This is a genomic window from Leptospira ognonensis (genome assembly GCF_004770745.1).
GTDB classification, from domain to species: Bacteria; Spirochaetota; Leptospiria; order Leptospirales; family Leptospiraceae; genus Leptospira_A; species Leptospira_A ognonensis.
Window position 1 is genome coordinate 346,028 of record NZ_RQGD01000022.1, and the last position, 46,942, is coordinate 392,969.

The following is a 46,942-nucleotide window of genomic DNA, read 5'->3' on the forward strand; positions in this document are numbered from 1 at the left end:
CTGGTATCGAGTCAGTAAAAGCTACCATTAACAATAATAAAATACAGGCAATTCTCAACATCTGTGTCCCTATCTTCGGTCAGGTTTTGAATTCATTAACAAGATAAAAAAGAAAAGACAATGTAGTATCCTTTCCGAAGATTATGTCTAAAAGTCCATGTCCACCGCACTCAAATCCCTACCTTCATCACCTCTCGAATCCATAGAAATTCTAAAATCGGAAATGGATTTACCAATTTGGGAGACGCGACTTGTAGAAATGATGAAACTTGCATCCAAGGGAGACAAAAATACTTGGACCTTAGTCTACCAACTTGTAAGAGAAGCAGACTCAGGCAGGTTGAGCTGGGGCTATCATAAGGCCATCCTAAGTGGTCTTATCTATCTGCTTTCTTACGTCGGTGATAGCAAAAGTTATCGAATCCTAGTCAACTATGTAAAAAACCTCGATCGACCAATCCCAATTGGAGCCCTTGAATTAATCTCAGATATGTTGCCGACTTTTCCAGAACTTGACATCAAGGAAATTTTCGAAATTGCGGCGCATAACGACGAATTAAAATCAGCTTTCGGCGTTATGGCATTAACGAAATTAACACTTGAGAATCGCCTAACTGATAATGAGAAAATTAAAACAAAAGAATTTTTAGCAACATATAAGAATCAAAAATATTTTTTATCAGATATCATTGAAACAACTTTAGAATTTCTTTCTGAAGAAGATCACTCCCCATCAGATTTCCTAAATGAATTAGAAGGATTATAAAGAATGAAAGCAGCAGTTCTTCACTCCGGAGATCGTTCGTTAAAAATTGAAAATATTTCCTTGCCAAGTGTTTTACCAAAACAAGTTAAAATAAAAGTTAAAGCTTGTGGCATCTGTGGATCTGATATCCATCTAATTCTACATGGGAAAATGAAAGCTAGTTATAGTCCTTGCGTTCCTGGACATGAGACTTCGGGTGTCGTCGAAGAATTAGGCGAAGGAGTCACAAAGTTCAAGGTGGGAGATCGGGTTGTCGTTAGTGCCGGTACATCCTGTGGTCATTGTGCCTTCTGCCAATCTGGTAGGGAAAATTTATGCGAAGAAATTGGAGTCTTAGGTTTCAACCAACGAGGTGGATTTGCAGAATATTTGATCATAGAAGACAGGTACTTACATCTGTTACCTGAATCCATTCCCTTTGCCCAAGGCGCAATTCTCGCTGACGCCGTTTCCACTCCCTATCACGCGATTAAATACCAAGGAAACTTAAAAGCAGGTGAAACCGTCGTTATTATTGGGTGCGGAGGGCTTGGCATACATGGTGTCGCGATTGCCAAAGCCTTGGGTGCAGGGCATATCATCGCTGTGGACATTGATCGAGGCTCTCTTGAAAACGCGCTCTCGTATGGAGCTAGTGAAGTCATTCTTCTGGAAAAGAACACGCAACTCGGCAAGGTTTTAAAAGAAAAAACGAAAGGTGTCGATTTGCTTGCTGACTTTTCTGGATTCATGACAAACATTGAAAGTAGCATTCGCGCCATGAATCGAGGCGGTAGGATCGTACTCGTGGGAATAGGTCGAAGCAAACTCGAAATACCTATGCCATTTTTTCTCATTGAAAGGCAAATCCGCATCACAGGTTCTTACGGATCTGATAGTCGTGCCATCCCCGAGTTAATCGAACTGTATCTCGCTCACAAAATTGATCTCACAAAATCAATTTCGGGAATACACAAATTAGAAGAAGCGAACGAATACCTTCATGCCCTAGAAGAAAAAAACGGGAATCCTATACGGTTTATATTAAATCCAGAACTCTAAGATTTATTTAATTTCGATCATAATGTAAGAAACGTCATCGTCTTGGTACTTCCAACCTTTCGAATAACTATATAATTCTTTTTGTATAATTTTATGAAAGTTCATAAACGGCTCCGTTCTATTCTCCCATAAAATTTGTTTCAGCCGTTCTTCACCAAATGCACCCAATGTGGGGTTGTTTAAATCTGGAATCCCATCTGTGAATAGAAAAAGTCGATCACCCTCTTCTAAACTCAGTTTACCAACGCTATATTCTGAATCCGCAAATATTCCCAGAGGCCTTCCTTTCGTAATGAAATCAAGCAGTATCGGTGAACTTTTACGAAGAACATAAAAATGAGGATGACCCGCGTTTACATAAGACAGAATCTTTGTATCTGTATCAATATATAGATAGGATGCGGTGATGAACATTCCTCGGTTTTTGCCAAAAAGATTTCTATTCATAGAGTTGAAAACTTTCGCTGGATATTGGATATAGGGAGAGGTTGCCGTAAAAGCCATTTTCGACATGGCCGCAACAACGGCCGAAGAAATTCCGTGGCCAGCCACATCACAAATTAATACACCCCAATTGCCCATACTATCATTAACATAATCAAAATAATCCCCACCTATCGAATGGAGACTATTATTAAAGCTAACAATGTTTAAATTGGTATCTCCTTTTTCAAGCTCAGATAGTAGTGATTTTTGCAATTCCTTAGCGAGCATTAAATCCTTATCAATGGCAACCAATCTTTCCAACTCCTTATTTTTCGTAATCAATTGCTCATTATACAAATCAATGGATCTAACCATCTCAAGGTAGTATTTGAAAACAAAAAGAGAGAAGGAAATGACCCCAATCCATAGTCCAAAGTGAATGATTTGATAGCTATAGGGAAGAAGTTCCATATCTACAAGAATATCATGTGCGCCGGCAACTACTAACGAAAGCAATCCTAATGTTATCAAACTATACTTAAACTGATCTCGGATGAATACATAAATGGATGAAAGCAAAATGAAAAATGCTTGGAGAATCATCCAAATCGAAAAATCGAGTTCAGTATTTAAATAAGATAACTCTGGAGAAGAATTTTTTATCAAATAAAATCCATAAATAATAATATTTAGAACAAATAAGACCTTAAAACAATTTCTAAAAAATCTTGGAAACACCTCACCGAGAAAAAGTAAAAGTAATAACGGACAGACAAGATAATTCAAGTATTGAATGGAGGATATGTAATCTGAATATGATCGCAATGCATATCCAATAAAACCATTTATACCCTCAATGATGGCGCAACTAAAAAGTAACAAAGAGAAATATATGTTAATGGTAATTTCTTTTCTTAATAAATATATACCAAAAAAAAGAAATGAGAGAAAAAACATAACCGGCGTTAGAAATGATCGCCAAATATTTTCACTGAACAAACCCACGAGTGCATCTGAATGTTCTAAAAATTTTACTTCTTTATCTAATCCGATGAATGCTTTATAATTTGATCTGCACCTAATATAGACATACCCCTTTGTTTCTTTTTGGAGCGGGACTATATGCGGAAAAACATAGTCAGACAGATTGAATGTATAAACTAAATTATGCCCTTGATAGATTAATAATTTTTCAACAGCAATTTCAATGTATAAGGCCGGATTTTCATATTTTGTTAATTTCGCATCTGGAAATCGAATCCAAAGATCATGATCGGCGATCGGAACCAACCCTAGAGCATTTCCCGAAAAGGAATTCCATGCTTCTGGCGCGAGATTTTTCGGATGTGCAATATTCTGATTTTTATGCACCCAAAGAAATTCTCTTTTTTCTAAATAGATCGAATCGCCGTTACTAACCCGTTCCTTACAGTTTATGAAAAAAATTAGGATGGCTAGAATACAAATTCCGCACAGCTTCTTTCTTATTTTTTCCATTGTAATAAGTTTGACTTCTAACAAATTTTTAAACCATGATAGAGAAGCAGGATCAATGTACATGAAATCGTTTCGATTCCTAATCTTTTTTTCTTTCCTACTTAATTCCGTTTTCCTCTTTGCCCAAGCGCCAGAAAACCCTTCAGCGAAGGACATTATCAGCCAAGACAAAATGCAATGTTATTCGATACCGACGGAGATTGACTCCTTAGAATATCAAAAATCGGTAAAATGCGTTACAAAAGATGCCATATGTTTCATCATACAGGGGTTTGCGATGAGTTGTATCCCTCGCTCAGGAAAATACCCTCTGGAAATTCCCGACATGACACCAAAACCCTCCTATCCTTAGGCGACATATTATGAAAATTAAAACAAAAATTACGGAAATGCTGAACATTGATCTTCCAATCATTGCGGCACCGATGTTTCTCGTTTCCTATCCAGAACTCGTCGTCGCCGTCTCCGAAGCAGGTGGCATCGGTTGTTTTCCTTCGTTAAATTACAGGACACCGGAACAGCTTCGAGAAGGACTCAAAGAAATTCGATCGAAAACAAAAAAACCCATCGGAGTCAATATCATTCTTCATAAAGAACATAACCCGAATTGGGCGAAACAATTTGAGATCGTAATGGAGATGAAAGTGGAGCTCGTAATCACCAGTTTAGGTACTCCTCGAACCATTGCGAAAGAAATCAAAGCAAACGGATCTACCCTGTTTTGCGACGTAACCACGTTAAAACATGCAAACATCGTCGCAAAGTCTGGTGCCGATGCTCTCATCGCAGTAGCTCAAGGTGCGGGTGGGCACGCTGGAAATACCAATCCATTCGCACTGATCCCTTACCTGAAGAAAGAAACAGGTCTTCCCATTATTGCTGCTGGTGCCATATCTGGTGGTCAGCAAATGGCGGCCGCTCTCGCGCTGGGTGCGGATGCCGTTTATATCGGAACAAAGTTGATCGCCACTCATGAGTCAAGAGCACAAAATGAATACAAACAAATGCTAATTGACTCGTCGCCCGAAGAGATCATTTATACCGAAAAAATTTCGGGAATACCTGCAAACTGGCTGGCGAAATCGGTAGAAAAATCACCTGAACTCATGTCACATAGCACGCGTAAGATCGCCGAAGGTTATGCCGGCGGGGAGCAAGCCATGGAACAAGAGTATAAACGTTGGCGAGATATCTGGTCTGCTGGTCAAGGCGTCGCGCAAATTGAAAACATTCGCCCCGCAGGTGATGTGATTTTGGAAATGGCAAAAGAATATTTAGAAGTTGTTTCGAGATTACCGAGATAAATGTCTTATTTTGCGGATTGGATTGCTCGGGTCATTTCCTGAATGGCTAAATAGTCATTTGTCTTAAAAATAAGTTCTCCATTTTTGTCTAAAACAAGAAAGAACGGAAGACCTATCTTTAATTCTGGATATCTACTATCAGCTGCGAAAGTATCAAAAATCGCATCTGTATCTTCTACCTTCCATAAGATCGCTTCCTCTTTGAGAGTTTGGTTTAATTTTGAATCACTGAGTGTTAATTTTTGAAATTCTTTACAATTGGTGCACCAATCTGCATAAAAATCTATAAAAATCGGCTTACCGTCTAACTTAGCTTTTTTTAATACGAATTCCTGGTTTCTATACCATTTTAAATTTCCAATTTGTTCGCTTTCATCAGAGAGTTTAGCCTGTTCCAGTGTTAAATCATTTCCAGTCTTAAGAACTGAAGTCATTATAACTGCGATTAAAACGATCGTTGCAAGGCTAAGAGCCTTTTTCATTTGAATGGAAATAAAACTGGAATGTTCTTGATAGAAAAAACAAACTGCAACGAGCGCTAGCCATAAGATAAATAGTTTTAGGCTCGTAAACTCGCTCCATTCAAACGATTCTCCTGCCTTTGCCAAATAACTGTAGGAAAAATATAAGATCAACAATGAGAGTACAATTTGCACGTATCTCATCCATTTTCCTGATTTCGGTAGCGAAAGCCCAAAGACTCCAATTCCCAAAAAAGGCAATCCCACACCCAGACCAAAGGCAAACATCTTCAGCGCCGTAGAAAGAATCGGGAAAAAACCTATGACTCCATCACTAGTCGCAATGACCTGTAGCAGAATCGATACGACAACTGGCCCTACACAAGGGGAAGACAATAAACCTGCCCCCATACCTAGAAAAAAACTTCCAGATAGACTCGAAGATTGCTCATTTGCTGATTTTTGTCCAAAAATCGGTAAATGCAAAAGCTCTGCCGTTGAAAGTGCTAAAACGAAAAGTATATATGCTAAGACGATGTTTGTTTCTGGATATCTAAGAACCGTATTGAATACTCCGCCCGTAAAACCAGCGATGACACCAAACAATAAATACATGAATGCCAGTCCGAAGTAATACACCACTGGGTGTAGCCATTTTACGGAATTTGTTCTGGCCTTTAGAATACCAGCCGTTATGGGATACAAAGGATAAACGCAAGGAAGGAGGGAAGCTAAAAGACCACCTAGTACAAGTAAAAGAAAGATAAAAGGATGAAAGGCTGATCCACCAACCTGCATTTCAATATAGGATTGTAATTGCGTAAACATGTTAAAAAATTACATTCGCTTTTAGGAAAATGTTACGCTCCAATCTGCCATATTCAGAAATCAATGGAGCCGTGGGCGTCGAAAACTGAGATTGATATTCTGTTGCAGTTCTTTCCGTCGATAGATTGTCGATGTAGGTTTTATTTGGAGCGCCTTTTGAATCATAAGAACGCGTCTCCATATAGCCTAGGCCAAATCGAGTCGAATCGGAGAGGAAGTATTCCCAGTAAATTTGTCTGGAAACATAATACGATTTATCAGAGTATACTGGTATTTTCAAAGTATTGATATCGGCAAGCCTTGCCCAAGGTTCTTGCACATTAGACTCAGTCGTTTGGACGCCTGGCGACGGCCCACCATTGCCGATTTCACCTCGGATTACCCATCGGATCAACTTCGTTCCTAGACCGAGCCATGCATAAGCTCCGCGTCCTGTGGTTTCGCTGATCTGTTTTGGAAACTGAGTGGGATTCATTACATCTGAGTAACTTCCACCATATTTTTTCTTAAAAATACCACCCAATCCTAAATTCACATACTCGCGCCAAAGCAGATTGCTCTCAATCGCATACGTTTGGCTTTGTGATAAGCGGATATCCCCTCTTAATTGCGTATTCACATTATTATCAGAAGGAAGGCATTTTGATTTTCCTTCAAAACAATCATTACCTGCATAACCGAAGGCATTGCCAGACCGTGCTAGAAAATGAATCCCGGTTTTAAGAGTGTCAGTCCAAGGCTGCTCCCAACTTACTCTCGCTATCATATCGTAGCCAGACCCATTGGCATTCTGAAGACTTTTATAACCTTCTCCGTTTACAACTGCTAGGTGTGCCGATAAAGATTTCCATTTTAAAAGGTAAGAAAAACCTAAATCAACAGGATCCGCCGAAAACCCCATAGATTCAAGTGGCGATTTTTCCATATAACGCCAGTCATAGTAGCCACCCCATACCGAATGCATATGAGGCAATTCCTGCATGCCGAAAGTGAATCGGTGGCTGACAGTTCCGAATTCCAAAACTTTTTGTATGTTTGCGCGCCGTATGGCAAAGGTATAAGGATTTGATTTGGTGCCGCCATCTGCCGTCGTATCTGCGGAGATAGCATTACTCTTTAAAGCCTCTCCCCAAAATTCGACTTTAATGCCGGTGTTCTCCCATTCTTTTGTAATATGAAACATGGTCCAAGGTAGGGAAAATCCGGTCTTATCTGACTGCGTGGTATCTGAAAGACCAGAAGCTTTGTCCCTCACCCTATATCCAAAAGTAGGAGTGACGATGGCACCAATCTTTAATCCATAATGGGCATCGGGCTCGTCTTTCTTTGTTGTGACTACTTCTTCTGCGACTAACAGAGAAGTAGTGAAAAACAGTAAGAGAAGAAGATTTTTTTTATACACTATTTTCCATACTTTTCATCTGGTATGCGATTTGCATCTTCCCAACCTATTGGTTTGTGGCAGGAAAGGCAATTGCTAAGCATTGGAACATCTTTCATTTTTTTCTGCAAAGCAACGGTCGCACCATCTTTAGTAATCAGATCTTTATATTCATTTTTCTCGAGATCGGAAATGCCTTCTGTTACGCCAGCACCAGATCCCTTGCTGAAAATGGTTCCATTGACATCCACTTTTCCTTCACAGACACATGTATAAGATTTTTTCTCTTTTGCCACATAATAAACACCAAATGCAGTTCCCCTAACACCAGCTGTAGATGTAGGTGAGGAAATTTCAAAATTTCCTTTTTTGAAATCCTTTACTTTGAACCAAGCAGATCCATTTTCAACGAATCCTTTTGAAATTTGTTTTTTTGTATCCCATTCTTTAAGTGCAAACGTTGTATTTGGTTGGATTCTAAATTCTGTTTCCTTAAAGATCAAATCCACCTTTGATCCGTTACCTGTCTTTAAAGTATCTCCAGGTTTAAGAATATCATTAACTTTAAATGCTTTCCAAAGCTTCAAAGCATCGTCAGCGCTCATAATGCTTACTTTTCCTTTAACATAGCCTGCAACTGCGAAATCATTGGCGGAAATGCTTGTCGAGATTATCGCTACGATGAATAGAAAGATGGTTAATTGTTTGTTCTTCATAAAGTGTTATCCTATCTTAGTACTAACATTCTTATCAAGATATTTTTTCATCGAAAAAAGCTGTAATTATGTCCAAGGAATCGCAAATCCAAGATTTGTTAGTTTGCCTTCGAGTTCGTCTCTTTCCCTACTCTTCTTGTTTGTTGATCCAGTTTCGTCAAGAAGGCCGAATTCCTTTGCTAATTCGATGGCAGCTTGTTTGCCCCCTTGATTAAGCGCTGAAATTATCTTTTTATCGTACTGTGTGAGAAAAACGGATTGCACTCTATAATCCAGAAAGGCTTCCCATGTGTAAGGAACCCATTTACTAACAATTTCATCGCCGATGATGGTCGCGAAATTTCTGATCTCTAATTGTGCATGGTCATCCATACGTAATGCAAGGAAGTGAAGTAGATTGTGCAAATCTACTTTCCAATATGCCTCAGTATAAGTAGCAAGTGGGAGATCTTTACGTGCCTGCTCTCTAGCAACACCCAGATCCAATCGTTCCTGGTAAATATTATTTGCTAATGCTTGTAAGTCGGATTCCTTTTGGGTCAAAAGATTTCCCTTTTCAATTTCTAAAAATCCATTACTACCTTGCATATTTGCCTTAGATTGCAATCTCCATTCTGATGGCTTCGTTGTTTGTGCCGAATCGATGGCAACGGAGTAACGCGTAGAGTATTCATTGACATTTGCTGTCCTATGTCGAATCCATTGACGCCAAGTATCCATGGGAACTCGAACGTGTAATTTAATCTCGCACATCTCAAAAGGCGTACTATGCCTATGACGCATCAGATAGCGAACAAGTCCTCTGTCTTCGTTGACTTTTTTTGTTCCTTTTCCGTACGAAACGCGAGCTGCTTGAACAATTGACTCATCCGAACCCATGTAATCAACAAGTCGCACAAAGCCATCATCAAGAACGGGGAATGGTTTGCCCAAAATAGAATCTAGGGAAGGTACGGAAACACGGGAAATGGGCTCAAAGTCAGTTTGTTGCATATAAGCTTTATTTTTTAGTTCCAAGCCTCCTGAAAAGTCGAAAATAGGGCTATAAGATATAGTTGTTAAAAGGACATTGAATGGCTAGTGAAGAAATTCCCTACTGGGAAGACCGGCAGATCAAAAACTCATCAAGGCAATCGAGCAAAGCGCTCATGGTGAGCCCAGATAAGATATATATATTCCCGGTCACCAAACCAGTATTTCAGTTCATCGAAAACTTATGGCAGTCCTTCACAAATAAAATGGTCTCCCTCGTCCATTTCGATGACGAGCCCGTGTTTAGTTTTTCTATTTTTGAAGTCATTGATCAAGATGAGATGCGAATTGTGGCCACAGCCACTCACTTCAAGCTCCGAGAGATCGCTGAGCGCCGAAAAATCCCTGGCATTGATGAATATATGGTAAAAGCGCGGCCGATTCCTTTTAGCGATCCAAGAAACGATTCCGCTCGTTACATCCAACAAGCAATCATTGATTTCAATAAGGGCCTTCGCCCTGAAATCCAAATGATCAATCTGAAGGAAGCCGAGATTCATCCCGAGAGAAAGGTTTTATTATCCGAAACCATGAACCATGCTGTTGGACTACCCTTATTTGTGAACGATGTTCCGATCGGTATCTTATGGGGCATCACGAAGGATCCGATTCCTGAAGATAAAATTCGACCGTTGATGTTGCAGTTATACTCTCTCTTTGATGTCATTGATTTTGTTGTTGGAAAGGAATCCGAAAAAGGTAGAGACCCTTATATCGCTCAAAAGAATATCGAGAAAGCAGATACCGTTTCTAATTCAAGAAACCTATTTTATACTACTACGAAAGACCAAAAAGAACCTGTAACTTCGATCATTTTTAAATCCCATCAGTACAATATTGAATATCGAATGGATGCATCATTTATCATTCCGACTACGGAAGGTTATGCTGTATCTTTAAAAAGTTTTACTCCAGAAAAATTAAACAACTCAGGTAAGAATTTATTGTTGATACCAGGCTTTTTCTGTCGACGATCCGTGATGGATAAGTTAGGTAAAGAACTCGCTCTCAAGTATGGTTATCGAGTATTCCTAATGGATATGCGAGGAAGGTCCTTGCAAACCATGCCACGGAACGGTAAGAAAGAAGGCTGGACTGTAGACAATTATATCCAAGACGACTTTCCAGAAGTTCTAAGATGGATTAGGTGGCACTATCGTAGTGAAAAAACTGTTGTCATAGGGCACAGTATGGGAGGGATGATCCCTCGCTTCTATGCATCCTCTTATGATATCATAAAAGAAATTAAAGAAGAGTTCAATCTTCCAAATCCTGATGACCACTTGGCAGGCATTGTTTCCATTACATCACCAAACTATATTAGTTTAAAATCGAACTTTATTGGATTAGACACTCTAAAAAAAGGCTTCGGCCTCATGCCGCATAAGATGATTTCGGATATGATTTTTAGCATGGCTTCCTTCTCCATGCAGGCAACGATTCAAACTATTGACCTAAAGAAATTTTTTAAATTTCTTTTAAACTTTCATTCCAGCTTGCGCTCGTTTAGTTATAGTATCGGTACGAGAGTTTTGACAATCAAAGACTTTGTTGGATACAAAGAAATCACTCCACCTGAATGGTATTTTCTGATGGAAGACGTCTTCTGCGAAGAATCGGTTTCGGTAATTATGCAGTTTTTCCAGAGTCAAATTTCAAATGATCGCAGTTTCTTATCTAACGATGGAAAGATTAATTATACTAAGAACTTCATCGAAAACTTTAAACTACCTATCTATAGCGTAGTAGGTACTGTCGATCAAATTGTTCCGGAAGAATCTCTAGAAGATCTATCTCTGCTTAAATCTGAAAACAAAGTCATCACGAAATACGAGCAAGGGCATTTAGGTATCATTTTTCATAGTGAGACCGTCAGAAAGATTTGTGAAGGTATCGATGATTGGATTTTAAAACTAAACTAGAGAATTAATTTCGATCTTTAAAATGGTTTCTTAACATGCTCATTTCTTGCAGTAAAGTGCTATCACGACCTGCAAGAAAGTAAGCACCTCGAATCAAAGGGCTAAATATTTCTGATTCTTCCGTGATCGTAACAGTAGTTAATCCATTTTTCTCAGCCATCTCATACGTCCAAGTTCCGCGCATCTTAAAAGAGGATTCATATAGAATCACCTCAAGCTTTTGGTCAGGAATGGTCGCTCCCCTTTTAAAAAGCATATAGCCGCCCATATCTGTGATTTCCTTCCAGGCAAGCGGGATATGATTCAGATCCTTTTCGATGATTTCAACTCTAACGACATCCTTCCTTCGGCTCGGCATTTCTTCAATGCTAAGCAAATAATTCCAGATTTTGGAAGCAGGGACCTCCATAGTCTCCGAAATGCTGTTAGTGTACCTTGCCTCCTGAAACAAACCTATGCCCAAAAAAAGTCCAACAAGAAAGATTAGAAGGAAAGAGAGACCAAGGGAAAATTTTAATGATTTGTTCATATTTTTTATTCTTGCAGATTCCAAAGTTTGGCAACAAAGTATTATCCCACTATGCACCCGAATGAAGAATTAATCACAAAATTTTACACCGCGTTTCAATCCAAAGACGGAAACACAATGGCAAGTTCCTACCACCCTGAAGCGGAATTTTCTGATCCCGTGTTTCAAAATCTGAAGGGAAAGGAGGTTGGCGCTATGTGGCTGATGTTAGTCGAACGCGGTCAAAATCTATCCATTCGTTTTTCCAATGTAAAAGCAGATGAGACGAACGGTTCTGCCGATTGGGAAGCTGATTACAGTTTCAGTAAAACGGGAAGGATGGTTTACAATAAAATTCATGCAGAATTTACATTCCAAGACGGTAAGATCAAAACACATAAAGACCGATTCAGCTTATGGAAATGGGCAGGGATGGCTATGGGACCAGTTGGAAGTTTACTAGGATGGTTACCTACCATCCAAAATAAAATCAGAAAAGAAGCGATGACAGGTCTTGCTATGTATATGAAACGTAAAAAAATAAGCTAATGAGCTAATTCTGGTGGCTTACTTCGGCATATTTGAAAGGCCACCAGCGTTGATGACATCGGAAAAACCGATGGATTCTAGATAAGATTTCGCACTACCACTTCTTCCACCTGACGCACAGTAAACGATTATCGATTTATCCTTACCACCAAATTCTCCCAACCGTTTTTCCACCTGATCAACAGGAATATTAACGGCTCCAGGGAAATGACCAGCTTGGTACTCGGCTGGAGTTCGAACGTCCACGACAAGTGCTCCTTGTTGGATCTTGTCCTTTATTTTATTTGCGTCTACTGACATAGCTGACCTAAACCGATTAAAAATAATGGCAATAAAAACGACCCCTATCGCAATCAAAATGTATTTATTCACTTAATTTCCTCAATTTTGTTTTTATATAGAAAAATAGGATCCTTATCCTCAGAAATTTGACGAAAAAAACAGGAATAATACCCAGTGTGACAAGCAGCTCCCATCTGATATGTCTCATAAACGATGTAGAATGGGCTTAGCGAAAGCCAAATCCTTTCTAAAATCTGAAGGTGTCCTGAATCTTCGCCCTTCACCCATTTTTTATTTCGGGATCGGCTGAAATAAGTTCCTTTACCCGATGCAATTGCTTGGGTGATGGACTCGGGTCTACCCCATGCAAGCATGAGAGCTGTACCAGAACGATCCATGGCAAACATCGGGAATAGATCTGGTGCCTTTTCCAATACTTTGGATTTTAAATCGGAGCTAACATTATCTTTTCCGTTTTCCCAAAGCAGTGTTAGGTCATTGAATGATGTTTGAGTTCTGTTTTCTAAGAGGAAGGCGTCCTCATCGCAATCAACAAAAACCTTCTCTCCCTCCGTTTGCCATGCCTGCTTTAAACGATTCTTGGCCTCTTCGTGAGTGAGCTGAAGAAGATTGATTTTCATTTTATGATCCGGATTTCTTTCAATGAGGACAATCGAATCCGTATTTGCGATCGTGATCATAAGACTATACTGCCTCTACTGCTACAATCTCTGTCATTTTGGTTTTTCCTCTAAGCGCAAAATTACCTAAAGAAACAAATTTCACAAGTAAGGTGTCTGGATTTGCAACCCGTGATAATAATTCGCGAGAAATCAGAAAAGATCTGTTCACCTCTTTGCCAAGAGACTCAATTCGACTCGCCGCATTGACAGTATCACCTATCACCGTATATTCGAGCCTTGTCGCGATACCCACATTGCCGACGTAAGCTGGTCCATAATGGATACCAATACGAACTTTGATCGGTTTCAATTTAGCCTCTTTGCGCACCAAATTCCATTCATTTAAACTTTTGCGCATCGCAATGCCGGCACGAATGGCATTTTCCGCATCCAAAGGAGATTCTACAGGAGTACCAAACGTAACTAACATTCCATCTCCTATAAATTTATCTAAAGACCCGCCGTTACCAAAGACAACATCTAACATTCGTGAATGGTAATCCGATAATGTGGCCATCGTTTTTTCAGGACCTAACTCTTCTGAAAGCTGGGTAAATCCTTCGATATCACAAAATAGTACAGCAACATTCTGCTCTTTACCGCCGGAAGTAAAAAAACTATCGTCTGCTTTCTCAATCTCGGTGACTACATTAGGCGAAAAATAACGTGATAACTGATTTGACTTAACCTCATTAGATACTGCATTAAAAACAGTTTTTCTAACTAAAAATGTAAGATAAGCTAAGAAAAAACCTAGAATTCCCACTATGGCCATACCCAATATATAACTATTTACATGGGCAGCATTTCCTAGGAGTGCTTCCTTAAAACTTTCTGTACTTTGAAATCGCGGGTCTGCCATCGCATAAAGTAAAATGGAGCATTGACTAATAACCACACCCAAGGCATAGAGCAGAGGATATAACGGCTGTATCGTAAACGCATTTAAGAGAAGTATTCCATAAATGGTAGTATGGGTATAGGTTTTTACGAGATACGTTCTAGGAACCATATCACCACCCACAGAATTATAATAGATAAACGGAAGGATCGTTATGAGTGCCACATCGATAAGAACACAAAGTATACCAATGGGCATAACAAATTTATTCTTCCTTAATATCCGTAGTAGCAGATACAAACTGATTGTTAATATAATATTTACAATCACTGTAGATAGTATCTCAAACAGAGAATTCGCGATAAAAAAGGATATGATTGTGGAAATAACAGCTATAAAGATTTTTCCATAGAGGCTATAAGTTATCCCTTGAATTTCCTTCTCTCTCAGGAGAATTTCTGTTTTAGTTTGCATAAATTTTTATTTTAAAAGATCTCCTGGATTTGCCTCTCGATCTGGAACAAACAAGGATAAACTAGCGTCCTTACCCGATGCAAGTAGCATTGCTTCAGAAAGACCAAATTTCATCTGCCTTGGCTTCAAATTAGACACGACCACTACTTTTTTTCCGAGCAATTTTTCAGGAGAGTATGCGGATTTGATTCCGGCAAAGACATTCTTAATTCCTTTTTCACCAAGATCAACTTTGACGTTTAAAAGTTTATCAGCCCCTTCTACGAGATTCGCCTCGACGATGAGTCCGACTCTTAACTCAACCTTCGTTAATTCATCAATCGTAATGGTTCCTGATTCCGATATTTCTTTCACTTCCACCTTTGGTACTCCTGCATTCGCTTTTTCAAATGCTTCTTTTGTCTCTTGAATCATCGCTTGGATATTTTTCTCCTCAACCCTTTTCGAGAGCATCACATAATTGGAAAGCGTGACATCTTCAAGAAATTCACCTATATTTCCAAAATCCAGTTTGTCCAATTGATAAAGTTTTTTGATCTCATCACTCAAACTCGGCATAACGGGCGCTAAATATGTGAATAGTATTTTGGCACAATTGCTAGAAGTCGTGACGACATCCCTGGCTTTTTCTGGATCCGTTTTGATCAGCACCCAAGGTGCATAATCATTAACGTATTTATTTACTTTATCACCTAGGGAAGTTATCTCTCGCATAACCTTTGAATAGTTTCGTGATTGATACGAATCTAAGATCTCATCTTTCCTAGACAAAAGTTCGCTTACGAGTTCCTTTCCTTCTGGGGATAGTTTTCCTAGTCGCCGTTCTAATTTGTCTAGTATGCCAGTTGAGACTCTCGAGACTAAATTGACCAAGTTCCCGATCAGATCGGAATTTACTCTTGAAACAAAGTCATCAAAGGAAATATCCACATCCTCCATTCCATTTCCCAATCTGCATGCTAGATAAAAACGAAAATGTTCTGGATCCAAATACTTAATAAAAGTAGAAGCATTGATGAAAGTGCCTCTGGATTTTGACATCTTTTCTCCATTGACGGTCAAAAATCCATGAACATTTAACTGCTCCGGTGTCTTATATCCCGCACCCATGAGCATTGCAGGCCAAAAAAGTCCATGAAAGTACAAGATATCCTTTCCAACAAAATGTACGATTTCGCCTTTGCCATCCCGCCAGTACTCATTGAATTTTTTTTCATCTTTAAAATAATTCATTGATGAGGCCATATAACCGATTGGTGCATCTAACCAAACGTAAAAGTATTTATTTTCCTCTCCAGGGATCGCAAAACCAAAGTAAGGTCCATCACGACTAATATCCCATTCTTGTAATCCGGAATGAAACCACTCTTGTAATTTTTTCTGAGCGCCTTCATTTAAGCGATTTCCCTCTTCCATCCAAGTTTTCAATTGAGTCTGGAAATCTTGTAACTTAAAAAAAAGATGTTTTGATTCCTTTAAGACAGGCTTGGTGGAACATATTGCACAATAAGAATCTTTTAGATCTTTTGGGGAGTAGCTGCTTCCACAAACTTCACAAGAATCACCATATTGGTCTTTGGCACCACATTTTGGGCAAGTCCCCTTGATAAATCGATCCGGTAAAAACATCGCATCATGTTCACAATACGATTGTTCAATATTTCGCGAAGCAATATGTCCCTTGCTTTTTAACTCGAGATAGATCTCTTCCGAATATTTTCTGTTTTCTTCTGAATTTGTCGTATAATAATTGTCATATGCAACATGAAAGGCAGTTAAATCTCGATAGTGCTCTTTTTGAACTTCTTGGATGAGGTCTTCTGGAGATTTACCTAGCTTCTTTGCCGCGATCATAATGGGAGTGCCATGCGTATCATCTGCACAGAAAAAATGGCATTCATTACCGATCAATTTTTGAAATCGCACCCATATATCTGTTTGGACTGCTTCTAATATATGTCCTAAATGGATAGAGCCATTCGCATAAGGCAGCGCACTTGTAACTAGAATTTTTTTAGTCATAAAGATTAATTCCAATATCCTTGGCCTAAGTTCGAATTCAGCCTCTTTTTCGTAATTTTTAAGAAAAGTTTTCAAAAATGAAGTTGCCCATTCTATTTTAGTCTTTAGTATCGGGGTTTGCCATGGCTAAGAAAATTGTTCATAATTTAAAACAGGGAAAAGCCCACAAAAATGCTCACCCAGATTCATTGCAGAGCGATCTTGGGCTGGATCATGACCTTCATGTTGAATATGCAAAGATTTTGGTGAGCCTTTGGTCCTATGCATGTAACGTTGACGGGCAATTGAAAAAAGGAGAGGGTGAGCTAGTCGCTGATCTCGTAAATGTGCTGTTTGAGCCAGACTGCCTTCTGAGTGAGTATCGTGATCGCAAAAAAGAAGTTTTAGCCATTCTATCGGAAACCTTTGAAAGCCCTCTTCCCATGAAAACGGTTGCAAAATCTGTGATTGGAAATGACCAATATTGCTTAAATTTCTACGAAGACGCTGTTTGCATCGTGGCAAGTGACGGAAACTTAAATCCTTCGGAAGTTGAATTCTTGAATGAATTGGCCAACGAATTACAAATCTCACCAATGGACAAACATCAGGTTGAAAAAAAATATTTGGGCAGTTTATAGTTTCCTTTTTCTCTTTTTAGTCCTAACCTCTGTTAGCGATCTATCGGCTAGGCCAGGTATGGGCGGGTCGTATAGATCTTCTTCAAGTTCCTCTAGCTCGAGTTCTGGATCCTATAGAAGCTCGTATTCCTCAAGCTCTACTTCTCGGTCGAGTCATAGTTCAAGCTCTAGTTCTAGTTCTGGTTATACATCCTCTTCACCGGAGCCAACTTCTTACTTTAAAACTAAAAATTATGAAATAAATATCCATTTCAATGAAAATGGTTCTGCACATATCAAAGAAAAATTTATCGTCATCGCAAAATCCGCAAAGGTAGGTATTGTTAGAGCAAAATTTTCGCCCTTGTTTGAATGGAAAATTGAAAACCTAACCGTTTCTCCGGATGGATACGTTCGGGGGGATCTTCCCCATCAAATTTACCTGATCTGGAGTGAGGGAACGAATGAAAAAGACTTACCCTTAGAAATTGAATATGATATTAAAAATGGCATCGATTTTCTAGGAAATTTTCCTCTAGTCTATTGGTCTATCACGAGAACAGCATTAGAAGCTAACGATGTAAAAATGGAGATTTCCTGGGACCCAAATATTCAATGGAAAAATTTGGAGATCAAACAAAAACGATACGAAACTACCATTTCTGATTACGTTTATGAAGAGATTAAAAGTGAAAAAATAAATAATTCTATTAGAATAGATGCGAACTCTATAAATAAAGATTTTCGTGACTTCATCATCACAGGTTTTTTGGAAGAGGGAAACAATTTTGAAATGAGAGCAGAAACTCCTTCGGAGAATCTCAAATACTACGATATCAAACAAACTTCAAGAATAAATACCAATACTTCGAATGAACATTCTGGCACCATCCTCATTCCTGATGAAGGTAAGGAGATAGAAAGAAATCCCTCTTTGTCATTTGAGTCTAATTATTTCTTATCTTATTCATATCAGTCCAATTTCTCTTTTTTAACGCCAACCTATCAATTTATTTATGGGCTCAGCGATAGCTTATCCTCATCATTTTGGACTTTGCATTATGCGAACATCATACAAATACCAAAAAGGCAGATACTCGAGGGGAAAAATTATCATACTTTCGATATAGCGTATTCAAAATTAGGTGAACATAAAACATCCTTTGACGGCAAAAAAGAGATCATTCAAATCCTTCCCTTTCAAATTCGTTATGAAAACCACACATTGGGTTCATTTTCTATGGAATTAGAATTTCCCGAAGAATTGGATTTAAAATCGACATCTGTTCAGATGTTTATCTCCAATTGCCATTATTGTTCTACATTTGATCCAATTTTAAGCCTGCCGATAGAAATCGGAAAAGATAAAAATAAAATATTTTTGAATTGGGAAAATCCGTTGCCTACAGGATATTTCCCGATGATCCAGATTGAAACTGACAGCCGCTATTTTTCACCTAACTATTTTTATACTTATATTGCTGCACTACGTGCTTTTTTTATTGCACCTGGTGCCGGTTCCAATACTGGCTATCTGCTGATAAACAGTTTTCTATTTTTGACTCCATTTTTGTTTTCTCTCATCTTATATAAAAATAAAATGCGAAAGAAATCTGAAAAAGAAAAGCAAGTGAAGTTTCTTCTCTCGATTCAAAAAGACGATCCAACTTTTACACTGGAAGATTTTAATAATAAATCAAAATACATTGCAGAAAGAATCGTAACGGCCTGGTCAGATGGAGACATGAACCCTGCTAGGCATTTTATTTCTGCAGGCGTTTTCCAAAGATTTCAAATCCAGCTTAAATTGCTTAAAGAGGTAGATGGAATTCAAAATCTTATGCGTGAATTTGAGGTGCAGAGCCAGGAGATTCTAGCGATTTCCAATTTTAATGAATACGCAACGGTGCATGTAAAATTCAAATGTGTAGCAAAAGATTTTTCCGTTCCCATCAGCTCTACCCCACAACAAATCGAAAGTATCTACAAACAAACATCTCTTGGTTGCTATGAAGAAGTATATTCTTTTACACGCAAGATCACGGCGAAAACGGAACCAGGAAAAGACCTGATTCACAATCGATGTCCATCCTGCGGGGCTGAATCACCTTATCAACATAATACGAATCGATGCCAATATTGTGGATCCATTTTCAATTCGGGAGAATCGGATTGGGTTTTATCTGAAATTACGCAAATTGTTGAATGGAATCCGGATCGATTCATCTCTGAAGAAAATTTTGCCAAAGAACATCAGAGTTTACCTACTTCAATTCAAATTGTTGAGGATAGAGCTTCCGCTTTATTATGGAAATGGATTTATGCAAAGACTAATGGCAATTCTGATTTTATCAGGAGAGAAACACTAAACAAAACCATTATTGAGCAAAGTAAAACAAAAGAGTTATTTTATATACCTGTTGTTGGTGCCGCTGAAATCCAGAAGCTAGAGAAACAAGAAAATGAACTTCTCGCCGAAGTTACAATTCACTGGAGTGCGGCAAGATCAGTCCAGGCACTAGCCGAAAACCGAGTTACCAATATTAAATTGAGGTTAAAACAAGCCCGAGCATCCAATCTTGGCTTTAGTGAAGTCTCTTGCAAAAATTGTGGGGCACCGTATCCAGAAATGGATTCAAATCAGTGTTCCTATTGCAATGAGCCCATTCCAGAATTAGTATCTGACTGGCTATTGGAAAGCATCCGCTAATTCAATTGACGGCTATAACAAATCCAATGTCTATCTGTGATCTGGTCTAATTTTAATTTATGATCAAGACGGAGTGTACGTAACATAGCTTCTACCTCGTCTAACGTATAGCTAGCGAGTAAGCTATTATAGAAATCGTTTCGAAGAATTTCGTTTTCTCCCATTGCATATACATCAACTAAATTTTTTGCCAATTGAAAGCTCGTAGGACGCAATAGATCACAGATGAATAGAAAAGAATTTTCATCAGAGGATCTCTGGATGGCAGACCAAAAATCGAAAGGATCCGAGAGATGATGAAGTAACGAATTGGAGAATATAAGCTCGTAAGACGATACAGGAATAAATTCTTGAAGTTTGGTTGAAAGCCATTCCACCGACGCATTCGGTAGAAGTTTAGAAACATAGGATTTGTTATGGGCGATCATGGAGAGGGACCCGTCAAGCGCCGTCAAATGGGAGTTTGGAAATTGATTTAATAGCCTTCCTGTCATATCACCTGGTCCCGCTCCTAAATCAAGAACCGATGCAGGTATAAATCTTGGAGGTAAGTGATTCAAAAGGCTCCTGACAATAGAATCGTGAGTTTCCTCGAAGTTTGCTTTTGCGTATGCCTCCACTTGTTCTTTCTCTTCCATCAGTTCCGGTTCAGGAACTCTGGAAAATCTTAAGAAAGGGTTTTCCTGTGTCATATTTTAAAAACTTGCGAGTGATTATTTATCAGTCGCAGAGTTTGATCGATAATCTTTTACGGCCCAAGCCCAATAGATAAACACAAATTGAATCGGGAGGCGTGCCCATAATGCAATGATCGGATAACGAGTATCAGTTCCCTCTATGGCTTCTTGCAACATATGAATATTCGCAGGAAATACAGCGATAAGCAAAAGTATGATACCGTAGCAGGCAGTCTTACGTAAATGATTATCCAGAAGGAGCAAACCCAACAGTACTTCCGTAAAACCACTTGTTATATTTAGAAATTGATGGAAGGGAAGGTAGTCCGGCATCATTTCTAAATAAAACTCGGGAGAAATGAAATGATTGATCCCAGCCAAAGTATAGAAGGCACTCATACCATATACGAAATACTTTTTCATACTTTTTTATACCTCCTTACGATGCGTTGTCATCCAAAAAGTTATAATTTCTTCATTTCGATGAAAAAAACCATTAGCCTTTTGCGATATACTAACAAGCACTTAAAGGTCAAATCCGAAATTAATAATTTTTAAGGAAGATTGATTGATTTTCTCAAGTAAAACAAGAACATTCGTCCTATCCCCATCCTCATTATGATCCGGCTCTTCTTTGTATTTATCACAAAGAATTAGAATTTTATTCCCTGCAGAGAAGATATGCTGATAAAAACAAGATTTTTCTCCTTCACCAGTTCCCCATAAGACTTTCTCCGTGGAATCTTTGGAAAAACTAAGTACGCCTTGCGTATCGATCTCACCATCTGGACTCATCTTTCCAATTTGGTAGGTCCCGGAGCCGATTTCCCAATACGATTCTCTAACGGCAATTTCTGAAATGGATTCATGATTTTTCATTAAGAAGCAGTCCAAAACAAAACCAGTTTTATCCTCTGACTGTACTTTGATCCATCTACCTTTCCATTTTTTGATAGTTACAATTTTTGGATTTATCTCCAATATTTTCACTTTTGCAAACTGATTGAGAGTGGTGACTTTGTTAGAATTTACATCTGGTTTTTCTCGAAGATTGATATGATCCTCACCAATAAAAGAGAGCTGATTTTTTTTTAAATCCGCTGCCGTTAAGGCAAAACTGAGAGTGAGAAGAAGATACAAAGTAAGGCGCATGGCGGACTCCGAAAGTGATGGATAGTTCAATGCTTCTCTAGGCAGATTGTTCCGAGTATTTTGCCTTCACTCTTGTCGAGCCAAGAGAGAGCCGTTCGAGTCATGGCGGAAGTGATGAAGATGAAAAAACCAATCCTCCAAACTTTGATCGAAGCTTAAATCAAAAAGCCCGATCAAAATGGACCGGGCTTTTCCTGAAACGAAATCTTTAGAGGATACTAGGCAGACAGTGCCTGGTCTAATAAATCTTTCGCGACCACTCTTAGAGCCATTACTTCCTCTGCACCTTCAAAAATAGAGAATACACGAGCATCCACAAAGTATCTTGAGACTGGATACTCTTCTGCGTAGCCCATACCACCATGGATTTGCATGGCTTCACGAGTGACCCATTCTGCAATTTTTGAAGCGTATAGCTTAACAAGGGTAGCTTCCATTTGGCCTTTGTGGTCATCGAGAAGTGTCGCCACATAATTTGTGTACTGGCGAGTCGCTTGTGTGATCATGGCCATCTTCGCAATTTTGAATTTCGTAAGTGTATAGTCATAGATTGGTTTTGAGAAAACCTTTCTCTCTTGTGCATAGCGAAGAGCCGCTTCCAGCGCTGCTTGCATGACACCATTGGCACGGGCTGCTGTTTGAATCCTTCCACCAGCAAAACCTTCCATTTGGTAATAGAAACCTTTTCCACGACCCGCGTCACCGCCGAGTAAGTTTTCTTTTGGAACAAAATAGTCCTCAAAAGACACTTCATACGAATGCATACCGCGATATCCGATAGTAGCAATCGCTTTCCCTTGGATCACACCGCCACCTTCTTGTTTGAAATTGAATTCGTGACCCGTGAAAGAAGGCTTTTCGGCAAGCAGAATCGAAAGACCTCTATGTTTTAAACTTGGATCAGATTCGGTTCGGCAAAGTATGAGAAGTAAGTTAGCATACCCTGCAAATGTACACCAAGTTTTTACTCCATTGATTACAAATCCACCTTCCACTTCTTTGGCGGTCACAGAAATTCCAGCAACATCCGAACCATAGTTAGGTTCTGTTACCATAATCCCTGCCATTTTCTCACCTGCAGCGAGTTGTGGTAACCATTTGTTTTTTTGTTCTTCGGTTCCACCTTTGAGAAGCGCTTTAGCCATAATTTCTGGCCTTGTGATGAGTGAACCTGCTGCACCGAGTGAACCGCGAGAGAGCTCTTCTGTCACAACTAACATAGATATGTTGTCGGGACGATCATCTGGTTGGATGCCGCCAAATTTTTCTGGAATGCACAGACCAAAACAACCCATGTCTTTTAAGCCATTAATGATTTCCATAGGGATCAAATCATCATGTCTGTGAACATGTTCTGCTTGCGGAACGACTACGTTTTCAGCAAAGTCTTTGAAGATTTGGCGAAAATTTTCATGGTCTTCAGAAAGTCCATAGGCACCAAAGTGGCCTAGGTCTACAATCTTATCTGTAATTTCTGTATAGTTTTCAATTTTGGCAGCAGATTCTACATAACCGTTGATTTCATCATTGAACAGTTTTGAAAAAATTTCTGCATAGGTGAGTTCATATTCTGCAGGTCTTGCTGCTAGTTCAGAACGAATGTTGGTGATGGTTTCGCCAGCAAAAGAAAAAGCCATTTTCTTTTCTAGATCACTCGTTCCCTTGGCATCATTCCAAGCATATTCTATAAAATTTTCAGCCACGCGTTGTTGGGCAGTCAGCCATGCTAGTTGGTAGAAAACGTGTTGGGTTTTATCCATTTTGCTGACAGAGACTTTTCCATTTTCAGAATTTTTCTGGGCCAGACGTTTTGTGACTTCACCAAGGAGGGATGCTTGGGCGGATAAAGCCTTTTGCGCTAATGATTTTTCGAGTTTAACTGCAGTTGCGGTCATGTTGTTTTCGGTCCTGCGGGAATGTTTTCTTCCACAATACGGATGGAAAGTACCCTGTCATTTTCATTTTAGACAACTAAGATTGACGTTTTGGCCGATGGGAGAGTAGAGTTCAGAGGAGAAATGGAATTTTCATGAGAATCATAGGGATTGACCCCGGCTCCCACCGTGTCGGATACGCAGTTTTATCTTTTCCTGAGGCAAATCGCTCTCGGCCTGAGCTACTTACTTATGGAACCATTGAAGTTTTGCCCAAAACACCCTCCCCCGACAACCTTTTACAAATCAAAAATGAGCTCGATTCGATCCTTACTGAGTACCAACCAAATTTTGGCTCGGTCGAAGAACTATTCTTTTTGAAAAACGTGACGACGGGAATGCGAGTTTCAGAATCGAGAGGTGTCATCTTACTCAGTCTAGGTGAAAAAAAGATTCCAGCTGTCCAACCGACTGCCACTCAAATCAAAAAAGGTATTTCAGCAAATGGAAGTGCGACAAAAAAGGAAGTGCGACAAGCAATTAAGTTGATCCTCGGATTCAAGGATCTGAAAGGCCACGACGATTCTTGGGATGCCATCGCCGCAGCATTCGTGGGTAAATCACTCGTTCAAGGTTTTGAGCAAGTCAAAAGAAAATCTTCAAAAACCTGAGAGATATATATCCGATCCCCACTCACGAGTCCCGTACTAGCAGCAGGTATTTCACTTCCCTCATTCGAATAAATAAGTTCAACGGCATTTGTCTTAGCATCTATTTTATAAACTTGACTAGGCGCCAAATTTTGGTTACTTGAGGCATGTTTTAAAAACTTGAGTGTGGATGGATGTGCGGCCACCCAAAGATTGCCCTCTGCATCTGGCATGATGTTATCTGGCCCACTTCCTAAATCAATTTTCTTTCGAAATTCTAAACTTAAGTTTCCATTTTCTCTAATGATTTTGAATACTGAAATCGCCGCTTCAGAGAAAACCGAACGGTACAGAATTTCATCTCCATTCTCTTCTCTTAAAAAAATACCATTGCCCAAAACAACTTTTTGGTTTAGGTTCGCAAACTTATTACCATCGTAGTAGGCGATGTCTGCCGTACCATTTTTGAAAATCATATTTACATACTGCATGAATTTGTTTTCAGGTCCTCTGTCATTCGAAGCAAAGATTTCCCCTTTCGAATTCATAAAAATATCGTTCGGTCCTGTTAATAATGGATCCGATAGAGTTTTGGTGTGAGTCCATTGATTTGAACCTATTCGTTCGAAAATCTCGATCGTATGTGGTTTATCCGAAGTTAGGGTATGTGAAATGACTGCCAAAGTATCCTTACCGTTGACTTTCGCAAAACTGATACCATGCGGTCTAAAATTTTCTGGGTATTTCGTTTGGATGGGAATTGGTTTCTGATCCGCAACAGGCATGTTTAAATCCAATGTAGAGATCCAACCGATAGACTCCATATTGCGTCTGTTATGTACGGAGATGAGCAAGGTTGGTTTTTTATCGATTTCAATCAGGTCAAGATCCTCAGGTCCAGGAACACCAGATATCTTGGTACAGGTTTTGAGGTCTTTTTTCTCTAGGGGAGATCCGCAGGAAACGAGGAGAAGGGTAGCGAGAACCGCTAAAAGTAGGTTTTTTGGGTGCATAGGCTACAATCCAAACTCTTTACTCTTTCTCTCCAGAAAAATAAATTCTCCTTGTTGTTTTTGTGCACTGCAAAATAATGGAGAGAGAAGGAGTACTCTCCTATGAGCAAAGTGGAAAACAAATTACAAGAAATCGTGAATGCGGGCATCGGTGCAGTGAAAACCTCCAAAGAAGTTTGGGAAAAACTGGTCGTTGACCTGAACGAAAAGAAGAGTGAATTTGAAGTAAACTTCAAAAAACTCTCGGAACAAGGCGAAAAAGACACCAGTGACGGTGCCTTAAAAGTAAAAATGGGCGTGGCTTGGGGAATCGTTCGGTTCGATGAGCTAAAAGATAACGTCGTAAATTACTTTAATAAAGAAAAAGAGCAAAAAAAAGAGGGAAAGTAACCCTCTTTACGGATTCATCTCACATCCTGATTTTTTCTCTGGTGGGTAGTTCCTGAGACTGCCTACCAGTTTTTTCTTCTTACTCTCGGAGTGACCAGATTTGAACTGGCGACCCCTTGCCCCCCAGACAAGTGCGCTACCGCTGCGCTACACCCCGTGAAAATACAGTAAGACAGTTCTACAGAGGATGTTCTGATGGCAAGCCTTTCTGGGAATATTGCATTCACAATGTACACTCTACTTTTATCACGCCGTCTTAACCTAACATATCTGGCGACAAGGCCCAGATGATTTGGCCATTCGCGAAACGCTCGCGCGCCACATTGATCGCAATGGTAGAGCCAGGTAAAAAGATAAGATTCTCTGCGGCTGATGTATTTCCAAGAAGTTGGGCTGCAAAAATGGTTATATCTGGGTTATGTCCAACTAACAAAACAGTATCGGAGTTTTTTAAAGATTCCAAACAACATAAAAAATCAGAACACTTTGCTCCGGCGGCGAGTTCAAGCTGAGAAATCGGCTGACCACTAAATTCAATTTCCTCAGATAAGATTTCCGCAGTCCGTCGTGTTCTAGTATACGGGCTATAGAAAACCTGACTCACTTTAAGTGGAGAGTTATGGATGAATTTTCCGATTTTATGAATATCGCGAACACCTTTTTCAGTCAGAGTTCGTGACTGATCCGATTTCGCCAATGCTGGATCTTCCGCTTCGCCATGCCGAACCAAAATGACCTTCATGATAAGATCTCCCGATCCAAGTCTGAGAAGCGCCTCAGGTCCTGAAAGAAAAATTTAGGTTAATTCTTGCGATTTTCTTATGTAGCGGAAAAGTCTAATTTATGACCGATAAACCCTACCGAAAAAATGTTGGGATGGTAGTATTCAATGCGAAGGGAGATGTGATCGTTGGAGAGCGTGTACACTTTCCTGGATCTTGGCAATTCCCGCAGGGCGGAATCGACGAGAACGAAGATTATATTGACGCCGCCAAACGAGAGCTCTTTGAAGAGTTAGGTATCAAAGATGCCATTTACGTTGGTGAATACCCGGACTGGATTCCTTACGATTTTCCAAACAACCTCCATTTAAATAAAAGCCTGCAGAAATACCGCGGACAAATGCAAAGATGGATCCTCTATTTTTGGGATGGAGCCATTACGGATTGCGACTTAGAGCACCATGAAATCGAATTTCTTTCTGTCAGGTACATGAAACTTTCGGAAACTATTGATGCTGTCGTAGATTTTAAAAAGAAAGTCTATGAACAGTTTATACCACTTTTCTCCCAATGGATTGAAAATTACATTGCCGAGAAACAAAAATAATCACATCATTTTACAGTAGGGGTAAATGAACTTGGGTAAATCAGAAGAAAGCAAAGCTAGAATCGTTGTTAGGGGATCGGTTCAAGGTGTGGGATTTAGATACTATATTATGCAAAGAGCCCAGGAAATGAGATTGAAAGGGTATACCCAAAATCTGCCAAATGGAGAAGTGGAAGCCGTTGTCGAAGGAGATAAACTTTTCATAGAAGATTTATACCGCGCCATGCAAAGAGGGCCCACAAAAGCAAAAGTAACAGACCACGCCATCGAATGGGGTGATCCAAAAAGCCAATTTCGCACATTTTCAATCAAAAGGTAATCACTGTTATGAAAAAAAGAAGACTGGGTAAAACAGGAATGGTCGTTTCTGAAATTTGTATGGGAACCATGACTTTTGGTTCCTCATGCGATGAGAGTGAAGCTTTTCGAATTTTAGACCGAGCCTATGATGCCGGTATCGATTTTTATGATACAGCAGAAATCTATCCCGTACCGCCCAAAAAATCATGGGTTCATAGAACTGAAGAAATATTTGGGAAATGGTTACAAACGAAACCGAGAGACGGCATCCTCATAGCTACAAAAGTTGCTGGCCCAGGACACGGATGGTTTAGCCCACCGATCCGAGAAGGAAAAACATCCTTGGATCGATACCATATTCGAAAAGCAGTCGAAGGATCTTTAAGACGACTGGGTATTGAAACCATAGATTTATATCAGACTCACTGGCCTGATCATGATTTCGCTTATGATGAAACCATGGAAGCTCTCACAGAATTAAAAGATGAGGGTAAAATTCGGTATGCGGGTTGTTCCAATGAAACCTCTTTCGGACTTATGAAAAGCCTTTGGATCAGTGATAAATACAACCTCATTCGACATGAATCCATTCAAAATAATTTTAGTATCTTAAACCGTCGCTTTGAAGATGAACTTGCACAAGTCTGCAGGAAGGAAGGCGTTTCCCTACTTCCTTATTCTCCACTCGCAGGTGGAGTGTTAACTGGTAAGTATAATGGACCTACACCTCCAGAAGGTGCAAGGTTTGTCTCATATATGAAAGAAGGAGAAAGACAAAAAAAAATGTCCAATCGTTTCTTAAACGACCAAACTCTAGCATCTACAGAAGAGCTCACAAAAATTGCCAAGGAGGCGGGGATGAGTGTAACTGTAATGTCTGTTGCCTGGAGCAAACAACATGATTTTGTTGCCTCGACCATCATCGGCGCCAATACCGTCGCTCAACTGGAAGAATCATTAAAAGCAAGCGACGTCGTACTCAGTGAAGATATATTAGATAAAATCAATCGGGTATCGAAAAAAATTCAATACCCGATGGGATAAAATAAAAGCGATGAATCGAAATTTGAAAATTCAGAATGTAATCAACTCTCTGCTGCGAAAGGCTCTAATCCTATTCCTGGTATCGCTCCTTTTGCCCGAGTGTTCCTCGTTTGGGCCAAAAAACGAATCAAGTTCACTTATCATTTTGCAAGTTAACCTTGTAAAGGATGAACTCTTGTTAGATGAATTTGTCGACCCAAGACTACAAAAAGTAACCCTTCGAAAAGGAGATTCTACCTATGAATATTCCGAAAATTCTGAACATTATTACTATTTTCAAAATCTAAAAGATGGACAATATGAAATCTATGATGCTGTTCATTTACTAAACCGTGGCGGATCAGATACCGCATCAGGATCCACCAAACAGCCAGATAAAATTGACATTGATTTTGATAAAAAAGCCATAGAAGCCACTCGGTTGAATTTAGAGCCAGGCAGTGTGGTTTTTATGGGCACTTTTAATATTAAAGTTAATTTCAAATTTCAAGGCGAGCCGGAGATTACAGTCAACTTTTCGAAAACCGTCGAACAAGAAAAAGCCGCCTTCGAACATCTATATAAAAACTTTCCGCGCAATGGATGGGGTCAAAAAGCAAAATCAAGAGCCAAATTCATCCAGTCCATTGGTCAATAGTTATACAAGCGTTCGTTCATCTGGATTTGTTATGTGTCCTGTAGTATTAAACGAGACAGGTTCCCAAAGATAACCTTCCTTTTTAAAAATACTCAGTGAAGAGTTCAAAATGTATTTCATAAAAACTGGAAACTCTTTTGGTTTTAAACCACAGGAAAGACCCATAACGATTGCTATAGGAGTACTCGAGGAGACAACTAGAGTGCTCTTAAGATCATTTGGAATTGAATCCAATGCGGTTTGGATTCTAAGCACATACTCTGTGAAGGAATATGGTTCTACCGGGTCCCAGACTCCTTCCACCCAATCTTGCAGTACTTTTTGAATGAGAATTTGAAAATAGTCCCGAGTTTTTTCACTGCCCTCTTCCCAAGCATTCTTATAATTTTCATAGGTATTCGAAAAGTGGTCATCAACATGCCTAATTTTGGCCGCCAAACCTAACCAAAGGCGCGGATCAAACTCATTCCAAAGTTCTGATTCTATGGGATCAGGAATGCAAAACTTTTCGTTTCGAAACGCTTCTAGGATTCCCATTGCCGTTTCTTTTTGACGATTTAGAGTTCCGGTCAAAACAGAATCAAACTCAATTCGCTGAGAGAGAAAGTATTCGCCAAGAGCATTTGCTTGTTTCCAACCAATTTTTGTTAGTTTGTCATAATCTTTTCCTAATCGATCTGCCTGTCCATGTCTGACTAAATATAAGTAAGACATTTATACGGTAAACCTAGGATTTGAAATCGCGAGATTATTTTTCAGAGTCGATTTGATGTGATTCCATTCTGCGGAATGAATGTCAGAATTCTTAGAAATTCGAAGGCCCTGAGCTAACTCTTGGTTCAGATCTTGAAGTAATTTGAATTTTTCTTTTTTTGAAAGAGATTGGAAAACCTCCTCTTTACAAGTGATGTGGTTTTGGATGGACGGAATTTTAAGGAAAGATTTAAAATCTTCCATAAGATTTTCCTCTTCTTTCTCCCCTTCACGTATCAAAACTCCAAGCATATTCCAACTTACCAATGTCTTGTAGGATAAAAGATCATCACCTTCCATTTTTGGCAAAATATCTTTCATAAGCAAATCTTGAATTGCTTGTAAGATGTCTTTCGACTCTGGTCTATACTGCATTTTCCATTTCCTCTATGAGACGCATTGCTTCCCATTCCATCTCTGCGGTTCGCCTTCCAATTGCCGCAAGCTCAATGCCTTTATCTTTTCCTGATAGATGCCTTTCTGCCTGCTGCGCCGATCCAATCGCCCAACGGATGTTACCCATAATTTCCCAGTATGTTACTTTTTTGAAATCCACTTTGATCTTTGAAACGTCTTCATATGCCTTATAAAAATCTGGGCGATCGCCAAAACCACCAACTTCTTTATTTAACTTTCCAAAACGCCAGTCTCTCATGCACAACCAAGCTATATCTTCATGTCGATCACCCCAGTGCGCGAATTCATAGTCAAGGATACCTTGCAATCCATCCTTTGTTATCATAAAATTTCCTGTTCGAAAATCTCCATGTACGAGAACAATAGCATCTACTTCAGGTTTGTTTTTCGCAAGCCAGTTGAGAGACATTTCTATAGCAGGGTGAGGTTCTGGAAGTTCGTCCAAAGTTTTTTCCAAATCTTTAATACATTGTAGCGCATAACTTGATGTTGTCGTGATTTTTAGTTTCTCTTTTAAGAGGGAATCATTCACTGATTCTTGTGAAACTGTGTGTAACAAAGCAAGATTCTTTGCGAGATCGGACACCATTCCATTTTTTCTATAATTATTTAGTTCAGAATCTTTAACAATATATCTTCCTGTTGCCCTTCCTGAAATTTTTTCCATTAAGTAAAATGGACTCCCTAAAATAGAATCATTTTCTTCTAAAAGAATCGGTTCGGGAGTTTTAACTCCTGCTCTAAATGCCAACTCTGCTACCTTAAATTCATCTCGTTTCGATAGTGAAGATAATAGAGAAGCTCCTTTATCGGTGCGTAAAACAATATTTCTTTCTGAAGACATTCCATTCTCATCTAACTTCATTTTGATGGAGAAATTATCTTGGCAAGCACCGCCACTCAAATGATGAATTTCTTGAATGGATACCGGCGAATCCCAGCGTAAACTCAAATGATTTTCAAGTTTAGGGGTTAACTCTTTCAAATCCATTTAGATGTCCCATTTTTGAGAAAGATAGTTTCTTCCAATGACCATTTTGTGAACTTCTGATGGACCATCGGCGATTCGTGCGGCTCGTGCATCACGGTAAAATAATTCTAATGGTAAATCTCGCGAATAACCTTTGCCACCACAGATTTGTATCGCGGTATCAATGGTGTTACACAAAGCTTCACTGACTTTCCATTTTGCCATAGAGGTTTCTTGCCTTGCATCTTTTCCGTTTTGCAATAGCCAACCAGCTTTTAATGTTAATAAAAATCCCATCTCTATGGCAGTCGCACATTCAGCAAACATCCATTGGATCCCTTGGTGTTCGGCAATTTTTGCTGAAAACACTTGTCTTTCCTTTGCATATTCTCTCGCAATTGACAAAGCCCTTCGCGCCATGCCAGTCCATCGCATACAATGAGTTAACCTGGCGGGTCCTAATCTTTCCTGTGACAATCTAAACCCTTCGGCAACTCTTCCTAAAACCATATCTTCGGGAACTTCCACATTTTCAAAATTAAGTTCACAGTGTCCACCTGGTCCGTGTGATCCCATAAGTTCGATTTCACGAACCATCGTATAACCTTTCGCTTCTGTAGGAACAAGAAACATTGTTGTTTTGCGAAAGCTTCCATTTACCTTTGCCATCACAATGAGGTACTTAGCTCCATTTGCGCCCGTGCAGTACCATTTGCGACCGTTTAGAATGTATTTATCTCCTACTTTTTCTGCATTGGTTTGCAAGGATGTGGGGTCTGAACCTGCACCTGGTGAAGGCTCCGTCATCGCAAAACCCGTTCTTATTTCGCCTCTGCAAAGCGGATGTAGTATCAGTTCTTTTTGTTTTTCAGTAGCAGCGAGTGCAAGTAAATGCATATTTCCTTCATCAGGAGCATCGCAGTTGAACATATAAGGTGCAATGGGTGAGCGACCGATTTCTGAAAAAATAATACAAGTGCCCAATTGATCAAGACCAAGGCCACCTTCTGATTTAGATAAGTGTGGTGTCCAAAAACCAGCAGCCTTCACTTTAACGCGCGCTTTTTGGTTCACATCTTCAGGCATTCTGCCCAATTCATAATTATAAAATTTTTCGAGAGGAATGATTTCTTTTGAGATAAACTCTCGAATGTCCTTTCTGATCGATTCAACTGATTCTGGTATTTCAAAGTCCATGAACCAATGATAAGGAAAGAGATTTAGTTTGGGAAAACTTTTTTATAAATGTGACTGAAAAAATGGTTTTTGGCGTTTCGAATTTCTTCTAACTTCGAAATGCAAATGTGGACCGGTCGTTCTACCTGTCATGCCCACTTCTCCAATTTTTTCTCCTTTTTTTATCCGTTCGCCAGATTTTACGAGAAATGTATCTAGATGTCCATACCTTGTTTCATAACCCATTGCATGTTTTATGATGATTAACTTTCCATATCCTCCGCTCGTACTCGCAAATTCAACGATACCATCTTGTGATGCATGTACGGATGATCCGTGTTTGGCGGCCAGATCGATCCCGCCATGAAATGTAGTTTTTTTCGTAAACGGATCTATTCTATTTCCATAAGCCGAGCTCATTAGCACTGTCTTTAATGGAGTAGTAAACCCAAAACCATAGAAAAATGATTTCTCAACTTTGCCCATAACTACCCCAGGGATGAACCATTTCTCTCTTGCCGAATCATATTGCAATTTATCATTCGGAAGACGGTACTTATCAGCTAATAATTGTTTATTTTTTAGGCTATTTTCGGAAGTCTCCGGATGAAAAACGCCTCGCATATTTGGAATCTCTAGAACCATTCCTTCTACTAAATCATGCGGGGAGCTAAGTTCATTGACAGAGGAAAGAGTTTCTAAGTCCATTCCCGTTCTCGCCATGATCTTGAAAAATGAATCATCCTTTTTCACTGTGTATTGGAAGTAACGAAGTGGGATCAATTTATCATCGCTTTGTTTAGATCGAGAAAGTCGTAAATTTTCTTTTACGTCAGATCTTAGGCTTTTTAGTATCGGATTGGAATAATCAAGATTCGCCAAAGTGCTAGGATTTGCGAAAATCCTGTCTGATGGGATGAAATAAGCGAAAAGAAGATATTGGATTAGAATGCGTCGTTTCAATGCGAGCCTACTTTTTCATTGTCGGTACCAATTAAAAAAACGATGACGATATTCCCCCAAAAGAGACCATGGGAAGGACATGCCATCTCGTTTTTTTGAGATTTTTAAACTGACGACTTTTTCGTTAGGTATCATTTTAATCGCAAATCTCGTATTTTCGGTCCTCTACCATCAATTTGTCTACACAGTTGTACTAAACGACCGACTGCCTCCAGAATTGACGGAGGGGTTATCCGAAGATGCCTCAAATCCCAGTGTATCCTTTACCGAGTCTTATAATAAGGTACGAAGTGCGATAGAACTTCTGGAAAAAGACCTTCAAGCAGAGCTAAAGGAAAACTCAGAAAAAGTATTCGAAAACTTTTATGACATTATGCTCAAGGATAAGCCTTATCTTTTATTTTTTCAATCCCTGATTTGGTTTGTTTCCTTTATCGGACTCGGCTATTTGATCTTGAAAAAATTATTAAAACTTAACTTAACCGATATGAGCGATGAACTGTCGATACCGATCCTTCTGAATGGAATCATGAATGGATTTACAATCTTCTTCATTGTCATTTTATTCGGTGTTATCTTAAAACTCTTAAATATCGATGCCAATCCAGGACTCTTTCCAGCCAAACTTTTTAAGGAACTTCAAGGTAATGGAGTCCTCCTTGCCTGGTCTATCTATAGTGTTGGAATTATAACAGGGATTATAGAAGAATTATTCTTTCGTGGATTTTTATTAAAAATCTTTATCGATAAAGATTTAGCAAATGAAGGACTTATGATCATTTCGATCATTTTCGGATACTTGCATTTTGGTATCGGAACGACCATTGCGGTTCCATTTATGATTTCGATTGTTGGTATGTTTTTCGGATATTTATACATTAAAAATAAAAATATTTGGGTTTCGATTGCTTGTCATGCGACATACAACTCTCTAGGATTACTTGTTGCGTATGCGGGTGGAGAAAGTCTGTGAACCTTAATGTTTTGAAAGTAGTCCCATCTTATCTAATATTATTATTGTTCCTTTTTCATTCCAATCTATTTGCTGGTGAAACGATTGAAGTTCTTGGGTCTCCCGAAGATTTGAATTTAAAGCTTACTGCTCTGCTTAATAAACTGGATCCTGATTACTATAGCGATGATAAGACGAGAGGATTCGTTTATCGTTACCGCAATCAATGGACAAACCCTTATGATTTCAATATTTACATTGGAAAAGTTAGTAAAACTTCCCCAGATTCCATTTTGCGCATCGAATCACCTCGAATCGGACAAGAAAAAATGTGGAAACAAATATTTGAACAGGAGATTTTGCGCAAAGCGCCTCATGTTGCGGCTGTTCCCATAACAGAAAAATATCATTTTGTCACGCAGGGTTTAAATTTAATTTCACCCATTGCATCTGTCGGATATAATTCCTGGAACTCTCCTCTTTATTCAGGCCGTGATACTATTTTGAGCATGGCAATTTATTTTCTCACGGACTTAATACTTGTGGGTGGAACATATTACTATGCAGAACAAAATCTTCCGAAAAAAAACATTTGGGACAATTTAGCTAACGTTAAAGGAGCCGGCAATGTTTGGGAAAGTCCAAATGCGGTTGGTATCTTTGCAGCGCTAGCAGTATCTCGGGGGATCCGAGCATTTGATGCTTGGGAAGACACGGCTGCTCATAATAAAACAGCACAATTTTCCTGGTCTTTTCGATTTTAAGATTTAAACAGATCTTTCACCGCATCACGAGCGTTTGCTCTTTCGTAGTCTTCTCTTTCAATCAGAGTTAGATCTAAATTTTCTTTTTGAATACGGGCGAGGATTTTTCCTACTTCTGCAGGGTTCGTGATTTTGGTTGCCAGGTATTTAAAATGTGTACCACATTCGGGACATTTTTTATCTTTAATGTAATTTAATCCAAGTTTCTTACAATTTCCGCAAGTGCCGTATAAATCATCTATGTAGAGAAGTTGTTTTTTAATTTCCTCTCCATCTATTTGTTTCCAAACTCTAATAAATTTTGATTTATTCCCTGCCAGTTCTTCGCTCATAGTAAAAAGAAAGGTGATTTATGAATCCTGTCAAGAACCAATCCTATTCCAATTATTTGCTCACTTCCGCCATATTTGGATTTCTTGCTGTTGCAATTGGTGCTTTTGGTGCTCACGCTCTGAAGGGAATTGTTGGACCGGAAAGAATGCCTATTTTTGAAACAGGAAATAGGTATCATTTTTATCACACAATTGTTAGCCTTCTAGTTGTTATACTTGCGATTCAAAAGGGTATGAATCGGTATCTAAAATTATCCTATTTTGCATTTATCATTGGAATTTTACTTTTTTCGTTCAGTTTATACACATTGGCCATTTCGGGCATTAAAATATTTGGCGCGATCACACCGTTTGGCGGCGCGAGCTTTTTGTTAGGTTGGATATTCTTAGGATTGGGTACGTTTCAATCTTTCGAAGAACCATAATAAAATTGACCTTTTTTTTGAATTAAATTTCTCGAAATCAGCCCATCAGCAATGAGAAGCAGACCTGTTGCGGCGGCAACTTTCTCTTCTTCACTCGCCTCCTTTTGGATGGCCATAAGCTCATGAACAAATTTTCTCCTATTCACATCCAAAACTCCAAGCATCGATCCGCTAATCTTTTCATTTAATTTCAAAAATGCAAGAGCAAGTGTTTTGGGCGGTGTTTCATTACACAAATAATACAAAGCTCTATTATCAAAATATGATAATTGTTCTACTTTCTCTAATGTTTGCTCTCCACCTGACATATGCTACCCCTTATTTGATGTTGCTTACTTCTTGGGCTTTCTTTTTTAAATAAGAAATTAAATACTTGGAATTTGGCTCTTCTAAGGTTGCGGATTGTATTAATTGGTTCACATCTAATGTCCTTCCTTTTGAGTGAACTTCCTCCCTAAGCCAATTTAGGAGGGCAGAAAAATCCCCATTTGTTTTGAAATCGGATCGATAATTTGCATGAGCTTTCTCAAAAGAAGAAAAAAGCTGCGATGAAAAAATATTCCCCAATGTATATGTTGGAAAATATCCAAATCCACCCATGGACCAATGGATATCTTGCAAAACACCTTCTGCATCATTTTTTACATCAAGACCGAGATACTCTTTTACCTTCGCATTCCATAACCCTGGAAGATCATTAACTTTTATTTTACCATTGATCAGATCTCTTTCTATTTCAAAGCGCAATATAATATGTAAGTTATACGTTATCTGATCGGCCTCTACTCTAATTTTACTTCTTTGCGTTGAGTTGATGCTTCGATATAAATCATTAAACGGCAGATCCTGTTCGGAAAGCTCGAAATCAGACAACATTATCGGGTAAATAAACTCCCAAAAGGATCTTGACCTACCCACTTGGTTTTCCCAAAGCCTACTCTGTGATTCATGTATACCGAGAGAACAAAATTCGGTGAGAGGGCTTGGCCATTCCTCCATCATAGATAATCCAGATTCGTATAATGAATGTCCTGTTTCATGTAACACGCCAAATATGGACGATAATGGATCTGACTCAGAATAGCGGGTGGTGATTCTTTTATCCATTTTTCCGAGCGTTGTTGAGAAGGGATGATGGCTTGTATCCAATCGACAGGTGTCATATGACAAACCGAGTAGCGGTGGAAGTCTTTTACAGAGTTTCTCCTGCTTTTCGATAGCGACTGGATTTTTAAAGGGCGAAGGGAAAGACGGTGCCGACTCTACTATGGGCACCAACTCTTTTTTTAAATCCTTAAACAAGCTATCGATTTCCGATGCTTTCGCTCCCTTTTCATAACCATCTAACAATACATCATATGGCTCTGTCTTGTAACCGATTAACTCGGCTTGTTTTTTAGAGAGCTCTACTATTTTTTCAAGCATAGGCGCAAAGTCAGAAAACTTTTGATTTTTTTTAGCCTCTGCCCAAACGCCGTGTGCTAAGTTTGTGGTCTGTGATAACTCAGCAACGAAATCTGAAGGGAGTTTCTCTGCTTTCTCAAGTTCTTCTTCGACCAGAAAAATTTCTCGTTCCCATTTCTGCTTTTCATTGGATGAAATAGAATTTATTTCTGTTTTGGCATTGGCGATCGATGATTTGTATTCTGTACTCACCGACCAATCATGGACCATTTGGGTTATGTCTGCAATTTGGGTAGATCGATATTCCCTACCATTTTTTGGCATCATCACTTCCGAATCCCATTGGAGAAGTGATGCGATATCCTGAAATGATTTGATGCGCCGATAGAATTGTCGATAGACCTCAATTGCCTTTGGAAGTGCCATTATCACCATTCTAAAAAACGAATCATTTCTGGAACCAAAAATCATTGACCCCGTTACCCGTCTTAAAACTATGTATTTACCAATTGCGGGTGTGGTGTAACGGTAGCACAGCAGCCTTCCAAGCTTCTGGCGAGGGTTCGAGTCCCTTCGCCCGCAAATAATTCATTTTAACTGTTTAAAATAAAATCCTTCGAATCATACTCGATTCCGTTAATCACCAAACAGACACTGTGTTTACCTGGATAATAAGTTCTCGTTGTAATCGGAACAAAGGAATGAGATTTTAATTTCTCAAAAATAACCATCGGTTCTAGCAACACTTCTCCGAGTTGAAAAACCTTTTTAAATGATTTTCCATTCGCTAGTAAAAAAGAAATTTTATATTCAAGGCGCAGCTTTACGGATTTTGAATTTCCATTTTGAATTCTGATCATAAAATGCAGTCTCTCCCCCACTCTTACTTTGTTAGAGTGCAGTTTCATTTCGGCAGATTTCGGGATCCAATTTGTATGGTATGAGAAAGCACTGAGTGCTTTTTTGTTTCCTTTTTTTAAAAGGGTCCGCAAAGCATGGCGTAGGTCCTTATCTGTTTTTTCCGAATGTCCAAGCTTATTTTTTGTAAAATTCCAAGTAAGATCGCTCTTCAATTTTGAAATATCATTTAGATGGTTTGAAACACTTCGTCTCACGATTTCATTTTCGTCGTTCCATAGATTTTCTAGGATAGGTAAATGAACTTCTGGATTTTGTTTTATTTTTGGGATTCCAATCCCCCAAGGCAATAAAGGCCGACTTCCTTCACTTGCAAGTCTTCTGACCATGGGATGAGGATGTTTCGACCATTTTATCATCTGCTTAAGCGTGGAATCAAATTCGACGAGATAAAAATGTCGAATTGCAAATTCTGCACTTGTAAAAATGGTAATGAACTCCAAGGCTTTCATACTTTCTTCAAAATGATCCATTCCGCTTTTTTGAATGATCTCAGGTAAGTATATATGGGGGAAATTAAAATCCTCAATGCCATCCTGATTTAAATTATTTATAAATTTTCGAATGATTTTTATTTTATCATCGAAGTCAGCCGGAAGGTATTTTAGTATTACGTCTGATATGCGGCTAATTCTCTGCTTCAGCTCCAACTGCTTCCAAGGTTTAGCAATGATATCCTTATAAAATTGGTCTTCATTGAGTTTCGGACAAGCCTTAGAAAATTCTATAATTAGATTAGCTAAAAATTCTTTTGAATATATCTCTTTGAGTGCTGCCATAAATTTGATTCAATCCTAGTAAGGTTACACTTCATCAGTCAATGATTTTACTAACTACTTCGGTAAACTCATCTAGGGATTTAATATCGCCCGTTAGACGCCATAGCTGAAGTGCGCCCTCGTAACTCAAAAAGAGAAATCGAGCATTTTGTTTCACGTCTAAAGAATTTCGAATGTATCCCTTCGTTTTTGCAAGTACCAAATATTCTTCCAAGGTCGAGATGGTAGTTTTCGTAATTTCTTGTATGGATGCTAAAATGGAAGGAGAAGACTCTGATATTTGAGATCTAAAATTTGCCATAGGACATCCATACAAATGATACCTTCTCGCTTCTCTTTTAAGAATTCGAACCCATGCCTTAACGAAATCGATTGGATTTGGATATTTTTGCATCAATTCTGATAACAAAATCAGATTTTCTCTAGAATATTCCTTTAATACGACATTGCCCAGTTCCTCTTTGGATTTAAAATGTTGATAGAGACTTGCTTTGACCGTATCAGCTTCCGAAACAATTTGATTCAGTCCGGTTTCGCCATATCCCTGACTTAAAAATAATTCCTTACTAATGTTAATAATGCGCATCCGGGTGGGGATTTTTGCTGACATTCTGATATAACCCTTTGCACTCATTCTCTCCGAAAATTGATAAAATTCAAGACAAAAGACAGACCGGTCGGTATTTTTATTATTTACATACATACCAGTCGGTATGTATTATGTTTTAGAGGCTTAAAATGGAAGATTTCGTTAAAATAAATCAAAAAGTAGATTCAATCTCAGAGGCATTGCAAACGCGTCATAGCATCAGGGAGTTTCAAAACCAAACGATCCCAACTGAGATATTGAATAAGTTATTATCCTCATCCTTAAGATCTCCGAGCTGGAAGAATGCCCAACCATGGCAAATAAAGGTCGTCTCTGGGAAAACAAGAGACCTGCTCTCGTCACGTCTTGTGAATGCAGCTCAATCCTCACAACCGAAACCAGAAACGGAATGGTTAGAAAATTATCCCGCAAAGGCAAAGAAGCGAATGTTTGATTTAGGGATGAAAGTATATGGAGTCGCTGGAATTGATCGTAAAGACAAAGCTGCACGGGATGAGTTTATGCTAAATAATTTTCGATTCTTCGGAGCACCAACTTGTATTATTATTACTACTACCTTTGATTTGAATTTTTTTGTTGGAATTGATATCGGCTGTTATGTGCAAAGTATACTTCTATTAGCCAGAGAGCATGGCCTCGGTACTTGTGCCCAGGCTGCACTCGGGGCTTTTCCAGAAGTAGTTAAAGATGTGTTGGAGCTACCAGGTGAGGAAAAAGTAGTAATGGGAATTAGTATAGGCTATCCGAAGGATAACTCAAATTTGAATCAATTCCATGCGCCCAGAGAAGAATTTAATGATTTAATTAAAATGTATTCTTAATAATAACTTTTCTCTTGATTTGGTATACACTACTCTTTATAGTCAAGTATGCCGTTTTTCAGTGGGTTTTTACTCGGACTTGGAATGATCGTTTTTATCGGACCAGTATTCATCCAATTGATAAGTATTTCGATTCGATACGGAAGCAAACCTGGATTATACGTTGCCGTCGGAATCTTTATTAGTGATGTGATCTGTGTACTCTTATGCCGGTTCGCGAGTTCCTTTGTTCAAGTCTCGGGTTCTTTTCAGATGATCCTTAGCCTTTTAGGCGCAATACTTTTGTTAATTCTCGGGTTAAAAACCTTAATGGGAAAAGGGCAAGGATTTACGGAACCAGGAAATCAATACCAGGGAAGCCTGCTCGGTTTTTTTGCAAAAGGTTTTGTGGTTAATTTTGTGAATCCTTTTGTGTTTTTGGTTTGGATCGGGGTGACTGTCTATTCGAAAACTGAATATGGATCATTGACCGATGAAAGCATGTATCTCTCTGGAGTGCTGCTTGCCATTTTATGTATGGACGTTTCGAAGGTATTTCTGGCCAAACAAATTAGTAAATGGTTTAAATCTGATTCTCATCTTTTGATCCAGCGCCTCAGTGGAATGGCGTTGCTTATCTTTAGTATCCGCTTGTTTATCAATGCCTTTAGATAAAAGATTGACCATCTTTTTCTGACTTATCTACTATGGGCATGAACCCAATTGTGATTTTACTAACTGCGCTTATCCCATTGACGATAGGTTTTATCTATTACCATCCGAAGGCATTTGGCAACGCCTGGATGAAAACAAGTGGCCTAACAGAAGAATCCTTAAAAAAAGGAAATTTTCCGATAATTCTTTTGTTATGTTATGTATTCAGTCTGTTTCTTGCCATGGCACTGACAGGAATCGTAATTCATCAAAACCACATATATTCTATATTAATCAATGAACCTGGTCTAAAGGAAGAAGGTTCGGTGCTATTTAATTATGTCGCAGACTTTATGTCCAAATATGGCACAAACTTTCGCACATTTAAACATGGTGCTTTCCATGGAGCGCTCAGTGGAATCTTCCTTGCTCTTCCTATTGTTGGAATCAATGCACTCTTCGAACGAAGAGAATGGAAATACACTGCCATTCACGTTGGTTATTGGACCTTGACCTTAGCTCTCATGGGCGGCGTGATTTGCCAATTCACTTAATTCATTCATTATAGAGGATGCGATGGAATAGGGCTCGAAATGCTTTGCCTATTCCATCAAAACTTCTTTGAACTTGTTTTGCTTTTAAGATTCCATTCTCCAAATATAATTCGTATTTAAAGACAAATGAAGTCGGATCAGAATTAAAACCAATTTGTCCAAATCGTAAATCGTAAAAGTATTTTTTATTCCCATCAGCTTCTATATTATACCAACCTCTACTCAAATACACCAAACGCTTAATCAGCTGATCTTCCTTCCAATCTCCAAGAAGGAGATGTTTTTTTGGAAAGACAAAAAATTCAATCGGTCTACTTGGAGCGAGCAAAGAATAATAACCTAACATAAAATTATCTGATGTTTCCACATAACCACACCAAAGTAATGCATTGAGCGGAGTTGGTTTCACTTCCAATTGAACTAAGTTTAATTTCTGGCCGGATAAGGCCTGCTGAAACTGAAAATGTGCGATACCCTTGAATCCAAGCGTCAAAACCATATATGAGCAACTCACAATGATGCCCAAATGATTATAGTAAGCCCTTCTGGGGTCTTCCTTTTTTTTCGTCATGGAAAGTATTAGAAAAGCCATAAAAGGAACAGTATACAAAGGATCGACGATAAAGATATTGTTGTAAGTAATCTTATACGGTAATGGCCAAAATAGCTGCGTCCCAAAGGCTGTGTGCGCATCTAACAAAGGATGAGTGAAGAGTGCCCAAAACATGAGCCAACTCCAATCTTTCCACGAAACTGCTAATTTTTTATGCAAATAAAAGGCCAATCGTCCCAGTATGGGTGCAAAAATAATGCTAAATAAAATAGAATGGGAAAAACTTCTATGAAATTCATTCATACTTACATCATCTAAGAAAAATTTTGCTAGCACATCTAGATCCGGAACTGTACCTGCAATGGCTCCCCAAAGCATAGCCTTATTGCCAACTTTTTTTCCTAATACTGCTTCTCCAGCTGCTGCACCCAATACTATTTGTGTGATTGAATCCATTTTAATTTCCCTTATCCGATTTGAACGGTTTTCTTAGATCATAACTACTTGGCTTGGTTTTACTAATAATCGACTTTAAAAGAATGTTCATAAAAGAACTTTTATGTTTTATATAGAGAATCATACTTTTTGGCAAAGCACCGACAGAACTTTTTATTTCTTCTGCAGTCCTTCCAAATCTAATTTCTTTGCATTTTCTCAAAATGGCATCGTCAACGAAGTCGTATAACATTCGCTGGTATATCGCCAATTCATGGTTTAAGGAATAATCGATTCCCACAAAATTGGCATCCAGAATAGAATCAAATAAGAAAGCCGAACTAAACCCAACTAACTTATTTTTATAGAAGTATCCTTTTACCACAAACTGGTCCATTAATTTCTCTTTTAATTTAATAAACGATTCTGCTTTTAATGTTCCAAAATCAAAACTTGATTTCTTTACAACAGCCTTATACAAATCATCCAATTCGGTTTTTACACTCTCTAGATCATCTACACTTAACTGTTTCACCAAAAGGTCATGAGATTTATGATACGCGTTCTTAGCCTTGCTACGAAATTTTGTATTCAAGGCATCATAATAGTCATTTCTCGAATTCCATTTTTCTGAAACATGCATGACCATGTTTACATCGATTTCAAATTTCGTATAATTTCCTTTGCTTAAAAAATCAGGATCCGTTGATAGATCCTTCCAAAATTCTTTAAACAAAATTACCGAAGAATTTTTCTCAAGCTTATTGATGCTCTCTATTGATTTTCTCAAAACTTTATAGTATTGTTTTGGAGGAATATGATCTGCAAAAAAAAATCCATTTTCACCGGAGGCAAAAGGATTCCCACAAGTAAGTATCTTTGTTCCGTTGCCGGAAACAAACCTTCGTTTTATTTTATTCCTAATTTTACAAATTTCTTCATTGTCGGTATAACCCTTGTCGATAAAATTTAACGTTTGAGTAATGGCAACCCCAACCGGTGATTTATCTCTGTTATAAAAAAGTATGTAATGAAAAGATATAGTATCATTTAGAGTTTCTTCTAACGCCGCTAAATATTCTAAAGAAAGATAGATATTTTTATTATTTAAAGTTTGGTTCCAGTCCTGTTTAGGAAGGTCAAATACTGAATTATAAATTTTAAAAGTGATCAAAGAATTTTTAAAGTTTATTTTCCGACAGCATCTTCAATCTCCATATCGAGAGCTCGAATGGAGAGATGGATTTCCCAAAAGGAATAGAGTAGAGATGTAATCATTAGCAGAATAGAACTACCAAATAAAATCCAAGCGATAGAATTGATTAGACTGATAAATGCTAAGGAACCCATACAGAAGATAAGACTTAAAATACCAAGACTTTGTGCGTCACGTATCAATGAGATTCTATGACGTAATGTTTTGATTTGACTCAAGGTGACTGCATCGCGAGAGTCTCTATATTTTTCCAGGAGGTGCCGGGAGACAGATGCGAGTCCTAAAAAACGATTCGTATAGGCTAACATCAGTAAGGAGATAGCTGGGAACAAAATACCTGGAGTACTAAAGGTTAATTTTTCCATACAGCCATTAGACCTATTTAAAAAATTTTCGAATTCTAAATTGAAGGTTCATATTTATAAACATGAATTTTTTGCAAATAAATATGAATCGATTAAAGAGTTTACTTTTTCTTATCTTTCGAGATCAGCGCTTTAACTTTTTCCTGATTTTCTTTGTCTGTCGCCTGTTCCTTTACTGTTTGAATCGCTTTCTGTCCCTCTTCTGATTGCGCCTTTTCAATGATGGATTCCATAAGTTTTCCATCGGACTCAGAACCTTCTTTTGTTGAGGCACAATGTAAGGCTAAAAAAATAAATAGCATAGAAAAAAGTTTTGAGATCATATACCCTCGTTTATTTATTAACTTTAGATTTTTTTAAGAGAGTCAATTCAAAAATCTTCGTTCGCATCGTTAGGTGATACTTTCTTCTTATTTTTTAGTGATTGTTTGTTCCTTTCTTCTTCCTATAGATCTAACAGAAGTTAATATTTTAGGTAGAACCGGTTTTGCCTTCCTGAACTTTTATACCCTCTCCCACCCATTCGTAAAAATTCCGCCTCCATTCCACCTTTTGACTTAATTGACAATTATGTTTTTTTATTGACATATTTGACACATTTTTTAGTATATTGTTTCAAAAGAAAAAGGATTCTACACATATGAAAAGTATCGTTACGCTCATTCTTTCCCTACTGTTTGCTACCAGCATCAGTGCCCAAACCTACACGGTTTTCATCCATGGAAAATCTGACAAAAATCACAATGGTGTCGGAACCACCGATGTAAACGGTTATTGGGGAACTTCTGCCAATACAGTCTCTGGTTCCAAAATTTTCGTCGGTTACGACGGCACCACAGACCCGAGAACGTACGGATCGGCGCGTGCTCAGACAAATGTAACTACCGGACTCACAAATTACTGCAAAGGCACTAATTCATGTAAAATTGTATGCCATTCTGCAGGATGTTATGCCATCGAATATTGGTTAGCAAACTTAGGCGGAAGTGCCTCTTCAAAAGGCTTTAACCTAACAAAAGTAACAGCACTTGCGGCTGCTTCTGGTGGCTCCGAACTTGCTTCTTCTCTTAGCGGCATTACATTCGGATTTGGCGGGAATGCGATGGATAAATCATTGATCGTAGCTACTGCTCGAGGTGCTTTTAATCATAACAACACCGCTTCTATTTCGATCAATCATGTGCCAGGTTACAAAGGTGCTTTCGGACCTTCTGCAATATTGCCTGGTGAAGATGACTATGCTGTTGCTTTTCACTCATCATGCGGTTATAACAGAGCTGGTGGTCTTAACAAATGCCAATCTTCTATTGTAAGCGGAAGCACTACTTACACCCAATATACAGGACACGTAAGAGCGTCTTCTCTCACTTCCACTGGATTGTATAAAAATCATAGTGAAATTAAAAACGAGGGAACACGATAAGCGAAATCAGTTTGTTTTAACTGTGGAATGGTTGGCTTAGTCAATCATTCCAAACTCACCTTAGACATATTCTTCCGAGGTCAATAAAATCAATTCAGAAACAAACTTCTTTTTTATTGTAAGAAGAGAATTTAAATCCAAAACTTGTTTTTGTAGTTTTAAAGATTTTGCTGCTAAATCTTCAGATACCTCTTCGTAAAATTTTTTACTTACAAAAGATTGAATTTTTGACAGTTCCTTTTCCCAATCCAAAAATACAAAGCCCAAATCATCACTCTTGAAAGAATAAAAAAATTGCTGTACATTTGCCTTCGGCACCTCTTTCAATTTCAGAAACAATCCTAAGTTTGCGATATTGATATTTTTAAGCTCAGTAAGTGTCTCCTCTAATAATAATTTTTCAAACTCTGAATATAAAACATACCTTGTTTGAGAAGTGTATGCAATTTTCCCATTTTTGCAAGCGTCGAATAACTCCTGCATGATCTCGCGGTTTTTCGCGATGAATTCATCAAATTGATAAGCAATGGACATTAAGCCAGTTCTATTTTCCCAATGAACTGGAAAAAGATCCCACTCGTTTTTCATTCCAGGAGGCAATAATTTTTTGATAGAAATTTCATCAAAATCCTCGTCAAGGAATAACTTATTCTCATGAGTTACGGGATCAGATTTATAGTAAAAAAATAATTTTTGTAAGTCGATCGTTTTCATTCCATTTGCGACAAAATAGTTTTGGATGGTTAGCATGATATCTGCCTGGCAAATGATGCTTAAAAATTCAAAAAGTAGAATCGGATACTTACGATTCTCATTTGTATGAAAGTATACCTGATACGGTTCCGGATATCTTTCCCCAATCCATTTTTGATTCAAATTAATAAAATGTAAAAGTGGTTCCGAACTTTCAGAGACTTTCCCATCCAAATCGACTGTCCATAAAAAATCAATAAATGCTTTCGGTACAATCACATGACAGGTAAGAATCGTTTGATTGATTCGAACTTCATATTCGAGAAATACCGCCTTATCGAATAAGGGAGAAAACGGAGATTCTAAATGTTTTGATGCTGATTTTTGAAGCGTAACTGCTAGTTGATTCCATTTAGATGAGAGAATAGGTTTGATTATGCTTAGGAAAAGACTCTGGAATTTTGATTGGATTTCCTCGATTTTTTCCATTTTGGAATGCGGAAAGCCATATTGAAGATAGAAATTTTTCTCATCAAAAGTTAAAGACAATGCGTACCAGAAGGAAACATCTTCGGAATCCTTCGGATGTGCCTCTCTTAAATATTTAATTCGAGATTTAACAATATTTTTTCCCCAATCAAATTTTCGAGGTATCATAAAGTCCCCAATTATAAATTC

General features: G+C 38.6%; 53 protein-coding genes and 2 tRNA genes (1 of these 55 only partly in view). 22 read left to right on the plus strand and 33 right to left on the minus strand.

Translation table 11 applies throughout. The features are described 5' to 3' along the window. Positions 1-61, minus strand: the 5' portion of a protein-coding gene (locus EHQ58_RS07550; protein ID WP_135623265.1) for an adhesin OmpL37 family surface protein. The gene continues 767 nt to the left of window position 1, outside the view; 61 of the gene's 828 nt are visible here — the first part of the coding sequence; it begins with the start codon at positions 59-61; its stop codon lies beyond the left edge, outside the window. 96 nt (positions 62-157) lie between these two features. On the opposite strand from EHQ58_RS07550, the gene EHQ58_RS07555 reads away from it, so the two are divergent. Both EHQ58_RS07555 and EHQ58_RS07560 read left to right on the plus strand, forming a co-directional pair. Continuing rightward, entirely contained in the window at positions 158-766 is a 609-nt protein-coding gene (locus tag EHQ58_RS07555) for a hypothetical protein (RefSeq protein ID WP_135623266.1), read from the plus strand. 3 nt (positions 767-769) lie between these two features. Then, positions 770-1,807 carry a zinc-binding dehydrogenase gene (locus tag EHQ58_RS07560; protein ID WP_135623267.1) on the plus strand — a complete coding sequence of 346 codons (1,038 nt, stop codon included), beginning with the start codon at positions 770-772 and terminating at the stop codon, positions 1,805-1,807. Positions 1,808-1,810: 3 nt separating this feature from the next. Here the strand turns inward: EHQ58_RS07560 and EHQ58_RS07565 are convergent, their stop codons facing one another. Further along, entirely contained in the window at positions 1,811-3,730 is a 1,920-nt protein-coding gene (locus tag EHQ58_RS07565; RefSeq protein WP_167883565.1) for a SpoIIE family protein phosphatase, read from the minus strand. 61 nt (positions 3,731-3,791) lie between these two features. On the opposite strand from EHQ58_RS07565, the gene EHQ58_RS07570 reads away from it, so the two are divergent. Together EHQ58_RS07570 and EHQ58_RS07575 are read left to right on the plus strand one after the other, a co-directional pair. Then, positions 3,792-4,082 carry a hypothetical protein gene (locus EHQ58_RS07570; RefSeq protein ID WP_135623269.1) on the plus strand — a complete coding sequence of 97 codons (291 nt, stop codon included), beginning with the start codon at positions 3,792-3,794 and terminating at the stop codon, positions 4,080-4,082. 10 nt (positions 4,083-4,092) lie between these two features. Then, positions 4,093-5,034: an NAD(P)H-dependent flavin oxidoreductase gene (locus EHQ58_RS07575; RefSeq protein ID WP_135623270.1), complete on the plus strand. Its 942-nt coding sequence runs from the start codon at positions 4,093-4,095 to the stop codon at positions 5,032-5,034. Positions 5,035-5,039: 5 nt separating this feature from the next. Here the strand turns inward: EHQ58_RS07575 and EHQ58_RS07580 are convergent, their stop codons facing one another. From EHQ58_RS07580 to thyX, 4 genes are all read right to left on the minus strand, one after another. Continuing rightward, positions 5,040-6,323: a protein-disulfide reductase DsbD family protein gene (locus EHQ58_RS07580; RefSeq protein WP_135623271.1), complete on the minus strand. Its 1,284-nt coding sequence runs from the start codon at positions 6,321-6,323 to the stop codon at positions 5,040-5,042. A gap of 1 nt (position 6,324) precedes the next feature. Then, a complete protein-coding gene (locus EHQ58_RS07585; protein WP_246047219.1) occupies positions 6,325-7,725 on the minus strand; it encodes a hypothetical protein in 1,401 nt (466 codons plus the stop codon). Continuing rightward, complete coding sequence (locus EHQ58_RS07590) at positions 7,725-8,420, minus strand: FecR family protein (RefSeq protein WP_135623273.1); 696 nt, start codon at positions 8,418-8,420, stop codon at positions 7,725-7,727. The genes EHQ58_RS07585 and EHQ58_RS07590 overlap by 1 nt, the downstream gene beginning before the upstream one ends. Positions 8,421-8,486: 66 nt before the next feature. Next, positions 8,487-9,413, minus strand: coding sequence for an FAD-dependent thymidylate synthase (gene thyX / locus EHQ58_RS07595; protein ID WP_135623331.1), 927 nt, complete (start codon positions 9,411-9,413; stop codon positions 8,487-8,489). Between the two features lie 80 nt (positions 9,414-9,493). On the opposite strand from thyX, the gene EHQ58_RS07600 reads away from it, so the two are divergent. Continuing rightward, the gene (locus EHQ58_RS07600; protein WP_135623274.1) at positions 9,494-11,374 is read left to right on the plus strand and encodes an alpha/beta fold hydrolase; all 1,881 of its coding nucleotides are present in this window, start codon (positions 9,494-9,496) and stop codon (positions 11,372-11,374) included. 4 nt (positions 11,375-11,378) lie between these two features. Here EHQ58_RS07600 and EHQ58_RS07605 read toward each other — a convergent pair whose 3' ends face one another. Then, positions 11,379-11,903, minus strand: a complete 525-nt coding sequence (locus EHQ58_RS07605; protein WP_135623275.1) for an SRPBCC family protein — start codon at positions 11,901-11,903, stop codon at positions 11,379-11,381. 51 nt (positions 11,904-11,954) lie between these two features. On the opposite strand from EHQ58_RS07605, the gene EHQ58_RS07610 reads away from it, so the two are divergent. Continuing rightward, on the plus strand, positions 11,955-12,431 hold the full coding sequence (locus EHQ58_RS07610) for a nuclear transport factor 2 family protein (RefSeq protein ID WP_135623276.1): 477 nt from the start codon (positions 11,955-11,957) through the stop codon (positions 12,429-12,431). An 18-nt stretch (positions 12,432-12,449) separates the two neighbouring features. On the opposite strand, the gene EHQ58_RS07615 is transcribed toward EHQ58_RS07610, so the two are convergent. The 4 genes from EHQ58_RS07615 to metG are packed head-to-tail and all read right to left on the minus strand — an operon-like array spanning position 12,450 to position 16,733. Continuing rightward, positions 12,450-12,755: a rhodanese-like domain-containing protein gene (locus tag EHQ58_RS07615; RefSeq protein WP_425460478.1), complete on the minus strand. Its 306-nt coding sequence runs from the start codon at positions 12,753-12,755 to the stop codon at positions 12,450-12,452. Between the two features lie 44 nt (positions 12,756-12,799). Next, positions 12,800-13,414, minus strand: a complete 615-nt coding sequence (locus EHQ58_RS18905; protein ID WP_246047221.1) for a phosphoribosyl-AMP cyclohydrolase — start codon at positions 13,412-13,414, stop codon at positions 12,800-12,802. A 4-nt stretch (positions 13,415-13,418) separates the two neighbouring features. Beyond that, positions 13,419-14,711, minus strand: a complete 1,293-nt coding sequence (locus tag EHQ58_RS07625; protein ID WP_135623278.1) for an adenylate/guanylate cyclase domain-containing protein — start codon at positions 14,709-14,711, stop codon at positions 13,419-13,421. 6 nt (positions 14,712-14,717) lie between these two features. Next, entirely contained in the window at positions 14,718-16,733 is a 2,016-nt protein-coding gene (gene metG, locus EHQ58_RS07630) for a methionine--tRNA ligase (RefSeq protein ID WP_135623279.1), read from the minus strand. 122 nt (positions 16,734-16,855) lie between these two features. Between metG and EHQ58_RS07635 the strand changes: the two genes are divergently transcribed. Continuing rightward, positions 16,856-17,353, plus strand: a complete 498-nt coding sequence (locus EHQ58_RS07635) for a TerB family tellurite resistance protein (protein ID WP_135623280.1) — start codon at positions 16,856-16,858, stop codon at positions 17,351-17,353. Further along, on the plus strand, positions 17,325-20,042 hold the full coding sequence (locus EHQ58_RS07640; protein WP_135623281.1) for a TIM44-like domain-containing protein: 2,718 nt from the start codon (positions 17,325-17,327) through the stop codon (positions 20,040-20,042). Before EHQ58_RS07635 ends, EHQ58_RS07640 begins: the two co-directional genes overlap by 29 nt. Here the strand turns inward: EHQ58_RS07640 and EHQ58_RS07645 are convergent. The 4 genes from EHQ58_RS07645 to EHQ58_RS07660 form a co-directional block, all read right to left on the minus strand. Next, entirely contained in the window at positions 20,039-20,734 is a 696-nt protein-coding gene (locus tag EHQ58_RS07645) for a class I SAM-dependent methyltransferase (RefSeq protein WP_135623282.1), read from the minus strand. The two genes, EHQ58_RS07640 and EHQ58_RS07645, sit on opposite strands and share 4 nt — an antisense overlap. 21 nt (positions 20,735-20,755) lie before the next feature. Further along, entirely contained in the window at positions 20,756-21,142 is a 387-nt protein-coding gene (locus EHQ58_RS07650) for a DoxX family protein (protein ID WP_135623283.1), read from the minus strand. Between the two features lie 102 nt (positions 21,143-21,244). Then, a complete protein-coding gene (locus EHQ58_RS07655) occupies positions 21,245-21,901 on the minus strand; it encodes an SH3 domain-containing protein (protein ID WP_135623284.1) in 657 nt (218 codons plus the stop codon). Between the two features lie 188 nt (positions 21,902-22,089). Continuing rightward, positions 22,090-23,766 (minus strand): acyl-CoA dehydrogenase family protein, encoded by a 1,677-nt coding sequence (locus EHQ58_RS07660; protein WP_135623285.1) that lies wholly within the window; start codon positions 23,764-23,766, stop codon positions 22,090-22,092. A gap of 134 nt (positions 23,767-23,900) precedes the next feature. Between EHQ58_RS07660 and EHQ58_RS07665 the strand changes: the two genes are divergently transcribed. Further along, positions 23,901-24,416, plus strand: coding sequence for a crossover junction endodeoxyribonuclease RuvC (locus tag EHQ58_RS07665; RefSeq protein ID WP_135623286.1), 516 nt, complete (start codon positions 23,901-23,903; stop codon positions 24,414-24,416). Here EHQ58_RS07665 and EHQ58_RS07670 read toward each other — a convergent pair. Further along, positions 24,374-25,408 (minus strand): SMP-30/gluconolactonase/LRE family protein, encoded by a 1,035-nt coding sequence (locus tag EHQ58_RS07670; protein ID WP_135623287.1) that lies wholly within the window; start codon positions 25,406-25,408, stop codon positions 24,374-24,376. The genes EHQ58_RS07665 and EHQ58_RS07670 overlap by 43 nt on opposite strands. A 102-nt stretch (positions 25,409-25,510) precedes the next feature. On the opposite strand from EHQ58_RS07670, the gene EHQ58_RS07675 reads away from it, so the two are divergent. Next, positions 25,511-25,798 (plus strand): LIMLP_16025 family protein, encoded by a 288-nt coding sequence (locus EHQ58_RS07675; protein WP_135623288.1) that lies wholly within the window; start codon positions 25,511-25,513, stop codon positions 25,796-25,798. Positions 25,799-25,883: 85 nt separating this feature from the next. Here the strand turns inward: EHQ58_RS07675 and EHQ58_RS07680 are convergent. Together EHQ58_RS07680 and sixA are read right to left on the minus strand one after the other, a co-directional pair. Then, a tRNA-Pro gene (locus EHQ58_RS07680) sits at positions 25,884-25,955 on the minus strand. A 99-nt stretch (positions 25,956-26,054) separates the two neighbouring features. Next, on the minus strand, positions 26,055-26,540 hold the full coding sequence (gene sixA, locus EHQ58_RS07685; protein ID WP_135623289.1) for a phosphohistidine phosphatase SixA: 486 nt from the start codon (positions 26,538-26,540) through the stop codon (positions 26,055-26,057). A gap of 101 nt (positions 26,541-26,641) precedes the next feature. Between sixA and EHQ58_RS07690 the strand changes: the two genes are divergently transcribed. The 4 genes from EHQ58_RS07690 to EHQ58_RS07705 are packed head-to-tail and all read left to right on the plus strand — an operon-like array spanning position 26,642 to position 29,108. Continuing rightward, positions 26,642-27,127, plus strand: a complete 486-nt coding sequence (locus tag EHQ58_RS07690; protein WP_135623290.1) for an RNA pyrophosphohydrolase — start codon at positions 26,642-26,644, stop codon at positions 27,125-27,127. A gap of 25 nt (positions 27,128-27,152) precedes the next feature. Next, on the plus strand, positions 27,153-27,446 hold the full coding sequence (locus EHQ58_RS07695) for an acylphosphatase (protein WP_167883566.1): 294 nt from the start codon (positions 27,153-27,155) through the stop codon (positions 27,444-27,446). Between the two features lie 8 nt (positions 27,447-27,454). Then, on the plus strand, positions 27,455-28,471 hold the full coding sequence (locus tag EHQ58_RS07700) for an aldo/keto reductase (protein WP_135623291.1): 1,017 nt from the start codon (positions 27,455-27,457) through the stop codon (positions 28,469-28,471). Positions 28,472-28,481: 10 nt separating this feature from the next. Then, positions 28,482-29,108, plus strand: a complete 627-nt coding sequence (locus tag EHQ58_RS07705; RefSeq protein ID WP_135623292.1) for a hypothetical protein — start codon at positions 28,482-28,484, stop codon at positions 29,106-29,108. Here EHQ58_RS07705 and EHQ58_RS07710 read toward each other — a convergent pair whose 3' ends face one another. Genes EHQ58_RS07710 through EHQ58_RS07730 form a run of 5 tightly spaced genes read right to left on the minus strand, consistent with a single transcriptional unit; the run spans position 29,109 to position 33,387 of the window. Beyond that, entirely contained in the window at positions 29,109-29,822 is a 714-nt protein-coding gene (locus EHQ58_RS07710; RefSeq protein WP_135623293.1) for a histidine phosphatase family protein, read from the minus strand. It abuts the gene before it with no gap. Continuing rightward, positions 29,823-30,236: a DUF6285 domain-containing protein gene (locus tag EHQ58_RS07715; RefSeq protein ID WP_135623294.1), complete on the minus strand. Its 414-nt coding sequence runs from the start codon at positions 30,234-30,236 to the stop codon at positions 29,823-29,825. Further along, complete coding sequence (locus EHQ58_RS07720) at positions 30,226-31,269, minus strand: phosphotransferase family protein (RefSeq protein ID WP_135623295.1); 1,044 nt, start codon at positions 31,267-31,269, stop codon at positions 30,226-30,228. Before EHQ58_RS07720 ends, EHQ58_RS07715 begins: the two co-directional genes overlap by 11 nt. Beyond that, positions 31,270-32,445, minus strand: coding sequence for an acyl-CoA dehydrogenase family protein (locus EHQ58_RS07725; RefSeq protein WP_135623296.1), 1,176 nt, complete (start codon positions 32,443-32,445; stop codon positions 31,270-31,272). 42 nt (positions 32,446-32,487) lie between these two features. Next, on the minus strand, positions 32,488-33,387 hold the full coding sequence (locus EHQ58_RS07730) for a LysM peptidoglycan-binding domain-containing M23 family metallopeptidase (RefSeq protein ID WP_135623297.1): 900 nt from the start codon (positions 33,385-33,387) through the stop codon (positions 32,488-32,490). Positions 33,388-33,466: 79 nt separating this feature from the next. Here EHQ58_RS07730 and EHQ58_RS07735 point away from each other — a divergent pair, with 79 nt between their 5' ends. Beyond that, complete coding sequence (locus EHQ58_RS07735; RefSeq protein ID WP_135623298.1) at positions 33,467-34,360, plus strand: CPBP family intramembrane glutamic endopeptidase; 894 nt, start codon at positions 33,467-33,469, stop codon at positions 34,358-34,360. Further along, positions 34,357-35,103 carry a hypothetical protein gene (locus EHQ58_RS07740; protein WP_246047223.1) on the plus strand — a complete coding sequence of 249 codons (747 nt, stop codon included), beginning with the start codon at positions 34,357-34,359 and terminating at the stop codon, positions 35,101-35,103. Before EHQ58_RS07735 ends, EHQ58_RS07740 begins: the two co-directional genes overlap by 4 nt. Here the strand turns inward: EHQ58_RS07740 and EHQ58_RS07745 are convergent. After that, entirely contained in the window at positions 35,100-35,423 is a 324-nt protein-coding gene (locus EHQ58_RS07745; protein ID WP_425460479.1) for a hypothetical protein, read from the minus strand. The two genes, EHQ58_RS07740 and EHQ58_RS07745, sit on opposite strands and share 4 nt — an antisense overlap. Positions 35,424-35,455: 32 nt before the next feature. On the opposite strand from EHQ58_RS07745, the gene EHQ58_RS07750 reads away from it, so the two are divergent. Continuing rightward, the gene (locus EHQ58_RS07750) at positions 35,456-35,860 is read left to right on the plus strand and encodes a DUF423 domain-containing protein (protein ID WP_135623300.1); all 405 of its coding nucleotides are present in this window, start codon (positions 35,456-35,458) and stop codon (positions 35,858-35,860) included. Here EHQ58_RS07750 and EHQ58_RS07755 read toward each other — a convergent pair. Both EHQ58_RS07755 and EHQ58_RS07760 read right to left on the minus strand, forming a co-directional pair. Next, positions 35,839-36,168, minus strand: coding sequence for a hypothetical protein (locus EHQ58_RS07755; RefSeq protein WP_135623301.1), 330 nt, complete (start codon positions 36,166-36,168; stop codon positions 35,839-35,841). The two genes, EHQ58_RS07750 and EHQ58_RS07755, sit on opposite strands and share 22 nt — an antisense overlap. 10 nt (positions 36,169-36,178) lie before the next feature. Further along, positions 36,179-37,690 (minus strand): carboxypeptidase M32, encoded by a 1,512-nt coding sequence (locus EHQ58_RS07760; protein WP_135623302.1) that lies wholly within the window; start codon positions 37,688-37,690, stop codon positions 36,179-36,181. 85 nt (positions 37,691-37,775) lie between these two features. Here EHQ58_RS07760 and EHQ58_RS07765 point away from each other — a divergent pair. Next, positions 37,776-37,846 (plus strand) — tRNA-Gly (locus tag EHQ58_RS07765). Positions 37,847-37,857: 11 nt separating this feature from the next. Here the strand turns inward: EHQ58_RS07765 and EHQ58_RS07770 are convergent. Continuing rightward, positions 37,858-38,961 carry a DNA alkylation repair protein gene (locus tag EHQ58_RS07770; RefSeq protein ID WP_135623303.1) on the minus strand — a complete coding sequence of 368 codons (1,104 nt, stop codon included), beginning with the start codon at positions 38,959-38,961 and terminating at the stop codon, positions 37,858-37,860. Between the two features lie 34 nt (positions 38,962-38,995). Then, positions 38,996-39,571 (minus strand): TetR/AcrR family transcriptional regulator, encoded by a 576-nt coding sequence (locus EHQ58_RS07775; protein ID WP_135623304.1) that lies wholly within the window; start codon positions 39,569-39,571, stop codon positions 38,996-38,998. Between the two features lie 128 nt (positions 39,572-39,699). Here EHQ58_RS07775 and EHQ58_RS07780 point away from each other — a divergent pair, with 128 nt between their 5' ends. Genes EHQ58_RS07780 through EHQ58_RS07790 form a run of 3 tightly spaced genes read left to right on the plus strand, consistent with a single transcriptional unit; the run spans position 39,700 to position 41,579 of the window. Continuing rightward, entirely contained in the window at positions 39,700-40,392 is a 693-nt protein-coding gene (locus EHQ58_RS07780; protein ID WP_135623305.1) for a nitroreductase, read from the plus strand. A 48-nt stretch (positions 40,393-40,440) separates the two neighbouring features. After that, on the plus strand, positions 40,441-41,046 hold the full coding sequence (locus EHQ58_RS07785) for a LysE family translocator (RefSeq protein ID WP_135623306.1): 606 nt from the start codon (positions 40,441-40,443) through the stop codon (positions 41,044-41,046). A 38-nt stretch (positions 41,047-41,084) separates the two neighbouring features. Beyond that, positions 41,085-41,579 (plus strand): DUF1761 domain-containing protein, encoded by a 495-nt coding sequence (locus EHQ58_RS07790; RefSeq protein ID WP_246047224.1) that lies wholly within the window; start codon positions 41,085-41,087, stop codon positions 41,577-41,579. Between the two features lies 1 nt (position 41,580). On the opposite strand, the gene EHQ58_RS07795 is transcribed toward EHQ58_RS07790, so the two are convergent. The 4 genes from EHQ58_RS07795 to EHQ58_RS07810 all read right to left on the minus strand — a co-directional run bounded on the left by EHQ58_RS07795 (position 41,581) and on the right by EHQ58_RS07810 (position 44,471). Continuing rightward, the gene (locus tag EHQ58_RS07795) at positions 41,581-42,588 is read right to left on the minus strand and encodes a metal-dependent hydrolase (protein WP_135623308.1); all 1,008 of its coding nucleotides are present in this window, start codon (positions 42,586-42,588) and stop codon (positions 41,581-41,583) included. Position 42,589: 1 nt separating this feature from the next. Then, positions 42,590-43,741 (minus strand): hypothetical protein, encoded by a 1,152-nt coding sequence (locus EHQ58_RS07800; RefSeq protein WP_135623309.1) that lies wholly within the window; start codon positions 43,739-43,741, stop codon positions 42,590-42,592. 14 nt (positions 43,742-43,755) lie between these two features. Next, positions 43,756-44,148 (minus strand): DUF2721 domain-containing protein, encoded by a 393-nt coding sequence (locus EHQ58_RS07805; RefSeq protein WP_135623310.1) that lies wholly within the window; start codon positions 44,146-44,148, stop codon positions 43,756-43,758. Positions 44,149-44,249: 101 nt separating this feature from the next. Continuing rightward, entirely contained in the window at positions 44,250-44,471 is a 222-nt protein-coding gene (locus EHQ58_RS07810) for a hypothetical protein (RefSeq protein ID WP_135623311.1), read from the minus strand. A 317-nt stretch (positions 44,472-44,788) separates the two neighbouring features. Here EHQ58_RS07810 and EHQ58_RS07815 point away from each other — a divergent pair, with 317 nt between their 5' ends. Next, positions 44,789-45,571, plus strand: a complete 783-nt coding sequence (locus EHQ58_RS07815) for a hypothetical protein (RefSeq protein ID WP_135623312.1) — start codon at positions 44,789-44,791, stop codon at positions 45,569-45,571. A 60-nt stretch (positions 45,572-45,631) separates the two neighbouring features. Here EHQ58_RS07815 and EHQ58_RS07820 read toward each other — a convergent pair. Continuing rightward, on the minus strand, positions 45,632-46,942 hold a 1,311-nt coding region (locus EHQ58_RS07820), incomplete at its 5' end, for a hypothetical protein (RefSeq protein ID WP_210412791.1).

Coding starts and splice junctions, on each gene's coding strand:
- EHQ58_RS07555 (WP_135623266.1), top strand. CDS start 158: ATGTCCACCGCACTCAAATCCCTACCTTCATCACCTCTCGAATCCATA.
- EHQ58_RS07560 (WP_135623267.1), top strand. CDS start 770: ATGAAAGCAGCAGTTCTTCACTCCGGAGATCGTTCGTTAAAAATTGAA.
- EHQ58_RS07565 (WP_167883565.1), bottom strand. CDS start 3,730: ATGGAAAAAATAAGAAAGAAGCTGTGCGGAATTTGTATTCTAGCCATC.
- EHQ58_RS07570 (WP_135623269.1), top strand. CDS start 3,792: ATGAAATCGTTTCGATTCCTAATCTTTTTTTCTTTCCTACTTAATTCC.
- EHQ58_RS07575 (WP_135623270.1), top strand. CDS start 4,093: ATGAAAATTAAAACAAAAATTACGGAAATGCTGAACATTGATCTTCCA.
- EHQ58_RS07580 (WP_135623271.1), bottom strand. CDS start 6,323: ATGTTTACGCAATTACAATCCTATATTGAAATGCAGGTTGGTGGATCA.
- EHQ58_RS07590 (WP_135623273.1), bottom strand. CDS start 8,420: ATGAAGAACAAACAATTAACCATCTTTCTATTCATCGTAGCGATAATC.
- thyX (WP_135623331.1), bottom strand. CDS start 9,413: ATGCAACAAACTGACTTTGAGCCCATTTCCCGTGTTTCCGTACCTTCC.
- EHQ58_RS07600 (WP_135623274.1), top strand. CDS start 9,494: ATGGCTAGTGAAGAAATTCCCTACTGGGAAGACCGGCAGATCAAAAAC.
- EHQ58_RS07605 (WP_135623275.1), bottom strand. CDS start 11,903: ATGAACAAATCATTAAAATTTTCCCTTGGTCTCTCTTTCCTTCTAATC.
- EHQ58_RS07610 (WP_135623276.1), top strand. CDS start 11,955: ATGCACCCGAATGAAGAATTAATCACAAAATTTTACACCGCGTTTCAA.
- EHQ58_RS18905 (WP_246047221.1), bottom strand. CDS start 13,414: ATGATCACGATCGCAAATACGGATTCGATTGTCCTCATTGAAAGAAAT.
- EHQ58_RS07625 (WP_135623278.1), bottom strand. CDS start 14,711: ATGCAAACTAAAACAGAAATTCTCCTGAGAGAGAAGGAAATTCAAGGG.
- metG (WP_135623279.1), bottom strand. CDS start 16,733: ATGACTAAAAAAATTCTAGTTACAAGTGCGCTGCCTTATGCGAATGGC.
- EHQ58_RS07635 (WP_135623280.1), top strand. CDS start 16,856: ATGGCTAAGAAAATTGTTCATAATTTAAAACAGGGAAAAGCCCACAAA.
- EHQ58_RS07645 (WP_135623282.1), bottom strand. CDS start 20,734: ATGACACAGGAAAACCCTTTCTTAAGATTTTCCAGAGTTCCTGAACCG.
- EHQ58_RS07650 (WP_135623283.1), bottom strand. CDS start 21,142: ATGAAAAAGTATTTCGTATATGGTATGAGTGCCTTCTATACTTTGGCT.
- EHQ58_RS07660 (WP_135623285.1), bottom strand. CDS start 23,766: ATGACCGCAACTGCAGTTAAACTCGAAAAATCATTAGCGCAAAAGGCT.
- EHQ58_RS07665 (WP_135623286.1), top strand. CDS start 23,901: ATGAGAATCATAGGGATTGACCCCGGCTCCCACCGTGTCGGATACGCA.
- EHQ58_RS07670 (WP_135623287.1), bottom strand. CDS start 25,408: ATGCACCCAAAAAACCTACTTTTAGCGGTTCTCGCTACCCTTCTCCTC.
- EHQ58_RS07675 (WP_135623288.1), top strand. CDS start 25,511: ATGAGCAAAGTGGAAAACAAATTACAAGAAATCGTGAATGCGGGCATC.
- sixA (WP_135623289.1), bottom strand. CDS start 26,540: ATGAAGGTCATTTTGGTTCGGCATGGCGAAGCGGAAGATCCAGCATTG.
- EHQ58_RS07690 (WP_135623290.1), top strand. CDS start 26,642: ATGACCGATAAACCCTACCGAAAAAATGTTGGGATGGTAGTATTCAAT.
- EHQ58_RS07695 (WP_167883566.1), top strand. CDS start 27,153: ATGAACTTGGGTAAATCAGAAGAAAGCAAAGCTAGAATCGTTGTTAGG.
- EHQ58_RS07700 (WP_135623291.1), top strand. CDS start 27,455: ATGAAAAAAAGAAGACTGGGTAAAACAGGAATGGTCGTTTCTGAAATT.
- EHQ58_RS07705 (WP_135623292.1), top strand. CDS start 28,482: ATGAATCGAAATTTGAAAATTCAGAATGTAATCAACTCTCTGCTGCGA.
- EHQ58_RS07710 (WP_135623293.1), bottom strand. CDS start 29,822: ATGTCTTACTTATATTTAGTCAGACATGGACAGGCAGATCGATTAGGA.
- EHQ58_RS07715 (WP_135623294.1), bottom strand. CDS start 30,236: ATGCAGTATAGACCAGAGTCGAAAGACATCTTACAAGCAATTCAAGAT.
- EHQ58_RS07720 (WP_135623295.1), bottom strand. CDS start 31,269: ATGGATTTGAAAGAGTTAACCCCTAAACTTGAAAATCATTTGAGTTTA.
- EHQ58_RS07725 (WP_135623296.1), bottom strand. CDS start 32,445: ATGGACTTTGAAATACCAGAATCAGTTGAATCGATCAGAAAGGACATT.
- EHQ58_RS07735 (WP_135623298.1), top strand. CDS start 33,467: ATGCCATCTCGTTTTTTTGAGATTTTTAAACTGACGACTTTTTCGTTA.
- EHQ58_RS07750 (WP_135623300.1), top strand. CDS start 35,456: ATGAATCCTGTCAAGAACCAATCCTATTCCAATTATTTGCTCACTTCC.
- EHQ58_RS07755 (WP_135623301.1), bottom strand. CDS start 36,168: ATGTCAGGTGGAGAGCAAACATTAGAGAAAGTAGAACAATTATCATAT.
- EHQ58_RS07760 (WP_135623302.1), bottom strand. CDS start 37,690: ATGGCACTTCCAAAGGCAATTGAGGTCTATCGACAATTCTATCGGCGC.
- EHQ58_RS07770 (WP_135623303.1), bottom strand. CDS start 38,961: ATGGCAGCACTCAAAGAGATATATTCAAAAGAATTTTTAGCTAATCTA.
- EHQ58_RS07775 (WP_135623304.1), bottom strand. CDS start 39,571: ATGTCAGCAAAAATCCCCACCCGGATGCGCATTATTAACATTAGTAAG.
- EHQ58_RS07780 (WP_135623305.1), top strand. CDS start 39,700: ATGGAAGATTTCGTTAAAATAAATCAAAAAGTAGATTCAATCTCAGAG.
- EHQ58_RS07785 (WP_135623306.1), top strand. CDS start 40,441: ATGCCGTTTTTCAGTGGGTTTTTACTCGGACTTGGAATGATCGTTTTT.
- EHQ58_RS07790 (WP_246047224.1), top strand. CDS start 41,085: ATGAACCCAATTGTGATTTTACTAACTGCGCTTATCCCATTGACGATA.
- EHQ58_RS07795 (WP_135623308.1), bottom strand. CDS start 42,588: ATGGATTCAATCACACAAATAGTATTGGGTGCAGCAGCTGGAGAAGCA.
- EHQ58_RS07805 (WP_135623310.1), bottom strand. CDS start 44,148: ATGGAAAAATTAACCTTTAGTACTCCAGGTATTTTGTTCCCAGCTATC.
- EHQ58_RS07810 (WP_135623311.1), bottom strand. CDS start 44,471: ATGATCTCAAAACTTTTTTCTATGCTATTTATTTTTTTAGCCTTACAT.
- EHQ58_RS07815 (WP_135623312.1), top strand. CDS start 44,789: ATGAAAAGTATCGTTACGCTCATTCTTTCCCTACTGTTTGCTACCAGC.